At 70.4% G+C, this 57,671-nt stretch carries 52 protein-coding genes and 1 tRNA gene (2 of these 53 cut by a window edge); 22 read left to right on the top strand and 31 right to left on the bottom strand.

The features are described 5' to 3' along the window. On the top strand, window positions 1-769 hold the 3' portion of the coding sequence (locus JMF97_RS21580) for an aspartate-semialdehyde dehydrogenase (protein ID WP_203223167.1). The gene continues 293 nt to the left of window position 1, outside the view; 769 of the gene's 1,062 nt are visible here — the last part of the coding sequence; its start codon lies beyond the left edge, outside the window; it ends in the stop codon at window positions 767-769. Between the two features lie 212 nt (window positions 770-981). Here the strand turns inward: JMF97_RS21580 and JMF97_RS21575 are convergent, their stop codons facing one another. Then, complete coding sequence (locus tag JMF97_RS21575) at window positions 982-2,400, bottom strand: sensor domain-containing diguanylate cyclase (RefSeq protein WP_203223166.1); 1,419 nt, start codon at window positions 2,398-2,400, stop codon at window positions 982-984. Between the two features lie 187 nt (window positions 2,401-2,587). On the opposite strand from JMF97_RS21575, the gene JMF97_RS21570 reads away from it, so the two are divergent. From JMF97_RS21570 to JMF97_RS21555, 4 genes are all read left to right on the top strand, one after another. Beyond that, window positions 2,588-3,367, top strand: a complete 780-nt coding sequence (locus JMF97_RS21570) for a phosphodiesterase (protein WP_203223165.1) — start codon at window positions 2,588-2,590, stop codon at window positions 3,365-3,367. Between the two features lie 319 nt (window positions 3,368-3,686). Next, window positions 3,687-4,145, top strand: a complete 459-nt coding sequence (locus tag JMF97_RS21565) for a lamin tail domain-containing protein (protein WP_203223164.1) — start codon at window positions 3,687-3,689, stop codon at window positions 4,143-4,145. Window positions 4,146-4,195: 50 nt separating this feature from the next. Continuing rightward, entirely contained in the window at window positions 4,196-4,426 is a 231-nt protein-coding gene (locus tag JMF97_RS21560; protein ID WP_203223163.1) for a hypothetical protein, read from the top strand. A gap of 53 nt (window positions 4,427-4,479) precedes the next feature. Next, window positions 4,480-4,716 carry a hypothetical protein gene (locus JMF97_RS21555; RefSeq protein ID WP_203223162.1) on the top strand — a complete coding sequence of 79 codons (237 nt, stop codon included), beginning with the start codon at window positions 4,480-4,482 and terminating at the stop codon, window positions 4,714-4,716. A gap of 36 nt (window positions 4,717-4,752) precedes the next feature. Here JMF97_RS21555 and JMF97_RS21550 read toward each other — a convergent pair whose 3' ends face one another. From JMF97_RS21550 to JMF97_RS21465, 18 genes are all read right to left on the bottom strand, one after another. Continuing rightward, complete coding sequence (locus JMF97_RS21550) at window positions 4,753-5,502, bottom strand: SDR family oxidoreductase (protein ID WP_013736343.1); 750 nt, start codon at window positions 5,500-5,502, stop codon at window positions 4,753-4,755. Window positions 5,503-5,590: 88 nt separating this feature from the next. Beyond that, window positions 5,591-6,844: an ATP-grasp domain-containing protein gene (locus JMF97_RS21545; RefSeq protein WP_203223161.1), complete on the bottom strand. Its 1,254-nt coding sequence runs from the start codon at window positions 6,842-6,844 to the stop codon at window positions 5,591-5,593. A gap of 22 nt (window positions 6,845-6,866) precedes the next feature. Continuing rightward, entirely contained in the window at window positions 6,867-7,811 is a 945-nt protein-coding gene (locus JMF97_RS21540; RefSeq protein ID WP_203223160.1) for a TauD/TfdA family dioxygenase, read from the bottom strand. A gap of 190 nt (window positions 7,812-8,001) precedes the next feature. Next, entirely contained in the window at window positions 8,002-8,844 is an 843-nt protein-coding gene (locus tag JMF97_RS21535) for a GntR family transcriptional regulator (RefSeq protein WP_203223159.1), read from the bottom strand. 92 nt (window positions 8,845-8,936) lie between these two features. After that, window positions 8,937-9,686, bottom strand: coding sequence for a tryptophan synthase subunit alpha (gene trpA, locus JMF97_RS21530; RefSeq protein ID WP_203223158.1), 750 nt, complete (start codon window positions 9,684-9,686; stop codon window positions 8,937-8,939). Continuing rightward, window positions 9,683-10,876 (bottom strand): tryptophan synthase subunit beta, encoded by a 1,194-nt coding sequence (gene trpB, locus JMF97_RS21525; protein WP_013736338.1) that lies wholly within the window; start codon window positions 10,874-10,876, stop codon window positions 9,683-9,685. Before trpB ends, trpA begins: the two co-directional genes overlap by 4 nt. Window positions 10,877-10,985: 109 nt before the next feature. After that, on the bottom strand, window positions 10,986-12,239 hold the full coding sequence (locus JMF97_RS21520; RefSeq protein ID WP_203223156.1) for an MFS transporter: 1,254 nt from the start codon (window positions 12,237-12,239) through the stop codon (window positions 10,986-10,988). After that, window positions 12,236-13,480, bottom strand: a complete 1,245-nt coding sequence (locus tag JMF97_RS21515; RefSeq protein WP_238359767.1) for an ATP-grasp domain-containing protein — start codon at window positions 13,478-13,480, stop codon at window positions 12,236-12,238. The genes JMF97_RS21520 and JMF97_RS21515 overlap by 4 nt, the downstream gene beginning before the upstream one ends. 54 nt (window positions 13,481-13,534) lie before the next feature. Continuing rightward, window positions 13,535-14,569 carry an SGNH/GDSL hydrolase family protein gene (locus JMF97_RS21510; protein WP_203223155.1) on the bottom strand — a complete coding sequence of 345 codons (1,035 nt, stop codon included), beginning with the start codon at window positions 14,567-14,569 and terminating at the stop codon, window positions 13,535-13,537. 49 nt (window positions 14,570-14,618) lie between these two features. Continuing rightward, on the bottom strand, window positions 14,619-15,683 hold the full coding sequence (locus JMF97_RS21505) for a helix-turn-helix transcriptional regulator (RefSeq protein WP_203223154.1): 1,065 nt from the start codon (window positions 15,681-15,683) through the stop codon (window positions 14,619-14,621). Window positions 15,684-15,689: 6 nt separating this feature from the next. After that, entirely contained in the window at window positions 15,690-16,925 is a 1,236-nt protein-coding gene (locus JMF97_RS21500) for an ATP-grasp domain-containing protein (protein WP_203223153.1), read from the bottom strand. 50 nt (window positions 16,926-16,975) lie between these two features. After that, entirely contained in the window at window positions 16,976-17,626 is a 651-nt protein-coding gene (locus tag JMF97_RS21495; RefSeq protein WP_013736332.1) for a LysE family translocator, read from the bottom strand. Between the two features lie 37 nt (window positions 17,627-17,663). Continuing rightward, window positions 17,664-17,804 carry a hypothetical protein gene (locus JMF97_RS21490; protein ID WP_013736331.1) on the bottom strand — a complete coding sequence of 47 codons (141 nt, stop codon included), beginning with the start codon at window positions 17,802-17,804 and terminating at the stop codon, window positions 17,664-17,666. A gap of 31 nt (window positions 17,805-17,835) precedes the next feature. Then, a complete protein-coding gene (locus JMF97_RS21485) occupies window positions 17,836-19,671 on the bottom strand; it encodes a carbamoyltransferase family protein (protein WP_203223152.1) in 1,836 nt (611 codons plus the stop codon). 38 nt (window positions 19,672-19,709) lie between these two features. Further along, window positions 19,710-21,716 carry an iron-containing redox enzyme family protein gene (locus JMF97_RS21480; RefSeq protein ID WP_203223151.1) on the bottom strand — a complete coding sequence of 669 codons (2,007 nt, stop codon included), beginning with the start codon at window positions 21,714-21,716 and terminating at the stop codon, window positions 19,710-19,712. Between the two features lie 537 nt (window positions 21,717-22,253). Continuing rightward, window positions 22,254-23,228, bottom strand: coding sequence for an SGNH/GDSL hydrolase family protein (locus JMF97_RS21475; RefSeq protein WP_238359766.1), 975 nt, complete (start codon window positions 23,226-23,228; stop codon window positions 22,254-22,256). Window positions 23,229-23,656: 428 nt separating this feature from the next. Next, window positions 23,657-23,730 (bottom strand) — tRNA-Pro (locus tag JMF97_RS21470). 67 nt (window positions 23,731-23,797) lie between these two features. Next, entirely contained in the window at window positions 23,798-24,691 is an 894-nt protein-coding gene (locus JMF97_RS21465) for a metallophosphoesterase (protein ID WP_203223150.1), read from the bottom strand. Between the two features lie 25 nt (window positions 24,692-24,716). Here JMF97_RS21465 and JMF97_RS21460 point away from each other — a divergent pair, with 25 nt between their 5' ends. Then, window positions 24,717-25,172 (top strand): GatB/YqeY domain-containing protein, encoded by a 456-nt coding sequence (locus tag JMF97_RS21460; RefSeq protein ID WP_013736326.1) that lies wholly within the window; start codon window positions 24,717-24,719, stop codon window positions 25,170-25,172. 65 nt (window positions 25,173-25,237) lie between these two features. Here JMF97_RS21460 and JMF97_RS21455 read toward each other — a convergent pair whose 3' ends face one another. After that, a complete protein-coding gene (locus JMF97_RS21455; RefSeq protein ID WP_203223149.1) occupies window positions 25,238-27,697 on the bottom strand; it encodes a penicillin-binding protein in 2,460 nt (819 codons plus the stop codon). 404 nt (window positions 27,698-28,101) lie between these two features. On the opposite strand from JMF97_RS21455, the gene JMF97_RS21450 reads away from it, so the two are divergent. Continuing rightward, complete coding sequence (locus JMF97_RS21450) at window positions 28,102-28,434, top strand: WhiB family transcriptional regulator (protein ID WP_013736324.1); 333 nt, start codon at window positions 28,102-28,104, stop codon at window positions 28,432-28,434. Window positions 28,435-28,453: 19 nt separating this feature from the next. On the opposite strand, the gene bagB is transcribed toward JMF97_RS21450, so the two are convergent. From bagB to JMF97_RS21435, 3 genes are read right to left on the bottom strand one after another with little or no spacing between them, the layout of a single operon-like run. Then, window positions 28,454-29,605 carry an ArsA family ATPase gene (bagB, locus tag JMF97_RS21445; protein ID WP_203223148.1) on the bottom strand — a complete coding sequence of 384 codons (1,152 nt, stop codon included), beginning with the start codon at window positions 29,603-29,605 and terminating at the stop codon, window positions 28,454-28,456. Between the two features lie 54 nt (window positions 29,606-29,659). Continuing rightward, window positions 29,660-30,637, bottom strand: coding sequence for an ATPase BagA (gene bagA / locus JMF97_RS21440; RefSeq protein WP_203223147.1), 978 nt, complete (start codon window positions 30,635-30,637; stop codon window positions 29,660-29,662). Window positions 30,638-30,663: 26 nt separating this feature from the next. Further along, entirely contained in the window at window positions 30,664-31,236 is a 573-nt protein-coding gene (locus tag JMF97_RS21435) for an Rv0361 family membrane protein (RefSeq protein ID WP_203223146.1), read from the bottom strand. A 326-nt stretch (window positions 31,237-31,562) separates the two neighbouring features. Between JMF97_RS21435 and JMF97_RS21430 the strand changes: the two genes are divergently transcribed. The 7 genes from JMF97_RS21430 (at window position 31,563) to JMF97_RS21400 (ending at window position 39,353) form a co-directional block, all read left to right on the top strand. Then, window positions 31,563-32,018: a hypothetical protein gene (locus JMF97_RS21430; RefSeq protein ID WP_013736320.1), complete on the top strand. Its 456-nt coding sequence runs from the start codon at window positions 31,563-31,565 to the stop codon at window positions 32,016-32,018. A 44-nt stretch (window positions 32,019-32,062) separates the two neighbouring features. After that, window positions 32,063-32,218, top strand: a complete 156-nt coding sequence (gene sp36 / locus JMF97_RS21425) for a Sp36 family protein (RefSeq protein ID WP_013736319.1) — start codon at window positions 32,063-32,065, stop codon at window positions 32,216-32,218. Continuing rightward, complete coding sequence (locus tag JMF97_RS21420) at window positions 32,215-32,673, top strand: RidA family protein (RefSeq protein ID WP_013736318.1); 459 nt, start codon at window positions 32,215-32,217, stop codon at window positions 32,671-32,673. The genes sp36 and JMF97_RS21420 overlap by 4 nt, the downstream gene beginning before the upstream one ends. A gap of 129 nt (window positions 32,674-32,802) precedes the next feature. Continuing rightward, window positions 32,803-33,675, top strand: coding sequence for an MBL fold metallo-hydrolase (locus JMF97_RS21415; RefSeq protein ID WP_203223145.1), 873 nt, complete (start codon window positions 32,803-32,805; stop codon window positions 33,673-33,675). Then, on the top strand, window positions 33,672-37,235 hold the full coding sequence (locus JMF97_RS21410; RefSeq protein WP_203223144.1) for an adenylate/guanylate cyclase domain-containing protein: 3,564 nt from the start codon (window positions 33,672-33,674) through the stop codon (window positions 37,233-37,235). Before JMF97_RS21415 ends, JMF97_RS21410 begins: the two co-directional genes overlap by 4 nt. 140 nt (window positions 37,236-37,375) lie before the next feature. After that, a complete protein-coding gene (locus tag JMF97_RS21405) occupies window positions 37,376-37,852 on the top strand; it encodes a hypothetical protein (RefSeq protein WP_203223143.1) in 477 nt (158 codons plus the stop codon). Window positions 37,853-37,883: 31 nt separating this feature from the next. After that, window positions 37,884-39,353 carry a serine/threonine-protein kinase gene (locus JMF97_RS21400; protein WP_203223142.1) on the top strand — a complete coding sequence of 490 codons (1,470 nt, stop codon included), beginning with the start codon at window positions 37,884-37,886 and terminating at the stop codon, window positions 39,351-39,353. 36 nt (window positions 39,354-39,389) lie between these two features. Here the strand turns inward: JMF97_RS21400 and JMF97_RS21395 are convergent, their stop codons facing one another. Further along, a complete protein-coding gene (locus JMF97_RS21395) occupies window positions 39,390-39,716 on the bottom strand; it encodes a hypothetical protein (protein WP_013736313.1) in 327 nt (108 codons plus the stop codon). Between the two features lie 317 nt (window positions 39,717-40,033). On the opposite strand from JMF97_RS21395, the gene JMF97_RS21390 reads away from it, so the two are divergent. Then, window positions 40,034-40,858 carry a transposase family protein gene (locus JMF97_RS21390; RefSeq protein ID WP_203220950.1) on the top strand — a complete coding sequence of 275 codons (825 nt, stop codon included), beginning with the start codon at window positions 40,034-40,036 and terminating at the stop codon, window positions 40,856-40,858. 88 nt (window positions 40,859-40,946) lie between these two features. Next, window positions 40,947-42,728, top strand: a complete 1,782-nt coding sequence (locus tag JMF97_RS21385; protein ID WP_203223141.1) for an alpha/beta hydrolase — start codon at window positions 40,947-40,949, stop codon at window positions 42,726-42,728. A gap of 71 nt (window positions 42,729-42,799) precedes the next feature. Here the strand turns inward: JMF97_RS21385 and JMF97_RS21380 are convergent, their stop codons facing one another. The 6 genes from JMF97_RS21380 to JMF97_RS21355 form a co-directional block, all read right to left on the bottom strand. Further along, entirely contained in the window at window positions 42,800-43,966 is a 1,167-nt protein-coding gene (locus JMF97_RS21380; RefSeq protein ID WP_203223140.1) for an acyl-CoA dehydrogenase family protein, read from the bottom strand. Further along, complete coding sequence (locus JMF97_RS21375) at window positions 43,963-45,945, bottom strand: ATP-binding protein (protein WP_203223139.1); 1,983 nt, start codon at window positions 45,943-45,945, stop codon at window positions 43,963-43,965. The genes JMF97_RS21380 and JMF97_RS21375 overlap by 4 nt, the downstream gene beginning before the upstream one ends. Window positions 45,946-45,956: 11 nt before the next feature. Then, window positions 45,957-47,558 carry an acyl-CoA carboxylase subunit beta gene (locus JMF97_RS21370; RefSeq protein WP_203223138.1) on the bottom strand — a complete coding sequence of 534 codons (1,602 nt, stop codon included), beginning with the start codon at window positions 47,556-47,558 and terminating at the stop codon, window positions 45,957-45,959. Continuing rightward, window positions 47,555-49,267, bottom strand: a complete 1,713-nt coding sequence (locus JMF97_RS21365; protein WP_203223137.1) for an acyclic terpene utilization AtuA family protein — start codon at window positions 49,265-49,267, stop codon at window positions 47,555-47,557. Before JMF97_RS21365 ends, JMF97_RS21370 begins: the two co-directional genes overlap by 4 nt. A gap of 99 nt (window positions 49,268-49,366) precedes the next feature. After that, entirely contained in the window at window positions 49,367-50,002 is a 636-nt protein-coding gene (locus JMF97_RS21360; protein WP_203223136.1) for a TetR/AcrR family transcriptional regulator, read from the bottom strand. A 738-nt stretch (window positions 50,003-50,740) separates the two neighbouring features. Further along, window positions 50,741-51,418 carry a Crp/Fnr family transcriptional regulator gene (locus tag JMF97_RS21355; RefSeq protein WP_013736306.1) on the bottom strand — a complete coding sequence of 226 codons (678 nt, stop codon included), beginning with the start codon at window positions 51,416-51,418 and terminating at the stop codon, window positions 50,741-50,743. 212 nt (window positions 51,419-51,630) lie between these two features. Between JMF97_RS21355 and JMF97_RS21350 the strand changes: the two genes are divergently transcribed. The 6 genes from JMF97_RS21350 (at window position 51,631) to JMF97_RS21325 (ending at window position 56,950) form a co-directional block, all read left to right on the top strand. Continuing rightward, window positions 51,631-52,293 (top strand): adenosylcobinamide amidohydrolase, encoded by a 663-nt coding sequence (locus JMF97_RS21350; RefSeq protein WP_203223135.1) that lies wholly within the window; start codon window positions 51,631-51,633, stop codon window positions 52,291-52,293. A 57-nt stretch (window positions 52,294-52,350) separates the two neighbouring features. Continuing rightward, window positions 52,351-53,499, top strand: coding sequence for a CapA family protein (locus JMF97_RS21345; RefSeq protein ID WP_203223134.1), 1,149 nt, complete (start codon window positions 52,351-52,353; stop codon window positions 53,497-53,499). A 54-nt stretch (window positions 53,500-53,553) separates the two neighbouring features. Continuing rightward, on the top strand, window positions 53,554-54,363 hold the full coding sequence (nth, locus tag JMF97_RS21340) for an endonuclease III (RefSeq protein ID WP_203223241.1): 810 nt from the start codon (window positions 53,554-53,556) through the stop codon (window positions 54,361-54,363). Beyond that, window positions 54,360-54,986, top strand: coding sequence for a TlpA family protein disulfide reductase (locus JMF97_RS21335; protein WP_203223133.1), 627 nt, complete (start codon window positions 54,360-54,362; stop codon window positions 54,984-54,986). The genes nth and JMF97_RS21335 overlap by 4 nt, the downstream gene beginning before the upstream one ends. A gap of 14 nt (window positions 54,987-55,000) precedes the next feature. After that, window positions 55,001-55,708 carry an NUDIX hydrolase gene (locus JMF97_RS21330; protein ID WP_203223132.1) on the top strand — a complete coding sequence of 236 codons (708 nt, stop codon included), beginning with the start codon at window positions 55,001-55,003 and terminating at the stop codon, window positions 55,706-55,708. A gap of 63 nt (window positions 55,709-55,771) precedes the next feature. After that, a complete protein-coding gene (locus tag JMF97_RS21325; protein WP_203223131.1) occupies window positions 55,772-56,950 on the top strand; it encodes a MarP family serine protease in 1,179 nt (392 codons plus the stop codon). A 3-nt stretch (window positions 56,951-56,953) separates the two neighbouring features. Here JMF97_RS21325 and JMF97_RS21320 read toward each other — a convergent pair whose 3' ends face one another. Next, window positions 56,954-57,671, bottom strand: partial view of a phosphatase PAP2 family protein gene (locus JMF97_RS21320; RefSeq protein WP_438803771.1) — the 3' portion only. The gene runs 74 nt beyond the window's last position; the window shows 718 of its 792 coding nt (coding positions 75-792); the start codon falls outside the window, past its right edge — the gene reads right to left on this strand; the stop codon is at window positions 56,954-56,956.

Below are 57,671 nucleotides of genomic sequence, written 5' to 3'. Positions count from 1 at the left end.
CGCCTTCCGGATGGACCCGTACGTCCCGTTGGTCGTGCCGGAGATCAATCCCGAGCAGCTGCGGGACCGGCCACGAGGCATCGTCGCCAACGGCAACTGCACCACCCTCGCGATGATCATCGCGGTGGCGCCCCTGCACCGCGAGTACGGGCTGCGTGAGCTGGTGCTCGCCTCGTACCAGGCGGTTTCCGGGGCCGGTCAGGCCGGTGCGGACACCCTGCACGACCAGTTGACCAAGGTGGCCGGTGACCGGGCGCTGGGCTCCCGCGCCGGCGACGTACGGCAGGCGGTCGGTGACGATCTCGGTCCCTTCCCCGCGCCGCTGGCCCTCAACGTGGTGCCGTGGACCGGCCTGCTGGCCGACGAGGGCTGGTCGTCCGAGGAGATGAAGCTGCGCGACGAGTCGCGCAAGATCCTCGGCCTGCCCGACCTGAAGGTCTCCGCCACCTGCGTACGAGTACCGGTGGTGACCGGCCATTCGGTGGCGGTGCACGCGGTCTTCGCCACGGAGATCGACACCGACGGCGCCCGCGAGGTGCTGCGCAACGCACCCGGAGTGATCGTGGTCGACGACCCGGCGGCCGGCGAGTTCCCCATGCCGATCGACGCCGTCGGCACCGACCCGTCCTGGGTCGGCCGGATCCGCCGTGCCCTCGACGACCCCCGTGCCCTCGACTTCTTCGTGACCGGCGACAACCTCCGCAAGGGCGCCGCCCTCAACACCGCCCAAATCGCCGAACTCCTAGCCAAAGACCTAACCCACCCCTAACCCACCCACCCACCCTCCCTCCCACGCCCCACCACCCCCACTCCCCGTCGATCTTGCACTTTTGGTCCTCTCATATCGGGGCAAAAGTGGCACAACGGCGACGGGAAGTGCATGATCGCTGGGGCTGGGGCTGGGGCTGGGGCTGGGGCTGGGGCTGGGGCTGGGGCTGGGGCTGGGGCTGGGGCTGGGGCTGGGGCTGGGGCTGGGGTGGGTCAGGCGGCGGAGAGGCGGACGCCGTCGCGGCCCTGGCGTTTGACGGCGTAGAGGGCCTGGTCGGCGCGGCGGAGCGTCAGTTCGGGCGACTCGCCGGGGCGGGGGAGGGCGACACCGACGCTGATCGTACGGCCGATCCGGCGGGCGGCCTCGGTGAGCCGCTCGGCCACCCGGACCGCCTCCTCGGGGCGGCTCACCTCGATCACCGCAACGAACTCGTCGCCACCGATGCGGTACAGCTCGTCGCCCTGCCGCAGCGCGCCTTCCAGGGCTCGGGCCAGCCCGATCAGCACCCGGTCACCGGCCTGGTGGCCGTACGTGTCGTTGACGGTCTTGAAGCCGTCCACGTCTATCGCCAGCAGCGCGGTACGCCCCGGAGTGGCGGTGGCGATCCGCTGCCCGAACGGGCCGGTGTGCCGCAGCCCGGTGAGCGGGTCGGAGCTGGCCTGCTCCCGTAACCGGTCGAGGGTACGCAGCCGGTCCAGGCAGGTCCACGCCTGCCCGGCCAGCAACTCCAGAAGGTTGACCGTCCGAGGGTCCGGGCGCAGCAACCGCTCGCCGGCGACCAGCAGCACCCCACCACCCTCGGGCGAGCCGAGCGGTACCGCCACCAGGGTGCGCACCCCGGCCCGTACCAGCGGGTCGTGTTCCTCGGTCGGGGGGTGGCCCGCCTCGCCGAGGGTGTGGCCGGTGCCGTACCGGTGGGCTCGGGCGACGATGGCGCGCAGCGCCTGCGGGCCGGCCTCCGCCAGTTCGGCGCGGATCCGGGTCTCCAGCTCGCCAGGGGTGGCTGTCGGCTCGCTGAGTTGCGGACCGCTGCGGCCCGACAGCACCAGCATCGCCGTGTCGAGGGCGGACACGTCTCGGGCGGCCCGGGTCGCGGTGGCCAGCAGGTCCCACTCGGTGGTGGCGGCGGTCATCGCGGCGGCGTGCCGGAGCAGCTTCTCGCTGCGGCTCTCCGCCGGTCCACCGAGCGCCATGATCCGGGCGCCCAGCCGGCCTGCGACCCGCTCGGCGGTCGCCCGCCACGCGGCGAGCTCGGCCGGGCCGGTCCACTGCACGTCGAGTACGCCGATCCGGCGGCCCGCCGGATCGCAGATGGGTACGCACACCTCGGCGGTGACGTCGGGGCGTACCGGGATGTGGTCGGGGTCGGTGCTGATGTCCGGGACGACGGCCGACCGACCACCGGTGAAGACCCGCCCGACGATGCCGGCGTCGGGGGCGACGGTGGCGAAGACCTGCCAGGAACCGGTGGCGGCGACGCAGCGGAGCCGCCCGTTGACGTGCAGCAGGACGGCGATGGTGGCGGGGGTGTAGCGGGCCAGAGCGTCCACGGTCGCCTGGCAGACCTCGGCGACGGTCGACGCCATGGGTAGGCGGACCGTGACGTCGCGGATGACTTGCTGGTGATCCACTTGTGCGTCGTCCCAGGTCGGCTCGGGTCCCGGCCGGTTCCGGGACGCTGATCAAGCGTACTCATGGTGGCGGGGAGCGGATTTCGTTCGTACACACGTGCTATCCACAGGCTGTGGATGCAGCCTGTGGGCCCACGCGCGGGCCGCCGCAGCGATAGCGTGAGGGTTCCGGTCGAGTGGAGGCTTCATGCTCATCGCCCACCTCAGCGATCCGCACCTCACCGCCGGCGTGCTCGGCGCCGAGCCGGCGGCCGGGCTGCATCACGCGCTCGGGCGGGTGCTGGCGCTCAATCCCCGGCCCGACTGTGTGGTGATCACCGGTGACCTCGCCGACCATGGTCGGCCCGACGAGTACGCCGCGCTGCGCGAGGTGATCGGTCGTTTCCCGTTGCCGCTGTACCTGACCACCGGCAACCACGACGATCGGGAGTCGCTGCTGGACGCCTTCGGCGGTACGCCCTGGCTGGGGGGCAGCTTCTCGGCGTACTACCAGGTGGAGCAGCCCGACTTGACCCTGGTGGTGCTCGACTCGTTGGTTCCGGGCTCGAACGGCGGTCGACTCGGTGCCGAGCAGCTCGCCTGGCTCGACGGGGTGCTCGCCGCGCGGCCCGACGTGCCGGCGGTCGTCTGCCTGCACCACCCGCCGGTCGAGGTCGGCATCCCGGCCGCCGACGAGATCCGCCTCGCCGACGGTGACGCCTTCGCCGAGGTGCTGCTGCGACACCCCCAGGTGGTACGCGTCGCCGCCGGGCACCTGCACCGGCCGGTGACCACCATGTTCGCCGGCACGGTGCTGACCGTCGCGCCGAGCACCTGGCGGCAGGCCACCCTGACCATGAGCGACGACGAGCAGATCGGCTGGGTCACCGAGCCGACCGCCCTGCTGCTGCATCAGGTGAGCGACCGCGGCTGTGTCACGCACACCGTTCAGGTCAGCCACACCGCCGGCATGACCTGCGGCTACTGAACTCGCCCCGGTGGGGCTGGCCGGCAGTGGCCTTTCCCGGGCGGCACCGATCCGCGGAGCCGTCGAGGCATCGTCCACAACGGGTGGTGAAGCACCCTTCGGTCGATGTGAATCTGGACCAGGGTCGATCCTGATCATCCAGAACGGCTGATCGATTCGAGCCGGCCGGATGTCCGATCAACCCGCGCGGATCGTATTCGACGGCACGACGTGCGCGGGTATTCACGTTGCCCGTTCCCGTCGCTAACCTCGCTGCCGTCACGCGCGTCGGCGTGACACGACCGCGCCGAATTCGGCGCTCTCAGTGGGGGAAAGACGCATGACGAAAAGGCTTCTCGGACTCATCACCGCGGTTGCCATGACGGTGGGTGGCTCGCTGGCCGCCGCCGCTCCGGCGCAGGCCGCCACTCCGGCCATCGAGATCACGAAGGTGTACTACGACTCGCCGGGAACGGACAACCGCTCGAACTCCAGCCTCAACGCCGAGTACGTGAAGCTGACCAACCGGCGGTCCAGCACCATCAACCTGAAGAACTGGACGCTGCGCGACAAGGCCAACCACGTCTACAAGTTCAGCGGCGACTTCAAGCTCGGCAAGGGTAAGAGCGTCATCATCCGTACCGGCAAGGGCAAGAACACCGCCAGCACCCGCTACTGGGGCTCGGGCAACTACATCTGGAACAACACCGGCGACACCGCCTACCTGCGTAACGCCAGCGGCAAGCAGATCGACAAGTGCTCGTGGAGCAAGAAGGGCAAGGGCTACACCAACTGCTGAGCCGCTCGGAGCGGGCGCCGTACGGGAACACCGGTTCTACACTGGCCGGCGTGCGGCGCCCACGTCTTCGACCGGTACTGCTCGGCCTCGGCTTCCTGCTGTGGCTGGTGGCCGGTCTCGGCCTGTGGTTCGACTGGCTCGGCTGGCTCACGCCACCGTTGCTGCTGGTCGCGGGCGCCCTCGTGCACGGCCCGGACGTCGTGCGGGCCTGGCGGGAACGCACGTCGAAGCCGCCGGAACCAGCGGAACGGGTTCTGCGGCACTACCCCAGATGGTGGTGATCCCCCAGCAGTCGGGGGAGGGAATCCGTCCCAGGGTGAGATCTAATGATCCCGTGCCCAAGCTCTTCGACAGCTCACTCAGCCACCACCTGCGCTATCCGCTCTGGGTGTACGCGGTGCCCGTGGTCCTCTTCGCCGCTCTGCCCGCCTGGACCCTGATCGATGGCGGCAACCTGCTCGCCGCCGTCCTGGTCGTGCTCGGCAACGTGCAAGCGATCATTATGGGCCGGATCATCCTCGCCCGAAACCTGATCGCGAAGGGCAAGCTCAGAGCCGAGGACCTGGACTGAGCCGCCTGGCACAGCGGCTCAGCCCGCAGCCGGTCGTCAGCCGCCGAAGAGGGGCTGACGGTGCACCTTGTGCTGGGCGGCCTGGGCGACCGGACGCACGACGAGACGATCCACGTTGACGTGACTGGGCAGCCCCACCGTCAGGGCGATGCACTCGGCGATGTCCTCGGCGACCAGCGGCCGGTCCACACCCGCGTAGACGGCGGCGGCCTTGTCCGCGTCACCCTTGAACCGGTTCACCGCGAACTCGTCCGTACGGACCATCCCCGGCGCGATCTCCACGACCCGGATCGGTTCGCCGCACAACTCCAGCCGGAGCGTTTCGACAAGCGCGTGTTCCGCGTGCTTGGCGGCCGTGTAGGTGCCGCCGAACTCGTAGTTCACGTGGGCCGCCGTCGAGGTCACCGTCACGATGGTCGGCGCGTCGGAGGAGCGCAGCAGCGGCAGTAGCGCCTGGGTCACGTGCAGCATGCCCAGCACGTTGACCTCGAAGCTCTGCATCAGATCCGCCGGGGACGCGCTGGCCAGCGGGTCAGCCCCGACCGCCCCACCCGCGTTGTTGACCAGGACGTCGCAGCGTTCCAGCCCGGCGGCCAGAGCCTGGGCGGAGGCCTGGTCGGTGACGTCGAGCGCGACCGCCTGACCACCGATCTCCGCCGCCAGAGCCTGGAGCCGGTCCAGTCGGCGGGCCGCCACCACGACGAAGAACCCGTCCTTGGCCAGCCGGCGCGCCGTCGCCGCTCCGATGCCGCTGCTGGCGCCCGTCACGACCGCGGTGCGCTTCATGGCGTTTCGTCTCCCGTTCCCACTGTTCCGGCAGGCGTGTGCCGTCCCGGAGGACGGCACGTCGCCCGATCGCAGCCGCGTGGCTGCATCAACCGATGACGAATTCTATCTGTGCGTTGATCGCCTCGGCCTTGGCGATCGCGTCGAGCGCGTCGGTGCCGGAGGCCAGGATGTAGCCGTTGCTGCAGTCGGCGACCGTCAACAGCGGCGCGACCTCGTCCCCCGGGTTCTTGGTGATGACGACGGCGGTGTCCTCGGCGCCCAACTCGAACAGGTACGGCATGAACACCGGGGCCTGCTCGCCCGGCGGGATCCGCAGCACCTTCGCCGGGATGTCCTCGTGCACGGTGATCGACTTGATCGGTCCCGGATCCGGGGTCAGGAACAGCGCGACCGCGCCGCCGATCGGCGCCGGAGACTCCAGCGGAAGCTCGTCGATGCCCAGCGGGACCGTGAGGAACATGCGGTTGAGGTCCAGACCGAAGGCCCGGCGGACCAGTTCCGGGGCGCCGCTGCCGGCGAGCCGGGCGTGCGATTCGAGGACCCGGGGACCGTCCGGGGTGAGGACGAACTCGCTGTGCGACGGCCCCTCGGTGACACCGACGGCGTCCAGCAGCTTGGCGGTGAGTTCCCGCAGCTCGGCGAGGTACGGAACGGCGACCCGGCTCGGCGTGCTGACCTCCCACTCCACGAACCGGTCGTTCATCCGGTACTCCGAGTAGCCGATCGTCAGGTGCCGGCCCTCGAAGGAGAACGAGTCGACGCTGACCACCGGGCCGGACAGGAACTCCTCCGCCATCGGGCTGGTGATCCCCGCAGTGGCCAGCTCCGCCATGGCCTCGGCCACCTGCGCGGGGGTCTCGACCTCCTTGATGTGCAGGCTCGCCGCGCCGTCGAGCGGCTTGAGGACGATCTTGCCGCCGACCTGCTCCAGGAAGGCGACCGCCTCGTCCACCGAGCTGACCACCTGGTAGCGGACGTTCTCCACGCCGGCCTTGGCCAGGCACTCACGGGTGAGCGCCTTGTCCTTGAGCGCACGGGCGGTGAACTCGGTGACGCCGGGCAGACCGAACTGGTCCACGACGTATCCGGACGAGATCGCGGCGACCTCGGTCGTGGTCATCACCCGGTCGAACGGACGCTCGGCATGCAGCGGGCTCAGCGCGGCATGGATAGCCGGGCCGTCGGCCAGCGGAGCGTGTACGACCCGCTCGGTGTGCTGCAGGATGGACTGCTCGTACTTGCCCTCCTCGTGCACCAGCACGACGTCGATGCCGAGTTCCTTGGCGCCGTGGATCGGCGCGGGCATACCACCGATGACGGCGACCCGATATTTGCCCATGGTCTTCCTCCGTGTACCCAGGTCAGCTTGCATAGCAACGACGCAACCAGCGGGCGGTCTGAGCCGGGCCGGGCTGGAAGGCCCGTCGGCGGTGCAGCACCCGGTAGTTGTCGAAGATCAGGAAATCTCCGGGGCCCAGCACGAACTCCTCGGCTCGCGACTGCTCCAGGGCCTGCACCCAGCGGTCCAGGGCAGCGGCCGCCGCAGGGGTGGTCCCGGTGACCGTGCCCCGGTCGTACCGTGCCCGGGTGCCCTCGTAGCTCTGCTCCAACAGGGCGGCGTCCGGCAGGGGCGCGGTCTCGTCGTTGGACGCGGGCGCGCCGACGAGGAACTGGGCCGACTGGAGGGACTGGACGGTGGCGTCGTCGAGGGCGGCCACGGCGTCCTCGATGGCGAGCACCTCGGTCGGTACCTGCTCGTCGTTGCGGACCGCGTAGAAGCTGAGGTAGCGCGGGACGTACCGGCGCGGGTCGACGCCCTTGCCGCCGAACGGCAGGTGCGGATTGTCGGTGTGCCAGAAGAACTCCGAATCGGCACCCCAGGAACTGGTGGTGCCGGCCGCCGCCGGATTCGGCGCGACATTGCGGATGTAGCGGCCGTTGTTCTCGTAGTCGACCGCGAACGGCGTCAGCGAGAGCAACTGGAGCAGACCGAAGTGCAGCGCGTTGGTCACGGCCATCGCGGACTCGTCGGTGAAGCCGTTGCGTGGCGTGGCCGGGAACTCCTGCTGCGGCAGGTTGCCGATGGTCAGCACGTGCGAGCCGGTCGCCGGGTAGAACGTCAACGCCTGGAGGATCTCGCCGGGAAGATGGGTCTGCAGGGCGTGTGCGCCGATTCGGGCGAGGATCGCCTCGTGCGCGTCCGAATCCAGCGTGATGTCGCAGAGGGCGGCCGTGAGCTCCTTGTCGAGCAGGTCACGGGTCCTGTCGTCCAGGTGGTGACGGGCCACCCGAAGTGCGCGGGACATGTCTGGCTCCGATCATGGGAGTCGCCGCGAATCCCCAACTCGCGGTCGTGTCGGGTGGAACGCCCAGTCGTTCGGACACCCGAGACCCCAAGATGCCGCACGGACACGATGGGTAACAACGCCGTCGCGGAGGCCAGAAGTGGCCAGGCACCTTGCTGCCTTCCCCGGCGGTGAACCCGCGAGCGGTCGCCTACCGCACCGGTGCTTGCGGGGCGGGTCGCTCGTCGCCCGAGGCGGCCGGGGAGTGCACGGCACCCCACCGCACCGACAGTCGGGTCGCGGCCCGCTCGGCACGGATCTCCATGGCGTTGCCGACGATCACCGCCCGGTCGACCACCACTGCGGTGCCGTCGAGGGCCACGGTCGTCCGTTCGCTGACGAAGACGGGACTGCCGACCGGCTGGCGCAGGTGCCCGGCCACCGGCGCGGAGAGCACGCCCGGGACGATCCGCTCCGAGGCGCGCAGGATGGCGACTCCGCTGTCGGCCAGGGCGGCGTACAGCGACGTGGTGACGAAGTCGCGCTCCCGGATGGCCGCCGCCTGCGGCGACCGCACCCAGGAGACCTGGTGGATGGCGGGACGGCCGTTGAGCAGGCGCAGCCGTTCCAGGCGCAGGGTGCGCTCGCCGTCACCACCGCCGAGCCGGTCGGCCACCCAGGCCGGCGGGCGTCGCATCCCGCTCGACAGGACCTGGGTGACCACCTCGTGGCCCTGCTCGCGCAGGTCCTCGGTGAAGCTGCGCAGCGTGTCCACCCGGTACGCCGCCTGAACCGGCGTGACGTAGGTGCCCCGCCCCGCCTGCTGCACGATGAGTCCCTCGTCGGACAGCTGTTGCAGGGCCTGACGCAGCGTCATCAGCGTGACGCCGTAGTGGGCGCTCAACTCCCGCTGGGCGGGCAGCGCTTCGCCGGGCGCGTACTCGCCCTGGTGGATGCGGGACGCCAGGTCGGCCGCGATCTGGCGGTACCGCGCGGGTGGCCGGCCACCGGATGCCGGCGCACCCGCTCCGGGCGTCGTCGTCGCATCACCCATGGGAGTCTCCCGTCCACCGCACCGCCGTACCGGTGCCCCAGTCTGGCGCACCGTGGGCGGCAGCGGCACAGGGCACCTGCCCAGGCCCGCGCTTACCCGGGGACGCCCACGACCACGCCGTCCAGCGCCGCCCGGAACTCCGCGATCGTGGCACCGATCTCCTCGGGGCCGGCACCGTCGAGCACCATCCGCATCAGCGCCGACGCCACCACGACACCGTCGGCGGCGTCGGCGGCCGCCACCGCGTGCGCGGGCTGCGAGATGCCGAAGCCGAGCAGGACCGGCAGGTCGGTCATGGCCCGCAGCTCACGGGCGAGCCGGAGGGCGGAGTCGCCGAGTCGGTCACGCTCACCGGTGGTGCCCATGACGGACACGGCGTAGACGAAGCGTCGACTGCGCTGCGCGATCGCGGCCAGCCGTGACGGGGTGGTGGTGGGCGCGGCGAGCAGGACGAGGTCGACCCCGGCCGCCGTGGCCGTCGCCTCCAGCTCGTCCACCTCGTCGATCGGCACGTCGGGCACGATCAGCCCGCTGACGCCGGCCGCGGCGAGATCCGCGCAGAACGACGGGTTGTGGATCACCAGGTTGTAGTACGTCATCGCGATCAGCGGTACATCGACGGTCAGGCCGGTGAGGTCGTCGAGGATGGAACGCACCGTGACGCCCTGTTGCAGGGCGTGGTGCGACGCCTGCTGGATCGTCGGCCCGTCGAGGATCGGGTCGGAGAACGGGAGCCCGATCTCGATCATGTCGGCGCCGTGGCGCGCGTACTCCTCGACGTACCGGGTCCAGTCGGGTCGGATGCCGCCGGTCACGTAGGGGACCAGGAGTTTGCCGCTCATGCCGCTTCCCGAATGGTGTGGATGTCCTTGTCGCCGCGCCCGGACAGGGTGACCAGCACGGTGCAGAAGGGTGGCAGTTCGCCGCTCTCGGCGGCCCGGATCACCCAGGCGATGGCGTGGGCCGATTCGAGGGCCGGCAGGATCCCCTCGGTGCGGGCCAGTCGCCGTACCGCCGGGATGACCTCCTCGTCGCTGACCGTGACGTAGCGGGCCCGCCCGGAGTCGTTGAGGAAGGCGTGCTCCGGGCCGATGCCCGGGTAGTCGAGCCCGGCCGCGATCGAGTGCGCCTCGCTGACCTGACCGTCCTCGTCCTGCAGGACGTACGAGCGGAAGCCGTGCAGCACACCGACCCGGCCGAAGGCGACCGCCGCCCCACCCTCGGCCTCCACGCCGATGAGCTGCGCCGGGGTGTCGACGAAGCCGGCGAAGGTGCCGGCGGCGTTCGAGCCGCCGCCGATGCAGGCCACCACGTAGTCGGGCACGCCGGTCCGCAGCTCGGCGGCGCACTGAGCGCGGGCCTCCTCACCCACGACCCGCTGCAACTCCCGCACGATCCACGGGTACGGGTGCGGGCCCATCACGGAGCCGATGCAGTAGTGGGTGTCGTCGACCCGGGTGACCCAGTGCCGCAGGGCCTCGCTGGTGGCGTCCTTGAGGGTGCGGCTGCCGCCGGTGACCGGGATGACCTCGGCACCGAGCAGTTCCATCCGGAACACGTTGAGTGCCTGCCGCTCGACGTCCTTGGCCCCCATGTAGACGGTTGCTTCCAGGCCGAGCAGCGCGGCGGCGGTGGCCGTGGCGACGCCGTGCTGGCCGGCACCGGTCTCGGCGATCAACCGCGTCTTGCCCATCCGGCGTGCCAGCAGGGCCTGACCGAGCACGTTGTTGATTTTGTGGGAGCCGGTGTGGGCGAGGTCCTCCCGCTTGAGCAGCACGTTGATGCCAAGCTCGGCGGAGAGCCGCCAGGCCGGGGTGAGCGCGGTCGGGCGGCCGGCGTACACGGCGAGCAGTCGGTCGAGGTCGCGGCGGAAGCGCTGGTCCGCCCACGCCTCCCGGAACGCCTCCTCCAGCTCGGCGCAGGCGGGGATCAGTGACTCGGGCACGAAGCGACCACCGTGCCCACCGAACCTGCCGCGCTCGCCGGGATCGGCCATGAGGCTGCCGTTGGGCAGCACGGTCAGGTCCGTCACGTCGGCTCCATCTGTTCTAGAACTGTTGCCATTCAGCATGGCACACCGGCAGGTCGGGCGGAAGCCCGACCCTTCTAGAACTCTCAGCGTTGGTGTGACGGAGGGGCGCTCACCCCACCTTCTCCGGAGCAGCATTCCGGTCGTCGGCATCCGGCTGGCCCCGCATCGTCCGCAGCGGCGAGAAGTAGACCGGCAGGACGGCGACCAGGCTCAGCACGGCACCCACCCACAGGGTCTCGCGCAGCCCGATCTGCTCGCCGAGGAACCCGCCGAGGAACGAGCCGATTGGCATCGCCCCGAAGACGAGGAAGCGGATGGTGGCGTTCATCCGGCCCTGCAACTCCTGCGGACACAGCTGTTGCCGGATCGCCATGCTGTTCACGTTGTTGATCACCAGGCCGGTGGAGACCAGCGCGTTGCCCGCCCCGGCGAGCCAGAGCCGCCAGTCGGCGTCGGCGAGCGGCACGACCAGGCCGGCGACACCGGCCACGGCCATGCCGACCCAGACCGTCGGCCCCGGCCCGAGCCGTACGCTGATCCGCTGGACGACGAAGGCACCGACCAACCCGCCCAGCCCGCCGATGGCGAACCACAGCCCCACCGTTCCGGGGGAGATGCGCAACTGCTGGGCGAGCAGCACCACGACCACCGTCCCGGTGACGTACACCCCGAGGTTGAACAGCGCGCCCGAGACGGCGAGCGCCCGCAGGACGCGATGCCGGAAGACGTACGACAGCCCTTGCCGGATCTCCCCGACCAGGTGGCTGCTGGCGCCCCGGACGGGGAGGGCCTCGCGCATACGGATCCGGCTCACGGCCAGCGCTGAGGCCAGGTAGCCGGCGGCGACGGTGAGCACCGCGAGCGGGGGCCCGAACCACTGGACGAGGTAGCCACCGAGCGTCGGGCCGCCGACCTGGGCGACCGACCGGGTGCTCTCCAGCTTCGCGTTGCCCTCGACCAGCTGTCCGCGTTCGAGCATCAGCGGCAGATAGCTCACGTACGCCGTCTCGAACAGCAGGGTGCCGACGCTCACCCCCAGCGCGACGATGTAGAGCTGGGTCAGCGTCAACACGCCCAGGTAGGCCCCCACCGGGACCCACGCCAACAGCAGGCCACGGCCCAGGTTCGCGGCGATCATGATGGGACGTTTGCGCCGCCGGTCCACCCACGCCCCGGCCGGGAGACCGACCAGGAGAAACGCCACGGTCTGGAACGTCGCCAGCAGACCGGCCTCGAAGGCGGTCGCGTCCAGGGCCAGGATCGCCACCAGGGGCAGTCCGACACGGCTGAAATGCGTGCCGAACTGGCCCAGGGTCTGTGCGGTCCACAGCAGCCGGAAGTCGTGATGCCCCAGGAGTGTCACGTGTGGAAACGGATCTTCTCGTCGACCAGCACGCAGGTGTCGACCGCCGCATCCGCGTCCGCCCCGGTGGCCAGCACGTAACCGGAACTGCAGTCGGCAAGCGTGTGGATCGGGGTGATCACGTCGCCGGGGTTCTTGTGCACGACCGCGCCGACCGGAACGTCGACCAACTCGCCGAGCAAGGGGAGGTACACGTCGGCCAACTCGCCGGGCGGTACCCGCTTCACCACCGCCGGGATGTCCTCGGCCACCGTGATGTCGCGGATCTTCCCGGGCTCGGGCCGCAGGAACCGGATCGCCGCTCCCGCGCTGGGCTGCGGGGCCTCGGCGGGCAGTTCGTCGATGCCCAGTGGCACGGTCAGCCACATCCGCGCCAGATCCAGGCCGTACGCCCGGCGTACCAACTCGGGGATGGCGTGGCCACCGAGCCGGGCGTGCGACTCCAGCACCCGGGGACCCCGGTCGGTCAGGACGAACTCGCTGTGCGACGGGCCCTCGGTCAACTCGACCGCGTCCAGCAGGCGCACGGTGAGGTCCCGAAGCTCCGTCAGGTGTGCTGCGGCGAGCCGACTCGGCACGCTGACCTGCCACTCGACGTGGTGCGAGTTCACCAGGTACTCGGAGTACCCGACGGGCAGGTGCCGGCCGCCGAAGGAGAACGACTCCACGCTGACCACCGGACCGGAGAGGAACTCCTCGGCGAGCACCGAGGTGTTGCCGGCCTCGGTGTGCCGACGCCAGGCGTCCCGCAGCCCGGCGGCGTTGTCCACCCGCAGGATGTGCCGGCTGGCGGCACCGTCGATCGGCTTGAGGACGACCGGACCGCCGATCTCCGCGAGGAAGTCGAGCGCCTCCTGCTCCGACCCCACCACCCGATACCGGACGGGGCTCAGGTCGTACTTGGCGAGTCGCTCGCGCATCAGCGCCTTGTTCTTCAGCAGGCGCGCGGTCCGCTCCGTGGTTCCCGGCACGCCGAGGCCGTCCACCACGTGCCCGGTGGGCACCCCCCACGGTTCCGAGACGGTCAGCACCCGGTCGAAGGGTCGCTCCTCGTGCAGCGGTCGCAGCACCTCGAGCATCGCCGGGCCATCGGCCAGCGGCGCGTGCACGATCCGCTCGCAGTGCTGACGGATCGACTCCTCGTACTGGCCGGGCTGGTGGACCAGCACGACGTCGACGCCCAATTCCTTGGCTCCCTTGATCGGGGCGGGTCGCCCCCCGATCACGGCTACTCTGAACATCAGTTGAGCACCTTTTCGTGGTGTTTCGATGGCTTCCTGGTCATCGGCCGGGTCTCAGGACAGGCCGAGTTGCTCGGCGAGCAGCGCGGCGACGATGTCGTTGCCCTCGTCGGTCAGGTGGGCCCGGTCGACGTACAGCCAGGTCTGGTCGGTCACGGCCGCGCGCAGTACCGGGTTGAGGTTCACGAACCGTACGCCCCGCTTCTCGCAGGCCGGTGCGAGCGCATCGGCGTACCGCTGCCCGGCCTCCACCGAGGCGACGTCGCCGTACAGCGCCTCCCAGGTGCCGAGCTTGGAGATCCGGTCCAGCTCGTCGAAGATCAGCTTCTCCTGGGGCGCGGTTTCCTCCCGCAGCCAGGTGGCCAGCGGCTGAAGCACGAAGGAGACCCGGGCGCCGGTGGCCGCGGCGAGCACCTGCCAACTGTCCAGGTGCCGGCCGACCAGGTCGACCGCGCTGGCGATCGCGTCGTCGAGCTCCGGGCGTACCTCGTCGGGTGAGGGCCAGGCCGGCACCGAGGGCTTGTTACGGCGACCGAAGCCACGGGACGACTTGCGGTGCCGGGACTTGACCTCCTCCATCTGCTCGAAGAACTCGCCGCAGAAGTAGAACGGGCCCTGGTCCGCGCGGTGCATCTCGACGAGTCGGGACATTACCAGGGTGTTGAAGCCGCTGAAGATGACGATCTCCTCGACCGGCGGCAGCAGGTGCCGGTAGAGCAGGAACAACAGCAGCTCCTGGGTGGAGTTGTAGCAGTGCCCGGCGTACGTGAGCCACGGGCGCGACGGGGCGTGCTCGGTCCACAGTCGCGAGGCCATGGTGGCCGCGTCGCTCGTGGAGCCGTAGCCGAGCGGGACGGAACCACCGACCAGCAAACGGACCGGACCCTCCGGCAGGCTGCTGCCGACCGACGCCTGCTCCGTGGCGCCGTGCGAGATGCGGAAACCCAGCCGGTCGGTGTTGATCGCGTCCGACCGGTAGTTCGGCCGGTTGAAATACATCAGGTACGGCACGTACTCGGTCTCGCCGCGGGACGAGAAGTCGTCGTACTGCAGCATCTGGGGCGTCAGAATCTCACGCTGGAGCTTCATGTCTGCTCGGCTCTCCTTGTCGATTCGGGGGAAGGGCGACCTGCACGGGTCACCACAGCGGGCTGATGTCGGTCCGGCCGGACTGCTCGGAATCGATCACCTCGTCGGTGAGGATCCCGAGCTGGGCGATCTTGATGCCGGCCTGGAACCGGCTGGACACATTGAGGCCCTTGAGGATCGAGGAGATGTGCCGCCGGCAGGTACGCAGGGCCATGCCCAGCCGATTGGCGATCGCCTCGTCCTTGAGCCCCGCAGACATCAGCCGGAGGATCGCCATCCTGGTGTCCAGGGAGACCTCGTCCATCTGGTCCTCGGGCAGTTCGAGCGGGACCGCGTTCGCCCAGAGGTGCACGAACGTGCGGTACAGGTACTCCACCACCAGCTCGTCGGAGATGACCGCGGCGCCCCGATCCGCCGCTGCCGGGGCGTCGACGGGGATGAACGCCAGCCTGCGATCGAAGATGACCAGGCGCTCGAAGCTCGCCGCGGTGGTACGGATGCCTCCACCGTGCTCCGCGACCGCCTTGGCCCGGGCGACCAGGCCCAAATTGGAGCGGGCCGTGTGGTGGTAGAGGAACTGGCACCGCAACCCACGTTCGAAGATCGAACTCGCCGACGTCGCGGAGGCGCTGAAGTGGTCCTGCGACCGCAGGCCGCCCGGACGCAGCGAGTGGATCTCCGTCGTGCAGCGCAGGATCGCCGCGTCGATCTCGTCGCGGAGGGCCTGCTCGCCACGGACGACCCGGACGCCGTCGCGCTGCCTGCCGTCCTCGGCCAGCTGAGCCAGCCGCCTGCTGATCGACTGGATCACCCGGCCGTTGGTGGCCATCGCCTCCTCGCGCTGCCGGATCTCATCGCTGAGCGGCGCGTTGAGAATGCTCAACGCGATCTCGGGATGCACCGCCGTCAGGCCACCGTCGTCGGCACGGGACAGCAACCGACGCCGCAGCAGGCTCTCGCAGGCGTGGGCCCAGTCGCTGCGGCTGATGCCGACCTCCGGCGGCGGGCAGTCGGCGTCGATCCGGTTTCCCAGCACCGCGAACTCGTACGCCCTGGACTCGATGCTGCTCAACGGGCCGCGCGGATGGCTGAGGAAGGACAACGAGGCGGTCATCACGGGTCAGCCCGCGACCGGCAGGTCCGACTGGCTGGGCACGCACTCCAACCAGAGCTGGCCGGCCGTACGACGGATGGCCTTCTCCACGTCGTCGGTGGCCGCCCCGGAGAACCGGAACCGGGCCCCGACGTGCTCGTAGCCGCCGGCCTTGGGAATCACGGTGCCCACGTCCGGGATCACCCGGGCGTAGGGCCACTCGGCCGGTGGGAGGTCGAGTTCCGCCACGGTGATCCGGCAGGGCGCGGGCACCGGAGTCGGCACCAGGAGCCAACCGCCGACCCGCTGACCGGTGATCGACCGTACGATCGGGCGGCGGCCGAGTTGGATGTGCACCGCGGCCTCCACCAGATCCACGCCGTGCACCTCGCGCCAGACGAACGGGATCTCCGCGCCGCCGACCCGGGAACCGGCTTCCAGGAAGTTGATCCGGATGCTGCCGTCGGCCCGGTGGCCGACGAACGCTTCCATGTGGAACACCCACGGCTCGTTGCCGAAGGCGGCGCAGGCCCTGGCGAGGAACTCGCCCAGCGGGCCGAGCAGTTCGGGGTCGTCCACCTCCACCGAGCCGAGCACGTCCCCGGCGGCGAACTCCATGCAGGTGTTCACGTAGCGCGAAGCCCGCCAGGCACCCAGCTCGGAGCCGGTCCAGAGGCCGTCGATGTGGAAGACCTGATCCGGGCAGAAGGTCTGCACCATCCGCGGTTCGGGCGCGAGCCGTTCGAGTTGGACCAGATCGTCGACCGAGTTCAGGCGCAGCACGTCCCGGCTCGCGGTTCCCCGTCGTGGTTTGACGATCACCGGCCAGCCGTGCAGGTCCGCGAAGCGTACGACGGCCTCGGTGTCGGGTGCGTCGGCGAACTCCGGGATGGCGACGCCGCCCGTCACCACGGTCTGCGCCATCACCAGCTTGTCGCGGAACGGAGCGAGCTGCTCGGGATGATCACCGGCCACCGCCAGGTGCGCGCGCAGCTCGGCCGCCGTGTCGAGATCGCCCTCGTTCAGGGCGATGATCCGTTCGGGCCGGCCGAATCGCTCGATCAGTCCGTCGGCAGCGGCGCTCACCAGGTCCAGGCGGTCGGTGGCCGCGACGATCGACACGGCGGACGCCGCGGCAGGTACCGAGGCGGTGGCCAGTTCGGTGCATATGTAGGTGACGTGGTGGAGGTCGTGGTCGAGGTAGTCCGCGTACCCGGCGTGGTGGTCACGCCAGCGGTGGATGATCAGAATGTGCGGCTTCATCAGGACGGCCTCCTCGGGTCTGCGTCGATGTCCCGATTCGAACGGGTGAATCACTGTCGGGGTGCTGCTGCTTCCGTTCGGTCGAAGGCCATGCTCACGGCGAGGCCGATGAGCACCGTCCCCATGGCGTAGCGCTGTGCCCGCAACCAGGTCGGCTTCCGGGCGAGGAAGGAGGAAACCGAGCCTGCGGTGAGCACGATCAGGCAGTTGACGGTGAGTGCCACCGTGATCTGGATCAATCCCAGGGAAAGGCTCTGTGCCGCGATGTCGCCCTTCGCCGGATCGACGAACTGCGGGAGCAATGACACGTACAGAACGGCGATCTTGGGATTCAGCAGGTTGGTCATCAGGCCCATCGTGAACAGCTTCCGGGGCCTGTCGATGGGCAGATCCTTCGGCGAGAACGCCGACTGGCCGCCGGGTTTGATGGCGTTCCAGGCGAGCCACAGCAGGTAGCACGCACCAGCGATCTTGATTGCCGTGTACATGGTCGGTACCAGCGCGAACACCGCGGAGACACCGGTCACCGCGGCGAGCAGGTAGGCGAAGAACCCGACCGCGACGCCGAGCAGGGAGATCAGGCCGGCGGCCCGACCCTGGGTGATCGACCGGGAGACCAGGTAGATCATATTTGGACCCGGAGTGAGCACCATCGCCAGCGCCACCGCGGCGATGCCCAACCCTGCGTCGATACCGATCACGTGCTGCTCTCCTGGTTCTGCCGACCGGTGGCCGGTGTCAACGTGGTCTCTCGTCGAAAATCCAGTACGTGCTCAGCTCCGGCTGCCACTTCCGGCGGAGCGGATCGCGGAACAGTCGAAAGAAGATGCCGACCGGCACGAATACCAGAAAGTAGATCAACGACCATAAGATTTTCATGATCAATCCTTGTGGGCGAAGTGGTGGTCGGTCAGTCCAGGGCGATCGCCTCGCGCCAGTCGCCCTGCTCTCGCCACGCGGGTTGGTCGGCTTTGTTCAGCAGGAAGTTGCCCAGCGCGAGCAGGTCGATGTTGGTGCGCATGAAGCACTGGTACGCGTCGTACGGCGTGGCCACGATCGGCTCACCGCGTACGTTGAACGAGGTGTTCACCAGCACCGGGCAGCCCGTCACCTGCTTGAACGCGGTCAGCAGGCGGTGATAGGTCGGGTTCGACGACGCGGTCACGGTCTGCACCCGCGCCGAATGGTCGACGTGGGTGACCGCCGGGATGGTCGAGCGGTGGACCTTCAGCCGGTCCAGCCCGGTGGCCTGCGCCGACTCCTCGGCGTCCAGTCGCCGCTGCTTCGCGACCGGCGCCACGACCAGCATGTACGGGCTCTCCTGGTGCAGGTCGAAGTACTCCTCGACCTCCTCGGCCAGCACCGATGGCGCGAACGGCCGGAACGACTCCCGGAACTTGATCTTCAGGTTCATCGTCGACTGCATGTCGACGTCACGGGGGTCACCGATGATCGACCTCGCCCCGAGCGCACGCGGACCGAACTCCATCCGGCCCTGGAACCAGCCGACGATCTTGCCGGTGGCCAGCTCCTCCGCCACCTGCTTGGCGATGGACTCCTCGTCCAACCGGGTGTACGGCACACCCAGGTCGTCCAGGAAACGCGCGATCTCCTCGTCGCTGAACCCGGGACCGAGCAGCGAGGAGGACATCCCGTCGCCGCCCTCGGCGAGGTGTGCGCGCGGCGCACCGAGTTCCGTGGCCACCATCAGCGCGGCACCCAGGGCCCCACCCGCATCACCGGCGGCCGGTTGCACCCACACCGAGTCGAAGATCTTCTCCTGGATGACCTTGCCATTGGCCACACAGTTCAGTGCCACGCCACCGGCCAGGCAGAGGTTGGCCTCACCGGTCATCTCGCGGGCGGTCCGGGCCAGCTTGAGCACCACCTCCTCGGTGACCAGCTGCACCGACGCGGCCAGATCGAACTCCCGCTCGGTCAGCGGGCTCTCCGGCTCGCGGCGCGGCCCGCCGAACAACTGCTCGAACCCGCGACCGGTCATGACCTGACCGCGCAGGAACTCGAAGTTGTTCATGTTGAGCCGGAACGAGCCGTCGTCCTTGACGTCGATCAGATGCTGCCGGATCACGTCCGCGTAGCGCGGCACGCCGTACGGGGCCAGTCCCATGAGCTTGTACTCGCCGGAGTCGACCTTGAATCCGCAGAAGTAGGTGAACGCCGAGTAGAGCATGCCCAGCGAATGCGGGTACCTGATCTCCGCCAGGTGGCGGATTCGACTGCCCTGGCCGTGCCAGAGAGTCGTGGTGGCCCACTCACCGACGCCGTCGATGCACAACACCGCTGCCGACTCGTACGGGCTCGGCAGGAAGGCGGAGGCCGCGTGGGATTCGTGATGCCGCCGGACGTTGATCTCCGGGACCGCGCCCTGCCCCAGCTCGGCAAGCGACCGGCGAACCCGCCCGACCGTGTCGCGCTTCCAGGACGTCCACTCCGGCAGAACCCGGGTGAAGGCCTCCAGGGAGAAGGGCGACGAGGCGGCGAAGCTCGTCAGCACCCGGCCGAACTTCAGCTTCGGATCCTCGTAGTAGGCGACCGCATCCACATCGCCGAGTCCGACACCGCCTTCCGCCAGGCAGTACTTCACCGCCTCGGCCGGAAAGGCCGGGTCGTGGCGCTTACGGGTGAAGCGCTCCTCTTGAGCGGCTGCGATGGGCTTTCCGTCCCGCACCAGCACGGCCGCGCTGTCGTGGTAGTAAGCGGACAGGCCCAGAACCAGCTTTCCCACGATCGATCTCCTCAGTGTGGGTGTGGTGCGTCGGTCGATCAGATGGCGGCGAGCGATCTGCTGGCCTTGCGGGCGCGGCGAAACGCCCGGCGGGCCAGCAGGCCGGACGGTGGGTTGAGCGATCGGAACCCGGTGCGTACCCGTTCCCAGACCTCGGCGACCGCACCGGCGCCATGGGACACGGGCAGCGAGGCGAGGTAGGTGTCGACCGCGTCGGCGGCCCAGGCGGAGTGCCCGGTGGCGACGTTGTCGATGGTGTTGTGGATGTCGACGAACTTTGTGGAAAAGCCGTACTTCTTCAGCGCCTGGCGCGCCCGCCGGTAGGTGCCACCGACCCCGGACAGCTCCATGGCCAGGTTCAACCCGAGGATCTCCGGCATGAACGTACGCGGAAAACGTCCGATGCTCAGCCAGTACACCGGCAGCTCGAAGGACTCGTCCCGGAACCCGTCCCACATGGCGAATTCCCGCGACGCGGTCGGCGGCACCTTGATGTCCATCTCGGCGAGCACCTGCCGGTAGATCAGCGGATGGTTCAGCCGAGGCACCCCGTTGCCGAGCTCGTCCCAGTACGTCTCGAACAGGAAGTAGCCCTGTTCCGAAGCCGCATGTTCGTAGTCGGTGAACCCCTGCAGCCAGGCACCGTCGATAAGCGTCAACGGTGCCAGCTGCACGGTCGAGTCGATGAGTTCTTCCCGGGTCGGCATCGGGGTGGTGGCCGACTCCTCGAAGTCACGTCCCTGCCGGTCATGCTGCTCGACCAGCCAGGGGCGCAGACCTTCGCGTCCCCAGACCTCGGGTAGGCGCTGCGGATCCGACGCCATTCTGTGCCGGGACCGAGCCAGCCAGCCCCGCACGTAGTCCAGGGCGTACCGGCGGATCGCCGGGGTGTCCGTCCGCTGCTGGAGCAGGTGGTACGCCTCCCGGATGTCACCGGGTGCCCGGCCCTCGTCGACCGGGCCGGCCATGACGGTCGCCAGCAGCTTCGCTGACACGGCATCTGCCTCAGCGGCCGCCTTCGGCGTCTCGGGCTCGGGCTGCCGGGTGGGCAGCGAGTCGATCCATCGGCGGATGACCAGCAGGTCGGCCGGAGAGAAGACCCGGAACATCGGGCCACGCTCGCTGACGAGGCCGTTGACAAGCGGACTGTCCGCGGATCGGCCCGGTTTGACCAGGCGGCTCTTGGCCAGCTCGGCCAGCAGCTCGCTGGGGTCGGTCCGGGCGTCCTGGAGCCAGTCGGACAGCGATCGACCGGCGATGGCGAAAACCTGGTGGTACACCGCGCCCTCGCGGGCCCGGTGACGCAGCAGCTCGGCCATCTCGTACGCCGGGTCGCGGGCGTTGTCGAGCTCGGCGAAGAGGCTTCCGCTCCACCGCTTCAGCACCGTGAACGCCCACTGGAAACCGGTACGCACCCGAGCCAGCTCCCCGTCGTCGTACCCGTGCTCGACGATCGCCAGGCTGAGCTGGAGCCCCGAGGGCTCATCGCCGGCCCGGGCGGCGGACGGGTCGATCGCGGTCCAGTCCACGAGCTGCGGATGCACCTGACGCACCAGTCTCAACGCCGGCAGCAGTCCGACCGTACGCAGGCACAGGTCAGCGCCGACGAGTTCGGGCCGGAAGTCTTCCGGTCGCCTGCTCATCGCCAGCAGAGTCGCGGGCAGATAGAAGTGGTGGTCCGCCACCCGAGGGTCGTGCACCAGCCGGGCCACCGGCGCGGCGTGCTCGGACAGGTGCAGTTGACGGAGCAGGGACAGATAGACACTGCCTCGGGAATCCTGCGGCCGACCGACACCGACATCCGAGGCATAAAGGGTCAGGATGCGCAACACGGTCTCGTCGTCGGCGTTGCCCGGTGCGCTCTGCCACTGCAACCAGGCGCCCGACCGCAGCGCGAGTGGTGCCGCCGCGAGCGCGGCGCGGCGGACGAGGGAATCCGTGGTCAGTGGATCCGCAGAACTGCTGACCAGTCCCTCGAAGCGACCGGCCTCGGCGGCACACCACCGCACCGCCTCGTTCCGCAGCTCATCCAGCGGGGTCGGCATGGGCTCACGACCGGCGATATCACCGATCTCCGCCCTGATCCGTTCGATGAATGGATTTCCGGGAAATGAGGTCTCGGGATCAACCGCGATGACATAGAGCCGGCGAGAGTGATCCTGTTGACCAAGCTGTCGGGCGGCATTCCGACCCGACTCGTGGACCGCGTTCGTTGACACTGTCAATCCCTCGACTAGTCCGCACACACGCCCGTAACCGGACGTTTTTCACCTTGCGTCGTCGCGAGGAGTTCGGAGCGGAGGTATCGTCCGTTCACTCCAAAAAGGGTCGTCCCGAGACGCTTCGGCTCAACTGGCTTCCGACTGCGCCTGAAGCGATTCGGTCCGGCACGGAAAGCACGGCAGAACCCTGCTCTCCATTACTGGTGCGAAAGGTGAGGCGCCGCTGTTGCGGGGCAAGCTAGAACATCGGGTAGATCGAGGCGTCGTTCTTCGGCTTCTTCTTGCGGCCGAAGATCTTCCCGAAGATCCTGCGCAGCAGGTTCATGTTCCCGTCCTCACTTCTGATGGTGAACCGATGGTCTAGCGCGACAGATCCAGTTCCCTGGCCAGCAACTGCGCCACCAGGTCGAGTCCGTAATCGGTCATGTGCGCTCGATTGACATAGAGCCAGCTGTCGTCCGCAGCGCTGTTCGCGAGGAGAGGATTGATGTCCAGGAAGTTGACATCAATTTTCTCGCAACCCACCTGCAGTAGTTCGGCATATCGTCGGGCCGTCTCCCTGGTGGCGATGTCACCGAACAACTCCCAGAAGTTCGAGATCTTGTCCAGTTCGTCGAAGAGTCGCCTCTCCTGGGGTGCGGCCGTCTCGCGTACCCAGGTGGCCAGGGGTTGCAGCACGAAGGTGATCCTCGTGTCGGTGCCGGCGCAGAGCTGCTTCCAGGACTCCAGGTGCCGGATCGTCAGCGCTGCGGCGTCCGCGATCCGCACCTGGAGCGGGCGGACCGGTTCGTCGCCGCCGGTCTGCTGACCGCCTGAGCCGAAGTGGTGCGTCCGGAACTGGGACTTGAGCTTGTCCATCTGGCCGAAGTAGTCGCCGCAGTTGAAGAATGCGCCGTCATCACCGCGTTGGCCGGCGGGAAGTCGCGCCAGGGCCAGGTTGTTCAGCCCGGAGAGGATGACAATTTCCTCGACCGGCGGCAACAGGTGCCGATAGAAGAGGAAGAGCAGCAGTTCCTGAGCGGAGGAATGACTGCGCCCGGCGAAGTTCAACCAGGGTCGTGACGGCGCATGGGTGGTCCACAGTCGCGAGGCGAGCGTCGCCTGATCACAGGTCGCTCCGATGCCCATTGCCATCGAACTGCCCGCCAGTAGTCGGACCGGGCCGTTTGCCGGCTCACCACCCGCCGAGGTCTGACTGTCGATGCCGTGAGAAATGCGAAAGCCCAAGCGATCGGTGTTAATTACGGGAGATCGGTAGTTGACCCGGTGGAAATACATCACATAGGACATCCAGCGGGCCTGGCTGCGATGGTCGAAATCGTCGTATACGAGCATCTGCGGCGTCAACTCGGAGCGCGCCGAGCTAGGACAACGCACTGTTCCCCCCATTGAAAATTCCCAGCCAGGGCTCACAACCCGTACGATCGCTGTTTCGGTCAGTACGGTAACACGATGGGTGGTGGGGAGACAGTGGTGAACGTCAAAGAATCGACACCTGTCTGGTTTATCCTGAGTTGAGCGGAGGATTCCTAAACAAGCAAATATTGAGCGGATCTCAGTGCGTTTGCGGTAGCAATTTGCATTAGCAAGGAGCTGCCCTGGTTGAGACAGGCGGCAGTGTCACCCGGAATCGGGCGACTTGCGGCAGTGTGATCGGACTCTAGTGCACCGTCTCGCACTGCGGGGGGCAGGTCCTGCGTCCCGAGCCGTGGATAGAACACAAGGCCCTGATCAGCGTGTTGCTGATCAGGGCCTCGCATCTGTCGGGGTGGCCGGATTCGAACCGACGACCTCTTCGTCCCGAACGAAGCGCGCTACCAAGCTGCGCCACACCCCGAGGCGTGCCGACAAATAGTAGCCCACCCGCCCCGAGGGTCAAACTCGGTACCCCCGGGGCGGGACGGTCAGCGGGGAATCAGGGTGAGCAGGCTGGCCTCGGGGCGGCAGGCGAACCGGACCGGCGCGGTCGGGTGGGTGCCGAGACCGGCGGAGACGTGCAGCCAGGCGTCCGAGCCGGGCCAACGGTGCAGGCCCTTCGCCATCGACCGGGGCAGCCCGCAGTTGGTCACCAGCGCCCCCACGCCCGGTACGCAGACCTGGCCGCCGTGCGTGTGACCGGCGAGCAGCAACGCGAAGCCGTCGGCGGCCATCTCGTCGAGCAGCGCCGGCTCGGGGGAGTGGGTCAGTGCGATGGAGAGATCCGCCGAGGCGGAGACCGGGCCGGCCACGGCGGTGTAGTCGTCCCGCTCGACGTGCGGGTCGTCCACGCCGGCCATGTCGATCGCCCGACCGCCGGCCTTGACGGTGCCCCGCCGGTTGTTCAGATCGGCCCAGCCGGCCCCGATGAGGACGTCCCGCAGCTCCTCGGAGGGCAACTCGACCCCCTCGGTGTACTCCCGGTCCGGCAGGAAGTAGCTGAACGGGTTCTTCCAGACCGGCCCGGTGTAGTCGTTGGAGCCGAAGACGAAGGCGCCGGGGTAGTCGAGCAGCGGTTGCAGCGCCCGGAGCACCCCCGGCACCGCCTCCGGATGCGCCATGTTGTCGCCGGTCACCACGACCAGGTCGGGATCGAGGGCAGCCAGCGAGGCCACCCAGTGCTGTTTGCGTACCTGATTGGGGGTCATGTGCAGATCGGACAGGTGCAGGACGCGCAACGGCTCGGTGCCGGCGGGCAGCACCGGGACGTCGAAGCGCCGCAGCGTGAACATGTTGCGCTCGACCAGGGACGCGTACGCCAGGGCGGCGGCGCCCGTCGCGACGGTGGCGGTCGCGAGCCGGAATAGTGTGCGCTTTCGCATGGCGATCAGGGTAGTTTGGGCGTCCATGAGCACGCTGAAGGACCGTCTCACCGCCGACATGCGCGCCGCCCTCAAGGCCCGCGACGAGTTGACCACCTCCACCCTGCGGATGGCCCTGGCGGCCGTCGGCACGGCTGAGGTCGCCGGCAAGGCCAAGCGCGAGCTCAGCGACGACGAGGTGCTGGCCGTGCTGACCAAGGAGGCCAAGAAGCGTCGGGAGGCCGCGACGGCGTTCTCCGACGCGGGGCGTACCGAGCAGGCCGCCAAGGAGACCGCCGAGGGCGAGGTGCTGGAGCGTTACCTGCCGCAGCAGCTCTCCGACGCCGAATTGACCGATCTGGTCGCGGGGGCGCTCGCCGCGGGCGGCTTCACCGGCAAGGCCCAGATGGGCCCGGCGATGAAGGCGGCCCAGGCGGCCGTGGCCGGCCGGGCCGAGGGGGGCCGGGTGGCCGCCGAGGTACGCCGCCAGCTCGGTCTCTGAGCTGCCGAAGAAACGGGCGGGCACTCCATGAGGAGTGCCCGCCCGTTCGGCGTTACAGGTGCCGGTCAGCCGCCAGGTCGGTCTGTCCCTGGACGGGTGGGCGGCCCGCCGGGTCGACCATTGCCGGGTCGACCGTTGTCGTCGTCGTCATCGTCGTTGTTGCCTCCGCCGCCGGCACTGACCGTGATGGTCACGATGCCGCCCTTGATGGTGCGGCCCTCCGGGCTGGTGCCGGCGGCACTGCCGGCCGGGCAGTCCGAGGTGACCCGGGTGCTGGACACGATGGGCGTGAAGCCGGCACCGGAGAGGCGGGACTTCGCCTGGTCGATGCTGAGGCACCGGACCCCGGGGATGCTCCGCTGGTCGCCCAGCGCGATCTTCTGGCCCGGCGGGTCGAAGTTGATCGCCTTCTTGCCCGCCATGGCGGCCTTGAGCGTCTGGAAGACCGGCGGGTTGATGCCGTCGGGAGCGTTGTGCTTCATCTTCACGTTGGTCTGCGGCCAGTCCGGGTCGGCGAGGATGCCGGCCACCGCGTACTGCTTGGTCATCGCGACCAGGGAGGCGCTCTTCTCCGCGTCGGTGGTGCCGGACTTGCCGGCGATCGGCTTGCCGACGATCCAGCGGCCGTTGGCGGCCGTACGGCTGCCGCCGCACTTGCTGGTGGAGGAGTTGTCACCGACCGGGCAGCGGGCCGCGTCGACCGCCGCGCGGGCCACCTCCGTGCTGATCCGTTTCTCGCAGCGCGGGTTGGCCACGTCCAGCTTGTTGCCGTTCAGGTCGCGGATCTCCTGCACCGGGGTCGGCTCGCAGTACTTGCCGTCAGCAGCCAGCGTGGCGTACGCGTTCGCCAGCTCCAGCGGCGTGGTGTCCGTGACACCCAGGGTGAACGCGCCCCACTGGTTGGCGGCCGTCTTGTCGTTGGCCCAGTCGTTCTCCTTGGTGACCCGGAACTGGATGCCCAGCCGCTTGGCCGCGTCGACCACGTTCGCCGCGCCGATCTGCTGTTGCAGCGGCACGAAGTAGGTGTTGGTCGAGGCCGAGAAGGCGCTCCACATGTCCTTCACGCCGCCCGGCTGCTTGTTCGAGTTGGTCGGGCAGTAGAAGTGCGTGCCCGGGCAGGTGGCCGGGGCGCCCTGGCGGAGGATGTACTCGGACTTGAACTGCTGCGGCGCGTTGATGGTGTAGCTGAGGGGGATGCCCTTCTCCAGCGCGGCCACGATGGTGAAGATCTTGAACACCGAGCCGGCCTGGTAGCCGGTGATGCCGTCACCACCGGTCAGCAGCGGGTTCACCGTGTTCGGGTAGTTGCCGAGCTTGCCCTTGGCGCGCTGGACCGGGTCGCTGTGCGGGCGGTTCTTCGGGTTCTTCGGGTTGTCGAGCTTGAAGTTCCGGTTGACCGACAGGGCGCGTACCCGACCGGTGCCGGGCTCGATCACGGCGATCATCACGGCTTCCTTGGCGGTCACCGGCTTGGCGGCACGGACCGCCTTGTCGGCGCCGTCCTGGGCCTGCTTGTCCAGCGTGGTGATGATGGTGTAGCCGCCGCTCTTGAGCCGCCGCTCCCGGTCGTACGAGGTGGCGCCGAACGTCTCCTGCGACATCCACCAGCGGTAGAAGTAGTCGCAGAAGAAGCCCCAGGCGTTCTTGTTGGTGGCGACGCAGCCGTTCGGCGCCCGCTTGCCCTTGACCACCAGCTTGACGGCCTTGGCCGCCTCGGCCTGCTCCTTGGTGATCGCCCCGGTGGTGACCATGTGGTCGATCACGTAGTCGCGCCGGGCGACCGCCTGCGGGTAGCCGCTCTTGGTGGTCGGGTCGAACGAGGTGGGGGCCTTGACCAGGCCGGCCAGCATGGCGGCCTCGTCGATCGTCAGGTCCTTGGGCTTCTTGTTGAAGTAGACCTGGCTGGCGGCGAAGACGCCGTACGCGCCGTTGCCGAAGGCGGCGAGGTTCAGGTAGCGCTCCAGGATCTCGTCCTTCGACATCTCCTTGTCGAGCTGGATCGCGTAGCGCATCTCGCGCAGCTTCCGCGCGCTGGTGTCCTCGGTCGCGGCGAGCACGTCGGCGGGGTGCGTCGCCGTGTAGGCGATGCTCATCCGGACGAACTGCATCGTCAGCGTCGAGGCGCCCTGCCGGTCATTGGTGGCGGAGCTGTTGTTGACGAAGGCGCGGGCCACGCCATTGAGATCGACTCCGTTGTGCTTGTAGAAGTCGTGGTCCTCGGCGGCGATGATCGCTGCGCGCATGTACGGCGAGATGTCCTCGAACTTGACGTCGCGTCGATTCTCGTCGTACATCGTGGCCAGCGGCGTCTTGCCGTCAGCAGCGAGCAGATAACTGATTTGGGGGGCGCGGGCCATGGTCAGTTCCCCCGGCAGCGCACCGAAGGTGTCTGCACCCGCCTTCGCGGCCAAACCCGACATCGCCACCGCGGGAAAGGCCGCGGCGGCGACGACCACGCCGGCCAGCAGCCCACAGATGAGCAGCGATGCGGCATTGGTCAGGACGTTATGGTCACGTTTCCGCATCCAGGTCACCTCGACAGGGTACGCGAACAGGTAACGAGCGGCGCTGGGGCGTCTTTTCCCCATTTCCTGCGTGCGCCGGTCTCGTTGTGCTAGACGCGTGGCACCGGGTGTCCGGTTGCGTGATTCCGTGCTGAGTTTCCTCCACGCGGGGGCGGCTCGCAGCGTTTTCGCGGACTCCGGTGGGGTAAGCGGCGGACCCTGGCCCGAGAAGCCGGGGTTGTCCGGAATGATGGATTTGGCCGACAACGTTGCGTAATCGGGCAACTACAGAGCATGATGGGGGCGGCGAGAGCGCCACATGAGTCGTCCGTGCCGCCTTGGGGTGAGGCGTGCCGGTCGATCGGGGGGAATTGCCGGCTGGCCCGCGACGGCGTCGGTAGTACTGCAAGGGGGGACGAGTACAGATGGGCATGATCACTGACTGGCCGTCGCTGGCGGCGTGTCAGAACGGGGACCCGGACGCGTTGTTCGTACAGGGCGCCGAACAGAACGTGGCGAAGCGGATCTGCCGTAGCTGCCCAGTCCGGTACGAGTGCCTGGCCGACGCGCTGGACAATCGGATCGAGTTCGGCGTGTGGGGCGGCATGACCGAACGCGAACGCCGGGCGCTGCTGCGCCGCCATCCGCAGGTCGCCAGTTGGCGCAAGATGTTCGAGGCGGCGATGAAGAAGAACGCCAAGGACAAGAGTGGCAAGGACAAGATCCTCGTCACCACCGGCGCGGTCGGCAACGACTGATCGCCGCACCGACCGCCGTTCAGGAGCGGCTGATCGCCGCTGCGATCGTGCGTAGCCCGTCGACGTCGTGCACGTCGGCGGGCTGCGCTGTCACCGACACGGTCGGCACCTGCGGGAACTCCTCGGTGAACCGTGCGGCAACCTGCTGTTCGCGGACCGCCTGCTCGGCCAGGGTGGCGTGCGCGAGCAGCACCTCGACCGTGCCCTCGTGGCCACCGACCGACCTCAGCCGGTCAGCGGCGGCCCGGCTGGCCTGAGCGTCCAACTCGGGCACCGCCGGACGGTGCACCCGGTTGAGCACCAGACCGACGAGCGGCATCTTCTCCTCGCGTAGCCGCCCGGCGAAGTAGGCGGCCTCCCGGACCGCGTCCGGCTCGGGGGCCGCGACCAGCAGAAACGCGGTCTCGCGGGCCTGCAGGATGCGGTACGTCTGCTCCGCGCGCTGCCGGAAACCGCCGAACATCGAGTCGAACGCGGCGACGAAGCCGGACAGATCGGTCAACAGCTGCGTGCCGAGCACCTTCTGCACGACCCGGGAGAACATCCCGAAGGACGCGGTGACCAGGCTGAACATGCTCCGACCGCCGGTACGCGCCGGGGCGAGCAGCAGCCGCAGCATCCGGCCGTCCAGAAACCGGGACAGCCGGGCCGGTGCGTCGAGGAAGTCCAACGCCGAGCGGGACGGCGGGGTGTCCACCACGATCAGATCCCACTCGCCCCGGGCGTGCAGCTGACCCAGCTTCTCCATGGCCATGTATTCCTGGGTGCCGGAGAAGGTGGAACTCATCGCCTGGTAGAAGGGGTTCGCGAAGATCTCCGCCGCCTTCGCCGGGTCGGTGTGCGCGAGCACCACGTCGTCGAAGGTGCGCTTCATATCCAGCATCATGGCGTGCAACTCGCCGCTGCTGGCCTCGACGTCGATCCCCTTGACCTGCCGGGGCGTGTTGTCCAGCTCGGTCAGGCCGAGCGACTGGGCCAGCCGCCGGGCCGGGTCGATGGTGAGCACCACCGTACGCCGGCCGTGCTGTTCGGCCGCACGGAGCGCGAGCGCTGCGGCCGTGGTCGTCTTGCCCACTCCGCCGGCCCCGCAGCAGACCACGATCCGTACGCCGGGGTCGGCCAGGATCTGGTCGACGTCCAGCGGTGGCGCGGCGTTGTCGGAAGGCACCAATTGAGCGTATCGGGCCAACCCCGCTGACGTGTCAGCCCGACGTCAAGGTGTGAGTCAATCGCCCCTCAACAGGGCTGCGGCGAGGATGTCGAGGCCGGCTCGGTCCATCCCACCGGGCAGCAGGGGCAACTCCACCAGCGGTATGCCCAGCTCCACCAGGTCGGCGCGGAGCGAATCCTCCAGCTCCCGGCGGATCACCTGGTCACGTGCCTCGTCGTGCAGGCCGGCGACGAGCCGCCGCTCGACCGGCAGGCCGGCGGCGCGCAGCCCCTGCTCCAACTCCGCCTCGGTGACCAGCTGTCCCGTCGGCAGCGGCGGCCGGGCCGCGTTGATGATCACTTTGCCCACGCCGAAGCCGAGCGAGGTCAGCTCGCCGATCGCGTCGATCGTCTCCTGCACCGGCATCTCTTCGAGCAGGGTCACCACGTGCACGGCGGTCATCGGCGAGCGCAGCAACGCCGCGACCCCCTCGCTCTGGGTCTTGATCGGGCCGACCTTGGCCAGCCGGGCGGTCTCGGCGGTCACGTTCAGGAATCGGCCGATCCGACCGGTGGGCGGGGCGTCCAGCACCACGGCGTCGTACACCCGTCGCCCGTCGGCGGTGCGGGTGGTGGCCTCCTTGACCTTGCCGGTGAGCAGCACGTCGCGCAGCCCGGGGGCGATGGTGGTGGCGAAGTCGATCGCACCCAGCTTGCGCAGCGCCCGGCCGGCCGCGCCGAGCTTGTAGAACATGTCCAGGTATTCCAGCAGCGCCTCTTCGGCGTCCACCGCCAGCGCGTACACCTCGCCGCCGTCGCGCGCGTCGACCAGGTGCCGCTCGGCGTACGGCAACGGCTGCGTGCCGAAGAGTTGCGCGATGCCCTGCCGCCCCTCCACCTCGACCAGCAGCGTGCGACGCCCACCGGCGGCCAGGCCCAGGGCCAGCGCGGCAGCCACGCTGGTCTTGCCCGTGCCGCCCTTGCCGGTCACCACGTGCAGGCGGGCGGGCCAATCGGTGCCGGCCCGATCGGCCGGTCGCTGCGTTGCTCCCACCTGTCGAGCCTATCCATCCGGCGGGCTCAGGCGACCTCGCAGACCCACCAGCCCGTCTTGCGGATCACGGTGAAGCGCAGATCCTGGTCGGCGATCTTCTCGTCGGCCGTGGTCACCGTCACCGTGGTGGTGACCGTGGCACGGTCACCGGTCTCGTTGTCCACCTTCGGGGTGTCCCAGCGGAACCGGGGGCTCTGGTGAGCCGACAGGTATTCCTCGACCTCGGCGACCTTGGCGCGGATCTTCTGCTGGTCCCGGGCGGAGCTGCACACCAGGCGGGACGCCTTCGCCGCATCCCGTTCCTGGTAGATCGCGGTGAGGAACTCGTCCACCGCCACGGAGGGCTCGGGTGCGCCCTCGCCGGACTCGGCGTTACGCACCGTCAGGAACGCGGCCACGCCGCCGCCGGCGCAGAGCACCAACACCACCGCGAGCGCGAGCGCGGCCAGCAGGGCACCGCGCTTGCGGGGCGGTCGGCCGGCCGGTGCCGCGTACGGCGGGTAACCGGTCGGCGGATAACCGGGCGGAGGTGGCGAGGTGGGCGGGGGCGGCGGCAGTTCCGTGGGGCCGGTCGGGCCGCTGGTGGGTGGCTGGGTCATCGCGTCCCCCCGGTATGGGCGCATCGCCGCGGGGCGCCGGCGAGCGGTGGGATCGGGCGGCCGGGCAGGGTGCCCGTCCAGACGGGAAGGGTAGCGGTCCGGGTGGGGACTGCGTGGGGCGTGGTGTCCGTGGGGCGCGGACACGATCAGCGTACTGCTGGAAAGGTGTCACAAATGCGACCGAACGCCCCTGGCGCGCGCGTCTTGGTTGATGGGACCTGTGGGCCGTCCTACGGTCGCTCCGGCACGTCCGGGCCGGGGTCGGAGGCAGCGGCTCCGGATCGTCGGGGGGTGCCGTGACCAGGTACGACGCCCGGAGGAAGCGCATGCGCGACACGGAAAACACTCCCCGAGCCCAGTTCCCGTCCGGGGCACGCGGGGGCGGCCGGCCGGTCGGGGTCGGTGCCCTGGGCCGGCTGCCGGTCAACGAGCGGTCCTATCGGCGTCCGGTCGACCCGCCGGGCCTGGAGCCGGCCGGCGGGCGGGACGAGGAGAGCCCCGGGTACGTCATCCATCTGCCGATCAAGGTGACCGACTTGGCCGCCGCGACCACCCTGGCCGGCCGGGTGGCCACCTCCCTGAACTTCCTGCCCGAGCTGGACGCGGGGGAGACCGAGGTGTCGACCGCCGACGACCAGAACAACCGCCACCGCGTCTTCTGTGACCTGCTGCTGGCCGACCGCACGCGTTGCCCCCAGCCGTACGACCATCGGGGCCCCTGCGGGGACCTGCCGACCACACCCGAACCGCGTCCCGCCTCCGAGCCGAGCGGTGGACCGTAGGCTGTGGCCCGAAGTGTCCATGCCACCGAGGGAGTTCTCCGACGATGCAGAAGTGGGAATACGCCACCGTCCCGCTGCTGGTCCACGCGACCAAGCAGATCCTCGACAACTGGGGTGAGGACGGATGGGAACTCGTCTCCGTCGTACCCGGACCGAATCCCGAGCAGCTCGTCGCGTACCTGAAGCGGCCGAAGGCATGAGCGGGCCGCACGCCAAGCTGGCCGAGCTCGGGCTGGCGGTGCCGGAGGTGGTGCCGCCGGTGGCCAGCTATCTGCCGGCGGTGCAGTCCGGCCAGCACGTCTACGTCTCCGGCCAGCTGCCGATCTCGGCCGGCAAGTTGCTGGCCACCGGCAAGGTCGGTGCCGGCGTCTCCGCCGATCAGGCCAAGCAGCTCGCCCAGCAGTGTGCGCTCAACGCGCTCGGCGCGATCGACGCGCTGGTCGGCCTGGAGAACGTCGTCAAGGTGGTCAAGCTGACCGGCTTCGTCGCGAGCGCGTCCGGCTTCACCGGCCAGCCCGCCGTCATCAACGGCGCGTCCGACCTCTTCGGCGCCGTCTTCGGCGAAGCCGGCCGCCACGCCCGCAGCGCCGTCGGCGTCGCCGAACTCCCCCTCGACGCCCCCGTCGAGGTCGAAGTAATCGTCGAGGTCGCCTAACCCCGCCCCCTCTCCCTCTCCCGCGATCTTGCACTTTCGGTCGGGACGAAACGCCCTAATCAGGGGCGAATCGGGGACTGAAAGTGCAAGATCGCGGGGGCGGGTTGGCGGGGTCGTACGATCGCAGCCATGGGAGGGCATGTGACGGGGGCGGTGACCGCCCTCGCCAGCGAACTGCCGGAGTGGGTGACGTTGCTACGCGCGCCCAATCCGGGCGTGATGACGCTGGATGGCACCAACACCTGGCTGCTGCGGGCTCCCGGTGCGGCGTACGGCGTCCTGGTCGATCCGGGGCCGGCTGACGAGGGGCACCTGGCAGCGATCGCCGCGCTCGGGCCGATCGGGCTGGTCCTGATCACCCACGGGCATCCCGACCACACCGAGGGCTCCCCGCGGCTGCACGAACTGCTCGACGGGGTGCCGGTCCGGGCCGTCGACCCCGCGTACAGCATCGCCGCCCCGCCCCTGACCGGCGACGAACCGGCCGGCGGCGGGCTGACCGGCGACGAACCGGCCGGCGTCGAACTGGGCGGCGACGGGTGCGGGCTGTCCATCCGGCTGGTGCCGACCCCGGGACACACCGCCGACTCGATCTGCCTGCTGGTCGAGCGGGAAGGCCGGCAGGTGGTGCTGACCGGCGACACTATCCTGGGCCGAGGCACCACCGTCGTCGCCCACCCGGACGGCCACCTCGGCGACTACCTGGCCAGCCTGGAACTGCTCTCGACGTACCGGGGGATCCCGGCGTTGCCGGGACACGGCCCGGCGCTTGCCGACTGCGGTGCCGCCGCCGAGTTCTACCTCGCCCACCGGCGGGCCCGGCTCGACCAGGTCCGGGCAGCCCTCGACGAGGGTGCGCAGACCGCGGCGGAGGTGGTCGCGAAGGTCTACGCCGACGTGGACCGGTCGTTGTGGTGGGCGGCGGAGTGGTCGGTCCGTGCCCAACTGGAGTATCTGGGCCGGGACACCGGCGCTGACGGCGTGGGGTTGGACACGCCGTGACCTGCCCGGTCTGTGGAACCGTCGCCGTACCCGGTGGCCGGTTCTGCCACAACTGTGGTGCCGCGCTGCCGGCCGCCGCGACCCTGCCGGCCGCCGAGCGCCGGGTGGTGACCGTGCTCTTCGGCGACCTGTCCGACTTCACCAGTTGGTCGGAGGATCTCGACCCGGAGCGGGTCGGCGCGGTCACCGACCGGGTGCTGGCCTCCCTCGCCGGGGCGGTGAAGACCTTCGGTGGGCACGTCGACAAGCTGACCGGCGACGGGATCATGGCGGTCTTCGGTGCGCCCGTGGCCCACGAGGACGACGCCGAGCGGGCCGTGCGCGCCGCGTTGTCCATGCAGCGGGCGGTGCGCCGGGTGCTCGACGACGAGCGCGGTGGTGGCGCACCGCTGGGCCTGCGGGTCGGCCTGAACACCGGCGACGTGATCGCCGGCATCCAGGCCGCCATCGAGTACACCGTCATCGGCGACACCGTGAACACCGCCGCCCGGCTGGCCGACGCCGCCGCCGTCGGCGCGGTCTACGCCGGGGCGCGCACCGCCGCGGCCACCCGGCACGTGGCCAGCTGGCGGGCGCTGCGGCCGTTGCGGCTCAAGGGCAAGCGCGAGCCGGTCGAGGCGTACGAGTTGCTCGGCCTGCTGGACGCCCCGGGAACCCGGTCCGGTCTCGGTGACGAGGCGCCCTACGTGGGTCGGGAGACCGAGATCGGTCGGGTCGCCGGGCGACTGGCCGAGGTGATCGACCGGGGTGAGCCCCGCGTGCTGCTGATGACCGCCGAGGCGGGCATCGGCAAGTCCCGGTTCGCCGCCGAGGTGGAACGTCTCGCCGCCGGCTACGACGTGGGTGCCGGACGGTACGCGGCCCACACCGGCGCCCGGGTGCTGTCGGTACGGTGTGCCGCGTTCGGCGAGCGCCGCCGGCTCGCCCCCCTCGCCGACCTGGTACGCGCCGCCGCCGGCCTGCCCAACGACACGGCCACCGCGGTCACCCGGGCGGCGGTGGAGGAGCGCCTGCGACGGCTCGGACAGCGACTCAGCCGGTTCCGTCCCGATCCTGCCCCGGTCGCCGTCGACCAGCTGCTGGCCCTGCTCGGGTACGCCGAACTGCCCACCGGCACCGACCAGGTCGACTGGAGCAACTCTCCGCCGCCCGACGCCGAGGCGGTGCCCAACGCGGTGGCGGACCTGCTCAGCGCGCTCGCCGCCGAGGCGCCGCTGATGGTGGTGGTGGACGACCTGCACGACGCCACCAGCGAGACGATCCGGGCGCTGGAGGTCACCCTCTCCCGGCTCAACGGTTCGATCCTGGTGCTGCTGCTCGGCCGGCCCGAACTGGTGCGTACCGCCGGGACCCTGACCCGGGTCGCGGACGCCGAGGTGCACGCGCTGCCGCCGCTGCGTGGCGCCGACGCGGCCCGCCTGCTCACCAGCTATCTCAACGGCGGGCGGCTGCCCCAGGCCGACGCCGACCGACTGCTCGCCACCGCCCAGGGAAACCCCTTCTACCTGGCGGAACTGGTCACCCTGCTGATGGAACGCGGCGCGTTGACCGCCGGGGCGGGCAACAGTTGGCGGTTGGTGCCCGGCTCGCTCGGTAGCCGGCTGCTCTCCCGCGACCTGGCGGCCGTGCTCGCGGCTCGGATCGACGCCCTGCCGCCGGAGGCCCGCGCGGTGCTGCGGGACGCGGCGGTGGTCGGTGACACGGTGCCCGACGGGGCGCTGGAGGCGCTGTGGGAACAACGCGCCGGTCGGGCCGGCCGGCCGGCAGCGGTGGTCGCGGTCGAGCAGGAGCGGGCGGTGGAGGAGTTGCTGCAACGCCGCATGCTGCACCGCACCCGGACCGGCTACGCGTTCGCCACACCGCTGATGCGGGAGGCGGCGTACTCCGGGATAAGCAAGGCTGAGCTGGCCGAACGGCACGCCGCGTTGGCCCGTTGGGCGGCGCCGCCGGAGAGCGGATCGGGCGGTCCGGGTGGCTTCGCCGATGCCGCCCGGGACGACTTCGTGGCCGGTCACGTCGAACGGGCGACCGCGTTGGCCGACGCGGTCACCCTGCGTCCGGACGCGCCGGCCCGGGCGGTCGCGCCGCTGGGCGTCGCCGCGCTCGGCCGCGCCGCGCGTCGGTCGTTGCAGGAGGGTGAGCCGGCGCTGGCCGTCGAGTACGCCGAGCGTGCCGCCGCACTGGCCCGGGGCGAGGTGCCGGGTGCCGACCGGGTGGTCCACGCCCGGGCGCTGCTGCAGGTCGGGCAGGCCGCCGACGCGCTGGCCTACGCCGAGAAGATCGCGGCGAACGCCGGGGACCAGGCGGCGACCCGGGTCAGCGCGCTGCTGCTCGCCGGGCAGGCCCAGCAGTTGATGGGTGACCTGCGGCGGGCGGAGACGTACTGGCGGGAGGCGTTGCAGGTGGCCACCGACGCCGACCTGCCCGCCCTGCGGGCGTCGGCGATGCGGCGACTGGGCATGGCGGACTTCCTTGCCGGCCGGTTGGGTCAGGCGAGCAGTCGGCTGGCCGCCGCGTACCAGGTCAGCCTGGCGGCACAGGACCGCCGGGGGCAGGCCTGGTCGTTGCAGAATCTGGCCTGGGTGACCACCACCCGAGGGGACTTCGCCGGTACGGACGCCGTCCTCGGCCGGGCGGCTCGACTCTTCGCCGAACTCAAGGACCCGTACGGCCGGGCCTGGCTGCGCGGCACCACCGCCTTCGCGCGGCTGCTCGCCGGCCGGCTCCGGGAGGCGCACCGGCTGGCCCGGATCTTCCTGCCGTTCGGTGAGCGGGTCGGCGAGTCGTGGGCGGTGGGCACCCTGCGGGCCGTCGACGCGTACGCCAAGGCCGAACTCGGTGACCTTGCCGACGCCGATCGGGAGGCTCGGCGGGCGTACCGGGAGTTCGCCGCCGCCTCCGACGAGTGGGGGCAGGGCTTCGCCCTGGTCGTACGCGGGGTGGTCGCCCGCGGGCTGGGCGAGCCGGAGCACGCCGCCGACCTGCTCACCGACGCGATGGCCTACGCCCACCGTACGGGCCACCCGTTGCTCACCGGGATGGCCGGCACCCTGCGCGGCTTCGTGGCGCTGGACATGGGCGACGTCAGCGCTGCCGAAAGCGACGCCCGGGCCGTGCTCACCAGCGTCGAACCGCACAACCCGCAGGCGCCCGCACAGGTGGCGCCCCGGGTGCTGCTGGCGACCGCCCGGCTGGCGGCCGGCGACTCCGGTACCGCGGTCGGGCTGCTCGCGCCGGTCGCCACCGCTGCGGCCGGTACGCCCTCGTTGCTGTTCGCCCGCCGGCAGTCGATGGCGCGGTACGCCTCGGCGCTGCTCGCGCACGAACAGCGGGAGCAGGCGTTGGACTGGGCCCGGCGGGCGGTGCAGGTGCCCGCGGAGGACGTCCGCAGTCAGGTGATCGCGGTGAGCGTGCTCGCCGAGGCGTTGGCTGCGTGTGGTCGCCCGGCCGAGGCGACGGCCCGTGCCGAGGAGGCGGTCCGTCTGGCGTACGCCACCGAGCAGCGCAGCGAGCGCGCCGCCGCCGAGTCCCTGCTGGCCCGGCTACGCGCCGCCGGCTGACCCGTCCCTGCTGCGGCGGGTTGGTACGGCAGCTGCAGGTGTGTCGGTTTCGGTGATGTGATTCGTAACGCCGACGGTTACCGTGCAGTTGCCCGCGTTTGTCGACGTGGTCGCTGGGCCGTCAAGGGGGAGGGCTGAAGATGAGGCTGCCGCGCTCGGTTGCCGGCTGGACGATCGCCGTGTTCGGCGTGTTGGCACTGCTGATGGGCGCGGTCGGGCTGATCTGGCCGGAGACGCTGCTGGGGATGCTCGGCTTCGAGATTCCGGAGACCCGTACGGCCGGCGACTACACGGGTGTCTTCGTGACCGCCTCGTCGATGGCCTCGTTCAACATGGGCGTCTACTACCTGCTCGCCACCGCCACCGAGTGGCGGGCGTTCTACCGCTTCACGGTGGTCTTCCGGCTTGTCACGTTCACGGTGTTCACGCTCGCGGTGCTGGCCGACGTGGCGCCCGGCGCGTTCTTCGGGGTGGCGGCCTGGGAGGGCCTGGGCGCGTTGGCCACCGCCGCGGGCCTCTGGTGGGATGCCCGGCGGGCCGGCGAACCTGCGGATTCGGGTGGGCGCGGCGGGGCGGGAACGTCGAACGTGGAGCCGTCTGCCGATGCGGTTCATTGAGCGGACGGTGCGGTTGGGTATTTTCGATACCGTGACCGACACGCCGCCCGGCTCCTTGCCGATGCCCATTGTGCCTGGTCTGACTGATTTGCAGGTATTTGCCCGGGGTGGTTACGCGACGGTCTACCGGGCCACTCAGATCTCGGTAGGTCGTGAGGTCGCGGTCAAGGTGGAGAATCGCACCCTGGCCAGCGAGCGGGACCAGGCGCGTTTCCTGCGCGAAGCGCGGGCGGCCGGCCGGATGTCGTCACACCCGCACGTGGTGGACCTGTTCGACGTCGGCGTCACCATCGACCAGCACCCCTACCTGATCATGGAACTCTGCGACGGGTCGTACGCCGAGCGGATGCGTACCTCGCCGCTGGATGCCGTCGAGGCCCGCGACCTCGGTGTCAAGATCGCCGATGCGATCGCCCATTCGCACGGCGCGGGCGTGCTGCACCGCGACGTGAAACCCGCGAACATCCTCTACTCGCACTTCAACAGCGCGGTGCTGGCCGACTTCGGGCTGGCGGTGGTCGCCGAGATGCGGGACGCCTCGGTCGCCCTGGAGGTGCTCACCCCGGCGTACGCGCCACCGGAGATGTTCAATCACAGTCCGCCGTCGCCGGCCGTCGACGTGTACGCGCTCTGCGCCACGCTCTATGCGGTCATGCACGGTCGGCCGCCCCGCTGGCAGGCCGAGCGGAACCCGAGCCTGGTGACCGTGCTGGAGATGTTCCATCAGCCGATCCCCAGCCTGCCCGGGGTGCCGGAGGACCTGATGGACGTGCTCCGCGTGGGCATGGCCAACGATCCGGGGGAGCGGCCGTCCGCCGCGGAGTTGCGCGACCTGCTGGCCGGTCTCTCTCTGGGTGCTCCCGGCGGATACGCCCAGGACAGCTCGATCGGATTCGGTGGCGGTCGGTACGCCGCCGCCGGTCCGCCCCACCCGCCGCCCACTGCCGCGGTCTCCGGCGACTCCGCCCGGCAGCGTCGGCGACGCTGGTTCTTCGGCATGGCCGGAGTTGCCGCGTTGGCCGCGTCGGCCGGGGTCGGCGCCTGGGCAGCCGGTGGTCTGCCGTCGACGCAGCCGACCCTGCCCGCTCGTCCTTCGGCGACCGGCGTACTTCGGCCGGGTTGTGCCGCCGTGCCGCAGGCGCTGCCCAGCGGGGCCCGCTGTGCGGAGGAGTTGGAGTGCTTCGGGCCGGTGCAGGTGCGGGGTCAACGGGCCGAGGCGAGCCGGGTGCCGTGCGACAGCCGACACACCTGGGAGAGCTACGCTCAGGGTGAGTTGCCTGCCGCGCTGGCCGACGCCGACCACGACGAGATCGTGGCCGATCCGGCTGTCCAGCGGGTCTGCAACGAGGAGACGTTCCGGCTGATCAGCGGGGGGCGTACGACGACCGGCTGGAACCTGGAGGTGCTACCTCCGGCCGACGCGCAGGTCGACCCCACGTATCGCTGCCTGGCCGGACGTGGGCTGGACGGACTGGCCTCGCCCACGCTCACCGGCAACTGACCGGGCGGCGCGACCGGTGTGCGGGCGGATGCCCGGTCACTGGTCGCCGTCGGTTCGGTAGCGGGCCCGCATCGCGCGGACCGCGTCGCGGTCGCCCAACGTCTCCAGCGTGTCGGCGTCCACGCCCGGCGGCGCGGCGTTGGCAGGCCCGAGTGGAGGCGCGGGATCGGACGCAACGGCGGCATCCTGTTGACGGGCGGCAGCGACGGCCACTCCGGCGACGGTGGCGAGCAGGACGCAGAGCAGGGCCATCGCCACGCCGAGTAGATCCTGTCGGCGTCCGGCGACCAGCGACGCCAGTAACCAGCAGGCCGCGATGGCGGCGACCACCGCGACGGTTCGGGCGTCGGAGAAGCGTTTCACTCGTCCAGAATGTCGGGGATCGCCGGTCTGTCAACTACGGACTTCCCATGATTGGGAAAACTCTCGGCATCGTGCCGCTGAATACGGCCCATCTGATGAACAGGTTGTTACATTCGCCCGAGTGAATGCCACGATAAGACGCTTTTGTCCGGTAAAGCAATGAGGTGATCTCAGCAGCGCAAAAGTGTTGATTAGTACGACACGGGCGAAGGTGTCGAGTCGGGCGGTGATGGAAACAGGCGTGGAGCCATCGATAGACACGTCCTTGCGACAGAAACACGTCTTCGAGAGGGCTCCACGTGATTGCCTATCGTGCCATGGTCGACGTCCCGAGGGAACTCGTGCAGCATCTCGGCCGGCTGCTTGCCGCCGAGCGTCGAGCCAAGGGGACCCGGCGCGGCACTCGCGCGTTGACCTGCTTCTACCAGGCGTTGTTGGTGCTGATCTGGTTCCGCAAGGGCGAGGACCTGGCCCTGCTCGGCGCGGGGTTCGGGATCTCCCGGGCGACCGCGTACCGCTACCGCGACGAGGGCATCGCGGTACTCGCCGCGCAAGCAAGCGACTTACACACCGCGCTGCGCCGTGCCGCCGACGACGGCTGGTCGCACGTGATCCTCGACGGCAAGCTGTTCGACTGCGACCGCCTCACCGAGACCACCCTGTCGGTCAAGGGCGAGACCATCGACGCCTGGTACTCCGGAAAGCACCGCGACTTCGGCGCGAACATCCAAGCGATCATGCGCCCAGACGGGCTGCCGATCTGGACCTCGCAGGCTATGCCCGCGCATCTGCACGACACCAGCTGCGCCCGCGAACTCGGTGTCACCGCCGCATTGAACTGGTCCGCCGCCGAACTCGACCTGCCCACCCTGGCCGACTCCGGCTACGAAAGCGCAGGCCACGGCATCAAGACACCGATCAAACAGCCCGCCGACGGCAGCCGACTCGCACCCGACAACCGCGCCTACAACCGGCTGCTACGCGGCCTGCGCTGGCAAGGCGAACGCGGCTTCGCCATCCTGACCGGACGCTGGAAAACGCTCCGCCACACCACCGCCAGCCCACGCCGGATCGGCGAGATCGTCGCCGCCGCGCTACACCTGACTCACTTCGAATACCGCTACCTACCCGAATCTTGCTGAGATCACCTCAATGAGTTCTGAGTATCTAAAGTGGTCGTGGGTCGAGCCTCGACTCGACGTGTCCCACACCCCACCGGAAGGCGTCCCTATGCCACGACCAGCCCGGACACTGGCCGCAGCGGCTATCACCGGCGTACTGCTCGCCGGGATGGCGGTCACACCCGCCGCTGCCGCCCCGATCGCCATCGGTGGTGCGACCGTCTCGCACCGCACAAGCATCAAGGAGAGCCTGCGCGTCGACCGGGTACCCACTCCCGAGATGAACTGGGCGGAGTGCGACGAGGGCGCCGAGTGCGCCACGGTCGACCTGCCACTGGACTACGACGACCCGAAGGGCCCCACCACCCAGGTGGCAGTCGTGCGGGTCAAGGCACGCGACCAGAAGCGCAGGATCGGCAGCCTCTTCATCAACCCGGGTGGCCCCGGGGTCCCGGCCAGCGCCACCGTCCTGGCCGCGCCGTACTTCCTCAGTGACGTGCTGCTGGAGCGGTTCGACATCGTCGGGATGGACCCGCGTGGGGTGGGTGCCAGCAACCCGATCAGGTGCTTCCGGTCGGTCGAGGAACAGGCCCGGGCGTACGAGGGGTTGACCGTCGCCTTCCCGTACACCAGGGCGGAGGAGAAGGCGTACGTCGCCTCCTCGGTCGCCGTCGGCAGGGCCTGCTCCACCACGGGCAGGCCGATCAGTGGCGCGATGTCCACCGCCCAGGTGGCCCGGGACATGGACGTGCTGCGCCGGGCCGTCGGCGACAAGAAGCTGACCTACCTGGGATACAGCTACGGCAGCATCCTCGGGCAGTACTACGCGAACATGTTCCCTGACCGGGTTCGCGCCGTGGCGATCGACGGGGTGCTGGACGCGACCGCCTGGGTCGGTGGCGGGAAGTACGGCGACGTCGACCAGGAGTCGCGGATGCGCAGCGCGCAGGGCGCGTACAAGGCGCTCAGCGAGATCCTGAAGCGGTGCAGGACCGTCGGCGCCGACCTCTGCCCGCTGGCCCCCGGCGACCCGGCGGCCAAGTTCGAGCTGGCGATGCAGCGGCTGAAGGCCGGGCCGGTGGTCATCGACGTCCCGTACCTCGGCCCGCGTCCCTTCACCTACACCAGCTTCATCGGCTACGTCCTGCGGTTGCTGTACTACCCGTGGAACGACGGCGACATCATGTGGTTGACCGCCGAGGTGCTGCGGTTGACCGACCCGACGGCATCCGAGGCGGACCGCGAGCAGGCACGGGCCGCGCTGGGCCGGTGGCTGGCTCAGGCCCGCTTCGACGACATCCCGTACGACAACATGCAGGAGGCGTTCCTGGGGGTGGACTGCACCGACGCCAACCACCCGAAGGACATCGCCTCCTGGCCGGCACGGGCGGCCAGGGCCGACAAGCGGGACCCGTACTTCGGTCGGCTCTGGACCTGGACCAACGCGCTCTGCGCCCGGGGCAGTTGGACGGTACGCGACGAGGACCGGTTCACCGGCCCGTTCGACCGGCGGACCGCCAACCCGGTGCTGGTGGTCGGCAACTACTGGGACCCGGCAACCAACTTCAACCTGGCGGTGTCCACGTCGAAGCTGCTGCCGAACAGCCGGCTGCTGTCCAGCGACAGTTGGGGGCACACCGCGTACGGGACCTCGGCCTGCGTGACCGATGCCATGGACGCGTACCTGCTGCGGCTGACGCTGCCCAGGAAGGGCACGGTCTGCAAGGGTGACATTCAGCCCTTCCAGGAGGTGCCGGAGTTCGCGGCGACCACCCGGGCCGAGGTGCCCAGCAGCGACATGGCCGCGCAGCGCGCGCCGCGTCCTGGTGCGCCGAAGCAGCTACCGCCAGTGATGGCACCGCTGCCGGTCGCGACACCGGCCGGTCGCTGAGTTACGTTCGATTCACCGGGGTACGGCAGGCGTTCGGGTCGCCCGCCGTACCCCGGCCCGTCCTCCCCGGCTCAGTACGACTTGTCCTGGCCGAGGATGTGTTGGGCGACGAAGTTGAGGATCATCTCGCGGCTGACCGGGGCGATCCGGCTGGCGCGTACCGCACCGAGCAGGGTGGCCACGCCGTACTCGGTGGTCATGCCGGCACCGCCGAGGGCCTGGACGGCGGTGTCGACGGCCAGCGCCGCGGCCTCGCTGGAGGCGTACTTGGCCATGTTGCCGGCCACGCCCGCCTCCAGATCCCGCCCGGCGTCGTAGAGCGCCGCCGCCTTCTGGATCATCAGCCGGGCCAGCTCCACCTGTACGGCGGCGTGTGCCAGCGGGTGGGAGACCCCCTGGTGGGTGCCGATGGTCCGGCCGCCCCAGACCTTCCGGGTGGCGGTGTACTCGGTGGCCCGCTCGATGGCGTACCGGCCGGTGCCGGCACCCATCGCGGCGACCGTGATCCGCTCCGGGTTCAGCCCGGCGAACAGCGCCGGCAGACCGGCGTCGAGGGACTCACCGACCAGCGCGTCGGCGGGCAGCCGGACATCGTCGAGGTAGAGCAGGAACTGGTTCTCCGGGGACACGATCTCCATGTCGAGCTTGGAACGGGTCATCCCGGGCGCGTCGGTGGGCACGAGGAACAGCGCGGGCTTGAGCTTACCGGTCGCCGCGTCCTCGGTACGGGCCACCACCAGCACGTGCTGCGCCTCGTCGACGCCGGAGATGTAGCACTTGCGTCCGGACAGCAGCCAGTCGTCGCCGTCGCGACGGGCCACGGTGGCCAGGCGGTGGAAGTTCGAGCCCGCCTCCGGTTCGGTGATCGCGAAGACGATCTTCTGGGAGCCGTCGGCCAACCCGGGCAGGTGGCGTTTGCGCTGCTCCTCGGTGCCGTGCCGGTGGATGACCGTGGCGGCGATCGCGGGGGAGACCACGAGCAGCAGCAGCGGGCAGCCGGCGGCGGCCAACTCCTCGCAGACGATGGCCAGTTCGGTGATGCCGCCGCCACCGCCGCCGTACTCGGTGGGGATGTTGACGCCGAGGTAGCCGAGCCGGCCCGCCTCGTGCCACAGCTCGGTGGTGTGCTCGCCGGCCTTGGCCTTCTCCACGAAGTAGCGGTGACCGTACCGACGGCCCAGCGCGCGCACCGCCTCGCGTAACTGGTCCTGTTCCGGGCTGAGGTCGAAGTTCGTCACGATGTCTCCTCAAGCGGGTTGACCACGGCGAGCACGGCACCCGTGTCGACCTGCCCGCCGGGCGGGACCGGCAGTTCGGTGACCACGCCGTCGGTCGGGGCGAAAACGGGGTGTTCCAGCTTCATCGCTTCCAGGGTCAGCAGCAGGTCACCGGCGGCGACCTGCTGGCCGACCTCGACGTGCACCCGGGTCACCGCGCCGGGCAGCGGGGCGAGCAGCGACCCGGCGGCCAGCGCCGCGCCGGGCAACGGGAACCGCGGCGACTCGACCAGCCGCGCCGCGGAGTCCGGGCCGTCCACGAAGACCTCCGACCCGACCCGGTGTACGCGGTACGCCCGCCGCACCCCGGCCACCTCCAGCACGACCCGCTCCGGGCTGGCCTCGACCAGGGTGACCGCAGGCACCTCGCCCGGCTCGGGCGGTGTGGTCGACCAGTGCGCGAGCCGACCCGTCCGGTCCAACCGGTAGCGGACCTCGATCTCGCCGCCGTCGCCGCTGGTGAACCGGGTGACCTGCGGGACGGCGGGCACGTTGCGCCAGCCGGACGGCAGCCCGGCCAGCACCGGTGCGTCGGCGCGGCGGGCGGCGGCCGAGGCGAGCGCGGCGGCCAGGGCCACCAGGGGAAGCTCGGCGGGCGGCAGCAGCGGGGCGAGGACCTCCGGGTGCCGGTCCAGGAAGCCGGTGTCGACCTGCGTGGCACCGAACTCCGGGCTGCGCAGCACCCGGACCAGCAGGTCCCGGTTGGTGGTGACGCCGTGCAGTTCGGCCCGGGCGAGGGCACCGGCCAGGGCGCGGGCCGCCTCGGTGCGGGTGGGTGCCCAGGCGATCAGCTTGGCGAGCATCGAGTCGTAGTGCACGCTCACCACCGAGCCGTCGACCACGCCGGAGTCCAGCCGCAATCCCTGATGCGGGGTGAACTCGGCGGCCACCCCGGGCACCGCGAACCGGTGCAGGGTGCCGGTCGCCGGGCGGTACCCCTGGGTGGGGTCCTCGGCGCAGAGGCGTACCTCGATGGCGTGGCCCTGGGTCGGTGGGGTCGCCGACAGCGGCAGGGGCTCACCCTCGGCGACAAGCAGTTGCAGCCGGACCAGGTCCAGGCCGGTGACCGCCTCGGTGACCGGATGCTCGACCTGGAGCCGGGTGTTCATCTCCAGGAAGAAGAACTCGCCCTCCTCGGTGAGCAGGAACTCCACCGTGCCCGCCCCGACATAGTCGACGGCCTGGCCGGCGGCCACCGCCGCCCGGTGCAGTCGGGCCCGCACCTCGGCATCGAGCAGCGCCGGCGCCTCCTCGACGATCTTCTGGTGGCGGCGCTGGATCGAGCAGTCCCGCTCGCCGAGGGCGAGCACCGTACCGTGCCGGTCGCCGACGATCTGCACCTCGACGTGCCGGCCCTGTTCGACGTACCGCTCGATGAAGACCGTGCCGTCGCCGAAGGCCGACGCCGCCTCGCGGCGCGCACCGGCGACGGCCTCGGCGAGCCCCGCCGGGTCGCGGACGATCCGCATGCCGCGTCCGCCGCCCCCGGCGGACGCCTTGACCAGCACCGGGAAGGCGGTGACCTGGTCCGCGTCGGTCCAGCTGGGCAGCATGGGTACGCCGGCCTCGGCGAGCAGCGTCTTGGCGGCCAACTTGTCGCCCATCGCGGCGATCGCCTTGGCGGGCGGGCCGACCCAGGTCAGGCCGGCGTCGGCCACCGCCGTGGCGAAGTCGGCGTTCTCGGCGAGGAAGCCGTAGCCGGGATGGACGGCGTCCGCCCCGCAGCGCCGGGCCGCGTCGAGGATGAGGTCGATCCGCAGGTACGTCTCGGCGGAGCTGTTGCCGGGCAGGCGTACGGCCTGGTCGGCCTCGGCGACGAAGGGCGCGTCGGCGTCCGCGTCGGAGTGCACCGCTACCGTCTCGATGCCGAGCGCCCGGCAGGTGGCGAAGATCCGGCGGGCGATCTCGCCCCGGTTGGCGACCAACAGCTTGTGAATCATGATTCGCCCGCTCACATTCGGAAGACGCCGAAGCCGTCGGCGCCCTTCACCGGTCCGTTGTGGATGGCCGACAGGCAGAGCCCGAGGACGGTACGGGTGTCCCGAGGGTCGATCACCCCGTCGTCGTAGAGCCGACCGGAGAGGAACAGCGCCCCGGACTGCGACTCGATCTGCTGCTCGACCATCATCCGCATCGCCGCGTCGGAGTCGGCGTCGAACTCCTGGCCCCGAGCGGCGGCGGCCTGCCGGGCCACGATGGACAGCACGCCGGCCAACTGCGCCGGGCCCATCACGGCCGACTTCGCGTTCGGCCAGGTGAACAGGAACCTCGGCTCGTACGCCCGGCCGCACATGCCGTAGTTGCCGGCCCCGTACGAGGCACCCAGGTTGACCGTCAGGTGCGGCACCTTCGAGTTCGACACCGCGTTGATCATCAGGGCGCCGTGCTTGATGATGCCGCCCTGCTCGTAGGAGGTGCCGACCATGTAGCCGGTGGTGTTCTGCAAGAAGATCAACGGGGTGTCGGTGGCGTTGGCGAGCTGGATGAACTGGGCCGCCTTCTGGGCCTCGGCGCTGAACAGGACGCCCCGGGCGTTGGCGAGCACCCCGACCGGGTACCCGTGCAGCTCACCCCAACCGGTGACCAGGGCGGTGCCGTAGGACGGCTTGAACTCGTCGAACTCGCTGCCGTCGAGCACCCGGGCGAGCACCTCGCGAGGATCGAAGGGCACCCGGAGGTCGGCGCTGACGATGCCGAGCAACTCCTCCGGGTCGTACTTGGGGGGCTGCGGGTGCGGGTTGCGCGGCGGCGGGCCGAGCTTGCGCCAGTTCAACCGGCGGACGCACTGCCGGGCCAGCCGGATGCCGTCCCGCTCGTCGGCGGCGAGGAAGTCGGCCAGGCCGCTCGTCGTGGCGTGCATGGCCGCCCCACCCAGGGACTCGTCGTCGGCGTCCTCACCGGTGGCCATCTTCACCAGCGGCGGTCCGGCCAGGTAGACCTGAGACCGGTCCCGGATCATGATCGTGTAGTCCGACATGCCGGGCACGTAGGCCCCGCCCGCAGTGGCGTTGCCGAAAACCACGCTGACCGTGGGGATCTTCTCGGCCGAGAGCCGGGTCAGGTCGCGGAACACCCGGCCACCCGGAATGAAGATCTCCGCCTGGGTGGGCAGATCCGCCCCGGCCGACTCGACCAGGTTCACCATGGGCAGCCGGTTGGCCAGGGCGATCTCACCGGCCCGGCGGGTCTTCGCCAGCGACCACGGGTTCACCGCGCCGCCCCGTACCGTCGGGTCGTTGGCGACGACCAGGCACTCGACGCCCTCGACCACCCCGATGCCGGTCACCACGCTGGCCCCGACCGGGAAATCGGTGCCGTACCCGGCGACCGGCGACAGCTCCAGGAACGGGCTGTCCTGGTCCAGCAGCAGCTCGATGCGTTCCCGGGGGAGCAGCTTGCCGCGCCCGTGATGCCGGGTCACGTACTTCTCGCCGCCACCGGCCCGCGCCTGCTGCACGGTGTCGTCCAGTTCGGCGATGCGCTCCAGCAACGCCTTCCGGTTGGCGACGAACGCGGCCGAGGTGGGATCGACCTTGGTGTCCAGTGTGCTCACTGTGCTCCCTCCGATGCCGGTCCGGCGGTCAGCTCTGCCGGCAGGTCGACCACCCGGGCGCGCAGCAGTTCGCCCAGCGCCTTGGCCTGCGGGTCGAACCGGGTGGAGGCGGCCACCCCGGCACCCAGCAGCCCTTCGATGACGAAGTTGACCGCCCGCAGGTTGGGCAGCTCGTACCGCTGCACCCGCAACGCGGCGGTCTCCGGCAACAACTCGGCCAACCGCTCGACGCTCAGCCAACCGCGCAGCCAGGCCCAGGTCGCGTCCGTACGCGCCCACACCCCGAGGTTCGCGTCGCCACCCTTGTCGCCCGACCGCGCCCCCACCACCTCCCCCAGCACCCCCCGCCGCGTCGAGTGAAAGGAAGGGCTCTCCGTCGACGCCGGGTGCTGGACAGGGGCCTCCGCGGAAGACATCACCGGCGGCGGGGGAATCGACACCCGGGAGCCGTCCGGCAGCACCGCGACGTGCGCGATGTCGCCCTGCGGCACGGCGTCCGTGGTGAAGACCCCGTACGGCGTGGCGTCGCCGGGCAACGTGGTCAACGTGCAGCCCGGATAGGAGGCCAGGGCCAACTCCACCGCCGCCGCCGAGAAGGCCCGCCCGGCCCGCGACTTGTCACCGTCCCGCAGGTGTACGTGCAACAGCGCGCTGGCCGTCTCGGTGTCCACGGCATCCGGATGGTCGGTACGCGCCAGGGTGAACTCCAGCCCGTCCGGGCCGACAGACTCGGTCAACTGCGCCTCGACCAGGGCCGCCTTGGTCGGGATGTCCAGCCCGCAGAGCACGAACGTCATCGAGTTGCGGAAGCCGCCCAGGTTGTTGATGCCGACCTTGAGCGTCTCCGGTGGAGGCGTACCCCGGACCCCGCAGACCCGGACCCGGTCCGGCCCCTCCTGATCCAGGGTCACCGTGTCCAACCGGGTCACCACGTCCGGCCCGAGGTACGCGGGCCCGCCCACCTCGTACAACAGTTGGGCGGTGACGGTCTCGACGGTGACCGCGCCGCCGGTGCCCGGATGCTTGGTGAGCACGGCCGAGCCGTCCGGATGCAGCTCGGCGATCGGGAAGCCCGGCCGGTGCCCGCCGTCGGGCAGTTCGGTGAAGAAGCTGAAGTTGCCCCCGGTCACCTGGGCCCCGCACTCGATCAGGTGCCCGGCGACAGTCGCCCCGGCGAGCGCGTCCAGGTCGTCGCGTCCCCAGCCGAAGTGGGCGATGGCCGGGCCGACGGCCAGCGAGGCGTCGGTGACCCGGCCGGTCACCACCACATCGGCCCCACCGTCGAGGCAGGCGGCGATGCCGAACGCCCCCAGGTACGCGTTGGCGGTCAGCGCGTCCGGCCTGGCGAGGGCGTCGCCCTCGACGTACCCGACCCGCACGTCGAGCCCGAGCCGCTCGGCGAGGGACCGCACGGCGGCGGCCAGCCCCGCCGGGTTGAGCCCACCGGCGTTGGTGACGATCCGTACGCCCCGGTCCAGCGCGGTGCCGAGGGTGCCCTCCAGCTGCCGCAGGAAGGTCTTCGCGTACCCGAGGTCAGGGTCGCGCATCCGGTCCCGGCCCAGGATGAGCATCGTCAACTCGGCCAGGTAGTCCCCGGTCAACACGTCCAACTCGCCGCCGTCGAGCATCTCCTGCCAGGCGGAGAAACGGTCACCGTAGAAGCCGGAGGCGTTACCGACCCGCAGCACCGCACCGGTGGCCGCGCTCATGCGAGCCTCCCGGCGCCGGATGCGTCGAGCTGCTCGGGTGCGGCAGCCGGATCGGTGAGCGTTGCGGGCAGGTCGACCATGAGGCCTCCGGGCGGAATGTCAGTGCCGCGCGCTTCCCGGCGGGCCGGCAGCGGGGTTGAGCAGGGCAGCGAGCTGGTGTTTCCAGGCGTGCAGCAGGGCGGTCCGCCGGGCCGAGTCGTCGCTGAGCAGGTTGGCCACGCCCAGCCCACGCAGCAGGTCAAGCGTCGCCTGCACCGCCTCGCGTACGCCGGGCCGGCGTTCGTCCACCCCGAGCAGCTCGACGGTCAGCCGGTACATCTCCCGGCCCACCCGAGCCTCCAGCGGCAGCAGCGCGGCGCGCAGTTCGGCGTCGGTGCGGGCGGCGACCCAGAGTTCGAGGGCGGCCACGAACAGCGGCCCGGTGAAGGCAGCGGCGAGCAGGTCGACGACCCGATCCAGCCGACCTGGGCCGGTCGGCAGAGTCTCGGCCTCGCTGCGCAACTCCGCCGCCCGCCGCTCGGTGAGGTGCACGACGGCGGCGGTGACCAGGGCCGCCCTGGTCGGGTAGTGGTGCAGTTGAGCACCCCGCGAGACGCCCGCCCGTTGAGCCACGACCGTGGTGGTGGTGCCGGACCAGCCATGTTCCACCAGGCAGTCGAGGGTCGCCTCCAGCAGTCGGGCCTGAGTGGCGCGACTGCGTTCCTGCTGAGGGACCCGGGTCGATGCGGTGGACACGCGCACAGCCTGCCGCGCCAGAAACAAACAGTCAAGACTGACTTTTTATAGCTCCTGCGGCTGCCACGACCGCCCCGCCGATCTCCCCGCCCCGCCCGCCATGCCGACCGGCGGAGACCGCGTCACGTGCGCGCCCGCGAAACCCTCCCGCGAAACCTCCCGCCTCACCCCCTCCGGCGCATCACTGTGCCCCCTTTGCTCTGCTTCAACCCACGCATCGTTTTTGCCGGCGAACCATTGCGTGGGTTGAAGCAGAGCAAAGGGGGCCTGGACATAGGTCGGATAGGGATGCGCACCCTTGGCCCGCGGCCCAGCCCTTTGGCCGTCGACCAACCCTTGGCCCTCAGCTCAACCGACCGGCCCTCGGTTCAGCCCGCGGGCACCGAGTGCTGTCAGGGGGTGGTGCTGAAGGGGTCGGGGACAGGGCAGGCGCCGAGGACCGGGGCCGCGGCCAAGGGCGCACACCGATAGCCGGGCGGCCAGGGGCGGGCACCGAAGGCCGGGGCCAGAGGCGGGCAGCGAGGGCCGAGACCCAGGAGGTAGGAGCAGGCACCGAGGGCAGGGACCCAGAGGCAGAGGTGGGCACCGAGGGTGGGGCCAGGAGGCAGGGGCGGGCGCCGAGGGTCGAGGGCCAGGAGGCAGGGGCCGGCACCGAGGGGCGGGGGCGGGTTGGGCGTGGAAAAGCGCCACCCGCCCGGTCCGCGGTGGCGGGCCGAGCGGGTGGGTGAGCAGACGGGGTCAGACGCGGGCGCGGCGGGCCAGGCGCTCCGGGTCGAGGATGATGATGCTCTTGCCGTCCAGGCGCAGCCAGCCGCGCGAGGCGAAGTCGGCCAGGGCCTTGTTGACCGTCTCGCGGGAGGCGCCGACGAGCTGGGCGATCTCCTCCTGGGTGAGGTCGTGGGTCACGCGCAGCACGCCGCCGTCGCGGGTGCCGAAGCGGCCGGCCATCTGGAGCAGGTTCTTGGCGACCCGGCCGGGTACGTCGGTGAAGATCAGGTCGGCCAGGGCGTCGTTGGTCCGGCGCAGTCGGCGGGCGAGCACCCGCAGCAGCTGCTCGGCGATCTCCGGCCGGTTGTTCAGCCAGGGGCGCAGGGCCTGCTTGCGCAGTCGGGCCAGGCGGCTGTCGGTGACCGCGGTGGCGGTCGCCGTACGCGGGCCCGGGTCGAACAGGGACAGCTCGCCCACCATGTCCGACGGTCCCATGACCGCGATCAGGTTCTGCCGGCCGTCCGCCGCGCGGCGACCCACCTTGATCTTGCCGGACAGCAGGATGTAGAGACTGTCGCCGGGCTCGCCCTCGTTGAAGACGACCTCGCCCTTGCGGACCTCGATCGTCTCCATCTCCTTGGCGAGCGCCTCGGCAGCCTCCGGGTCAACGCCCTGGAAGATCCCGCTGCGGGCCAGTACCTCGTCCATCGCGCACACCTCCGGTTGCGCGTGCCGTCTGCTCGGCTGGGACTGCCGTCCGCTGATCCCCTCGCGCGCCGCCCAGTCTAGGCGCACGTGAGCAGTAATCAGAGGTCCACCCCTGGAATCTTGATCGTTGGGTGTAACCCGCCCGTTGCCCACGCCCAGTACGATCGCCGGCCCACCCGATCGGGCGAGGCCGCTGGTCGTAAGGTCACGGCGTGCTGAGCGACCCCCTGCTGACCACTCGTCGTGAGGACGGGTGGGACATTCCGCTACTCGTGTGGCGGGCGAGGCGACCCCTGCGGGCGGTCAGCAGCGCTCCGCTCGGCGGTGGCATCGGCGTACGACGGTGGGTGCTGAACGCGACGGTGCCGATGTCGTACGACCGGGAGGACCCCGCCGCCCACCTGGGCGAGATGGCCCGGCGGCTCGGCCTGGACGGACCCGGGGTGGGTCTGCTGACCGGTGTCGACGTGGGCGAGGTGCTGACCCGGACCGACACCGGGGTGCGGGTGTGGGCCACCGTCGGCCTGGGCACCCCGATCCCCGCGGCGGCGCCTGCGACACCGGCCGTCGGCCAGCGGGTCGGCACGGTCAACATCGTGGCCTGGGTGCCGGCCCGGCTCGGCGACGCCGCGCTGGTCAACGCGGTGGCCACGGCCACCGAGGCCAAGGCGCAGGCGATCGCCGGACTCGGCCTGCCGGGCACCGGGACCCCGACCGACGCGGTCACTGTGCTGTGCCCGCCGACCGGGCCGGTCAGCGCGTACGGTGGCCCGCGCTCGGAGTGGGGAGCGCCGCTGGCCCGGGCGGTCCACGCCGCCGTGCTCGCTGTCGGGACCGGCACAGTCGTGCCATGGTCGGATCGGCTCCGGGTCTGAACTCCTCGACCGATCGGCCGTCGTGATCCGGTTTTCGGCCCGGTAGGGTCGCCCACGATGTATGCTCCCGCCCCCCTTGCGTCCCGCCGTCGCCGTCCTGCCCTGGCCGTGCTCGGCGCGCTGCTCGCCGCGCTCCTGCTCGCCGGTTGTGCCGAAGCCACCGAAGGGCCGGTCTGGCAACCCGGTGCGGGCGGTGGCGGCACCGGGGCCCCCGTCGAGTCGCCGACGCCGAAGGTCAAGAAGATCTCGCTCTCGGCCACCGGCGACATCGTGATGGCGATGGCCCCCAACCGGATGCCGCCCAACGACGGCAAGGGCTTCTTCGACTCGGTGAAGAAGGCCCTCTCCGCCGACCTGGTGATGGGCAACCTGGAAGAGCCGTTGACCGTGGACACGGGGGCCGGCAAGTGCGGGGCGGACTCGACCCGCTGCTTCCAGTTCCGAGCGCCGCCGGAGTACGCCGCGCACCTCGCCGACGCCGGGTTCGACCTGCTCAACCAGGCCAACAACCACGGCTACGACTTCGGCGAGAAGGGGTACGAGAACACCCAGAAGGCGCTGGAGGAGCACGGGCTGGAGCACACCGGCGCCCCCGACCAGATCACCGTGGTGGAGGTCAAGGGCGTCAAGGTCGCGGTGGCTGGCTTCTCGTCGTACCGCTGGTCGAACAGCCTGACCGACATCCCGGCCGCGAAGAAGGTGATCGCGAAGGCCGCCACCATGGCCGACATCGTGGTGGTGCAGGTGCACATGGGTGCCGAGGGCGCGGAGATGACCCGGGTGCGGCCGGGCACCGAGATGTTTCTCGGCGAGAACCGGGGTGACCCGATCAAGTTCTCCCGAGCCATGATCGACTCAGGGGCCGATCTGGTGGTTGGGCACGGTCCGCACGTGCTGCGCGGCATGGAGTTCTACAAGGGCCGGCTGATCGCGTACAGCCTGGGCAACTTCGCCGGTGGCGGCAACTCGCTGAGCAACAACGGGCGACTCGGCTGGGGCGGGGTGCTGAAGGTGTCGCTGGAGGAGGACGGCACCTGGGCGGGCGGCTCGTTCGTGTCGACGTACATGGACGGGGTTCGCAAGCCGGTGGTGGATCCCGACGACCGCGGCCTCGGGCTGTTGAAGGAAGTCACCAAGCTCGACTTCCCGGAGACCGGTGCCAGGTTCACCGACTCCGGCAAGATCAGCCCACCCGCCGCGGGCTGAGTCACCCGGCGCTCGACGAGGGCTGAGCCACCCGGCGTACGCGTGCCCGTCGCCGTGTCGGCGGGGCGACGTAGGCTGGCCGTCGTGACCAGAAGTGCCACCGAGACCGACCTCGGGCGTACCCGACGGGCGCGGCGGATCGGCCGCGTGCTGACCGACACGCACCCCGACGCGCACTGTGAGCTCAACCACACCAGCCCGCTGGAGTTGGCCGTCGCCACCATCCTGTCGGCCCAGTGCACGGACAAGAAGGTCAACGAGGTCACTCCGAAGCTCTTCGCCCGCTATCCGCGCGCCGCCGACTACGCCGGAGCGGACCGGGCCGAGATGGAGGAGCTGATCCGGCCCACCGGGTTCTACCGCAACAAGACCAACTCGCTGATCCAGCTCGGTCAGGCGTTGGTGCAGCGCTACGACGGCCAGGTGCCCGGCCGGTTGGCCGACCTGGTGACGCTGCCCGGGATCGGCCGCAAGACGGCGAACGTCATCCTCGGCAACGCCTTCGACGTGCCCGGCATCACCGTCGACACCCACTTCCAGCGGCTGGTGCACCGCTGGGGGCTCACCTCGGAGACCGACCCGGTCAAGATCGAGCACGCGATCGGGGCGATGTTCCCGAAGCGCGACTGGACCATGCTGTCGCACCGGATCATCTTCCACGGCCGGCGGGTCTGCCACGCCCGCAAACCGGCCTGCGGAGCGTGCACGTTGACGAAGCTCTGCCCGTCGTACGGCACCGGGCCCACCGAGCCGGCCGCCGCGGCGAAGCTGCTCAAGGGCCCCCGCGCCCGTGACCTCGCGGTCGCCGCCGGGGTCGATCCGGAGCTGGTGCCGGTGCAGGCGGTCCGGGCGGAGGCACCGTGATCCGTCGGCTCGCCCTGCTCACCGTGCCGCTGCTGCTGGTCGCCACCGCCGCCTGCACCGCCGAGAGCGAGACGCCCACACCCACCCGGCAGGACCCGGCCGCCAGCCGCCCGTCGCCGTTCGCCGACTGCGCCGCGCTGACCAGCGCCCCGGACGGCTCGGCCGACGACCGCCCGGCCGGCGACACCGGCACCGACGGCAGTCGGCTGCCCGAACTGTCGCTGACCTGCTTCACCGGCGGCGCTCCGGTCGCCCTGCGGGAGGTACGCGGCCCAGCAGTGATCAACATCTGGGCCTCCTGGTGCCCGCCCTGCCGCAAGGAACTGCCCGCCTTCCAACGGCTCAGCGAACGAGCCGAAGGGCAGCTCCGGGTCATCGGGGTGAACACCCAGGACAGCCGCAGCGCCGCCCAGTCCATCGGCGAGGACTTCGGCGTACGGTTCCCGATGCTTGTCGACCAGGGGCAGGCGATGCAGCGGGCACTGCGCCGCAACGCGTTCCCGATGACCGTGTTCCTGGCCGCCGACGGGCAGATCCGGCACATCGACACCTCGGGCGCACTGGACGACGCCCAGCTCACCGAGCTCGTTGAGCAGCACCTCGACATCACGGTCGGAGCGTGATCGGGGGTGGCGCGATGAGTCAGCCATCGGAGACGGCCCGGCGCGCGCCGGCCTGGCTGCAACCACTGCTGGCCCGCCTCGGCACCGCCCGCATCGAGGACTTCACCCAACTGCGTACGCCGGAGCACGGCGGCCGGGAAAGCGCCGTGCTGGTGCTGCTCGGCGAGGGTGAGACCGGCCCGGACGTGCTGATCCTCCAGCGGGCCGCGACGCTTCGTAACCATGCCGGCCAGCCCGCGTTTCCCGGCGGCGCCGCCGACCCGGAGGACGCCGACGCCGGCGCGACCGCACTGCGGGAGGCCAACGAGGAGGTCGGCCTCGACGTCAGCAGCGTGACCCTGCTGACCGAACTGCCCCGACTCTGGATCCCGGTCAGCGACTTCGTGGTGACGCCGGTGCTCGCCTGGTGGCACGCCCCGCACCCGGTGCACGCGCGGGAGCCGGCCGAGGTGGCCCACGTCGCCCGGCTGCCCGTCGTCGAACTTGTCGACCCGGAGAACCGGATGCAGGTACGCCACCCGAGTGGCTGGATCGGCCCGGCGTTCTCCGTACGCGGGATGCTGGTCTGGGGGTTCACCGCAGGGGTGCTGTCGGGCCTGCTGGACATGGGCGGGTGGAGCCGGCCGTGGTTCCTCGACCGGGTGATCGACCTGCCGCCGACCGAGGCGATGCCCGCCCCCTCGGCCGGCACCGACGACGTCGACGAGAGCGCGATGCGCTGACCTGACGGTCACCTTCCGCTAGCGATCGTCATTCGGCGAGCCGTCGGCCCGTACGCTTGAGCCGTGTCGGCCGTGGATCTCGTCCTGCTGTTGCTCATGCTCGTGTTCGCGATCAGCGGATACCGACAGGGGTTCGTCATCGGGGTGCTGTCGTTCTCCGGCTTCTTCCTGGGCGCCCTGATCGGGCTCCAGATCGGGCCGATGTTCGCCCAGCAGTTCGTCGACAGCGGCACCCGGGTGCTGATCTCCCTGGCCGCCATCTTCGGGCTGGCCGTGATCGGTCAGGCACTCGCCGGATGGCTCGGTTCGCACCTGCGCCGCACGATCAACAATGACGTGGCCCGACGGGTCGACGACGTCGGCGGCGCGTTCGTCTCGCTCTTCGCGGTGCTGCTGGTGGCCTGGCTCGTCGCGGTGCCGCTCGGCTCCTCGTCGCTGCCCTGGCTGGCTGCCTCGGTACGCAGCAGCGCCCTGCTCAACGTGGTCGACCAGGTGCTGCCCGACCAGGCGCAGCAACTCTCCACCGCGCTGCGTGACACAGTCGACACGAACGGCTTCCCGGACGTCTTCGACGGCCTGCGGCGTACCCAGGCCCGCCAGGTCGAGCCGCCCGACCCGGCGCTGGCCGGCTCCGAGGTGGTGGCCAGCGGTCAACGGTCCGTGGTCAAGGTGCTCGGTTCCGCACCGAGCTGCTCGCGCCGCATCGAGGGCTCCGGCTTCGTGTACGCCGACGACCGGGTGATGACCAACGCGCACGTGGTCGCCGGCACCCGTTCGGTGGCGGTGGAACTGCGCGGCGAGCGGTACGAGGGCGAGGTCGTCGTCTACGACCCGAACCGCGACCTGGCCGTGCTGTACGTGCCCGGACTGCCCGGCCCTTCCATGCGCTTCGCCGCCGGCAACGCGTCCACCGGTGCGGACGCCATCGTGCTCGGGTTCCCGCTGGACGGGCCGTACAACGCGCAGTCGGCGCGGGTCCGCGACGTGGACCGGATCACCGGGCCGGACATCTACTCCTCGGGCAACGTGACCCGGGAGATCATCACGATCCGGGCGCTGGTGCGCAGCGGGAACTCCGGCGGGCCGTTGGTCTCCTCGAACGGGCTGGTCCTCGGGGTGATCTTCGCGGCGGCGGCGGACGACCCGAACACCGGCTTCGCGGTGACCGCCGCCGAGGCGCGCCCGGTGGCGCTGGAAGGCGCGCAGCGTACCCGGGGTGTCGACACCGGTGAGTGCACCTGACGCTCAACGGTGCGACGCTGCCCGGGGCCACACGCCCAGGGCGGCGGTGGTGGCGATGACCACCGCCAATCCGAGCAGCCAGCCGGCCAGCACGTCACTGCTCCAGTGCACGCCGAGCGCGACCCGGCTGAAGCCGGTGACCAGGGCGATCAACAGCGCGCCGAGCCAGACCGCCGCCTGGACACCCGGCCCGGCCCCGGTCGCGGGCTGACCGGCGCGGGCCGGCGTGGACGGCCGAGGTAGGAACACCACCACGAGGACCCCGGCGGCGAGCATCGCGTTCAGTGCGTGCCCGGACGGGAAGGCCAGGCCGGGCGCCTCCGCCACGGGATCGGGCAGTTCCGGTCGTGCCCGGCCGACCAGCAGCTTCAGCAGCGGCCCGAGCAGACCGCCGACCACCATGGTGGTGACGGCCCAGACCGCGAGCCGTCGAGCGCCGCGACGGACCAGCCAGAGCACCAGGAACAGCGCCGCGACGCGTAGCGGCATCGGTGCGAAGGCGTCGGTCCAGACGCTCATCACCCGGACCCAGAGCGGATGGGCGACGGCGTACCCGTGCAGGTGCTCGGTCACCGTCGCGTCCAGCCGGTGCAGCGGTGGCCAACCATTCAGCACCAACCCGGCGAGCAGGGCGAACGGCAGGAACGTCAGCAGGCTGACCGCAGGCGTACGGCTCGGCGGTGCCGCGCCGACCACCGGCAGCCGCTGCTGTCGCCCTGAG

The sequence above is a fragment of the Micromonospora fiedleri genome, assembly GCF_016774385.1.
GTDB lineage: Bacteria > Actinomycetota > Actinomycetes > Mycobacteriales > Micromonosporaceae > Micromonospora > Micromonospora gifhornensis.
This window is presented reverse-complemented; position numbering and strand designations above follow the sequence as displayed.

Coding starts and splice junctions, on each gene's coding strand:
- JMF97_RS21570 (WP_203223165.1), top strand. CDS start 2,588: ATGCTCATCGCCCACCTCAGCGATCCGCACCTCACCGCCGGCGTGCTC.
- JMF97_RS21565 (WP_203223164.1), top strand. CDS start 3,687: ATGACGAAAAGGCTTCTCGGACTCATCACCGCGGTTGCCATGACGGTG.
- JMF97_RS21550 (WP_013736343.1), bottom strand. CDS start 5,502: ATGAAGCGCACCGCGGTCGTGACGGGCGCCAGCAGCGGCATCGGAGCG.
- JMF97_RS21545 (WP_203223161.1), bottom strand. CDS start 6,844: ATGGGCAAATATCGGGTCGCCGTCATCGGTGGTATGCCCGCGCCGATC.
- JMF97_RS21540 (WP_203223160.1), bottom strand. CDS start 7,811: ATGTCCCGCGCACTTCGGGTGGCCCGTCACCACCTGGACGACAGGACC.
- JMF97_RS21535 (WP_203223159.1), bottom strand. CDS start 8,844: ATGGGTGATGCGACGACGACGCCCGGAGCGGGTGCGCCGGCATCCGGT.
- trpA (WP_203223158.1), bottom strand. CDS start 9,686: ATGAGCGGCAAACTCCTGGTCCCCTACGTGACCGGCGGCATCCGACCC.
- JMF97_RS21515 (WP_238359767.1), bottom strand. CDS start 13,480: ATGTTCAGAGTAGCCGTGATCGGGGGGCGACCCGCCCCGATCAAGGGA.
- JMF97_RS21510 (WP_203223155.1), bottom strand. CDS start 14,569: ATGAAGCTCCAGCGTGAGATTCTGACGCCCCAGATGCTGCAGTACGAC.
- JMF97_RS21505 (WP_203223154.1), bottom strand. CDS start 15,683: ATGACCGCCTCGTTGTCCTTCCTCAGCCATCCGCGCGGCCCGTTGAGC.
- JMF97_RS21500 (WP_203223153.1), bottom strand. CDS start 16,925: ATGAAGCCGCACATTCTGATCATCCACCGCTGGCGTGACCACCACGCC.
- JMF97_RS21490 (WP_013736331.1), bottom strand. CDS start 17,804: ATGAAAATCTTATGGTCGTTGATCTACTTTCTGGTATTCGTGCCGGTC.
- JMF97_RS21480 (WP_203223151.1), bottom strand. CDS start 21,716: ATGCCGACCCCGCTGGATGAGCTGCGGAACGAGGCGGTGCGGTGGTGT.
- JMF97_RS21475 (WP_238359766.1), bottom strand. CDS start 23,228: ATGCTCGTATACGACGATTTCGACCATCGCAGCCAGGCCCGCTGGATG.
- JMF97_RS21465 (WP_203223150.1), bottom strand. CDS start 24,691: ATGCGAAAGCGCACACTATTCCGGCTCGCGACCGCCACCGTCGCGACG.
- JMF97_RS21460 (WP_013736326.1), top strand. CDS start 24,717: ATGAGCACGCTGAAGGACCGTCTCACCGCCGACATGCGCGCCGCCCTC.
- JMF97_RS21455 (WP_203223149.1), bottom strand. CDS start 27,697: ATGCGGAAACGTGACCATAACGTCCTGACCAATGCCGCATCGCTGCTC.
- JMF97_RS21450 (WP_013736324.1), top strand. CDS start 28,102: ATGGGCATGATCACTGACTGGCCGTCGCTGGCGGCGTGTCAGAACGGG.
- JMF97_RS21435 (WP_203223146.1), bottom strand. CDS start 31,236: ATGACCCAGCCACCCACCAGCGGCCCGACCGGCCCCACGGAACTGCCG.
- JMF97_RS21430 (WP_013736320.1), top strand. CDS start 31,563: ATGCGCGACACGGAAAACACTCCCCGAGCCCAGTTCCCGTCCGGGGCA.
- sp36 (WP_013736319.1), top strand. CDS start 32,063: ATGCAGAAGTGGGAATACGCCACCGTCCCGCTGCTGGTCCACGCGACC.
- JMF97_RS21420 (WP_013736318.1), top strand. CDS start 32,215: ATGAGCGGGCCGCACGCCAAGCTGGCCGAGCTCGGGCTGGCGGTGCCG.
- JMF97_RS21415 (WP_203223145.1), top strand. CDS start 32,803: ATGGGAGGGCATGTGACGGGGGCGGTGACCGCCCTCGCCAGCGAACTG.
- JMF97_RS21405 (WP_203223143.1), top strand. CDS start 37,376: ATGAGGCTGCCGCGCTCGGTTGCCGGCTGGACGATCGCCGTGTTCGGC.
- JMF97_RS21390 (WP_203220950.1), top strand. CDS start 40,034: ATGGTCGACGTCCCGAGGGAACTCGTGCAGCATCTCGGCCGGCTGCTT.
- JMF97_RS21385 (WP_203223141.1), top strand. CDS start 40,947: ATGCCACGACCAGCCCGGACACTGGCCGCAGCGGCTATCACCGGCGTA.
- JMF97_RS21375 (WP_203223139.1), bottom strand. CDS start 45,945: ATGATTCACAAGCTGTTGGTCGCCAACCGGGGCGAGATCGCCCGCCGG.
- JMF97_RS21365 (WP_203223137.1), bottom strand. CDS start 49,267: ATGAGCGCGGCCACCGGTGCGGTGCTGCGGGTCGGTAACGCCTCCGGC.
- JMF97_RS21355 (WP_013736306.1), bottom strand. CDS start 51,418: ATGGACGAGGTACTGGCCCGCAGCGGGATCTTCCAGGGCGTTGACCCG.
- JMF97_RS21345 (WP_203223134.1), top strand. CDS start 52,351: ATGTATGCTCCCGCCCCCCTTGCGTCCCGCCGTCGCCGTCCTGCCCTG.
- JMF97_RS21330 (WP_203223132.1), top strand. CDS start 55,001: ATGAGTCAGCCATCGGAGACGGCCCGGCGCGCGCCGGCCTGGCTGCAA.